46 protein-coding genes (1 of these 46 running past the window's edge) are annotated in these 57,671 nt (G+C 72.3%); 25 read left to right on the top strand and 21 right to left on the bottom strand.

What is annotated here, in order from left to right:
• Together AB0435_RS16515 and AB0435_RS16510 are read left to right on the top strand one after the other, a co-directional pair.
• On the top strand, positions 1-1,550 hold the 3' portion of the coding sequence (locus AB0435_RS16515; RefSeq protein WP_366427289.1) for a protein kinase. 304 nt of this gene lie to the left of the window's left edge; only the last 1,550 of its 1,854 coding nucleotides appear in the window; the start codon falls outside the window, past its left edge; the stop codon is at positions 1,548-1,550.
• Positions 1,551-1,806: 256 nt separating this feature from the next.
• Positions 1,807-4,488: a protein kinase gene (locus AB0435_RS16510; protein ID WP_366427288.1), complete on the top strand. Its 2,682-nt coding sequence runs from the start codon at positions 1,807-1,809 to the stop codon at positions 4,486-4,488.
• Between the two features lies 1 nt (position 4,489).
• Here the strand turns inward: AB0435_RS16510 and AB0435_RS16505 are convergent, their stop codons facing one another.
• On the bottom strand, positions 4,490-6,064 hold the full coding sequence (locus tag AB0435_RS16505; protein ID WP_366427287.1) for an AMP-binding protein: 1,575 nt from the start codon (positions 6,062-6,064) through the stop codon (positions 4,490-4,492).
• Positions 6,065-6,193: 129 nt separating this feature from the next.
• On the opposite strand from AB0435_RS16505, the gene AB0435_RS16500 reads away from it, so the two are divergent.
• From AB0435_RS16500 to AB0435_RS16485, 4 genes are all read left to right on the top strand, one after another.
• Entirely contained in the window at positions 6,194-7,405 is a 1,212-nt protein-coding gene (locus AB0435_RS16500; protein ID WP_366427286.1) for an amidohydrolase family protein, read from the top strand.
• 6 nt (positions 7,406-7,411) lie between these two features.
• Positions 7,412-8,581, top strand: coding sequence for an acyl-CoA dehydrogenase family protein (locus AB0435_RS16495; protein WP_366003890.1), 1,170 nt, complete (start codon positions 7,412-7,414; stop codon positions 8,579-8,581).
• A gap of 2 nt (positions 8,582-8,583) precedes the next feature.
• Positions 8,584-9,684 carry an acyl-CoA dehydrogenase family protein gene (locus AB0435_RS16490; protein WP_366003891.1) on the top strand — a complete coding sequence of 367 codons (1,101 nt, stop codon included), beginning with the start codon at positions 8,584-8,586 and terminating at the stop codon, positions 9,682-9,684.
• Between the two features lie 413 nt (positions 9,685-10,097).
• Positions 10,098-10,574: an ATP-binding protein gene (locus tag AB0435_RS16485; protein ID WP_366003892.1), complete on the top strand. Its 477-nt coding sequence runs from the start codon at positions 10,098-10,100 to the stop codon at positions 10,572-10,574.
• A 311-nt stretch (positions 10,575-10,885) separates the two neighbouring features.
• Here AB0435_RS16485 and AB0435_RS16480 read toward each other — a convergent pair whose 3' ends face one another.
• Entirely contained in the window at positions 10,886-11,812 is a 927-nt protein-coding gene (locus AB0435_RS16480) for a cyclase family protein (RefSeq protein WP_366003893.1), read from the bottom strand.
• A gap of 97 nt (positions 11,813-11,909) precedes the next feature.
• Between AB0435_RS16480 and AB0435_RS16475 the strand changes: the two genes are divergently transcribed.
• From AB0435_RS16475 to AB0435_RS16460, 4 genes are all read left to right on the top strand, one after another.
• The gene (locus AB0435_RS16475; protein ID WP_366427285.1) at positions 11,910-12,821 is read left to right on the top strand and encodes an SDR family oxidoreductase; all 912 of its coding nucleotides are present in this window, start codon (positions 11,910-11,912) and stop codon (positions 12,819-12,821) included.
• 117 nt (positions 12,822-12,938) lie between these two features.
• Positions 12,939-14,099 carry an acyl-CoA dehydrogenase family protein gene (locus AB0435_RS16470; protein WP_366427284.1) on the top strand — a complete coding sequence of 387 codons (1,161 nt, stop codon included), beginning with the start codon at positions 12,939-12,941 and terminating at the stop codon, positions 14,097-14,099.
• Positions 14,096-15,559: an aldehyde dehydrogenase family protein gene (locus AB0435_RS16465; RefSeq protein ID WP_366427283.1), complete on the top strand. Its 1,464-nt coding sequence runs from the start codon at positions 14,096-14,098 to the stop codon at positions 15,557-15,559. The genes AB0435_RS16470 and AB0435_RS16465 overlap by 4 nt, the downstream gene beginning before the upstream one ends.
• Positions 15,560-15,608: 49 nt before the next feature.
• A complete protein-coding gene (locus AB0435_RS16460) occupies positions 15,609-16,679 on the top strand; it encodes an alcohol dehydrogenase catalytic domain-containing protein (RefSeq protein WP_366427282.1) in 1,071 nt (356 codons plus the stop codon).
• Positions 16,680-16,735: 56 nt separating this feature from the next.
• On the opposite strand, the gene AB0435_RS16455 is transcribed toward AB0435_RS16460, so the two are convergent.
• Positions 16,736-17,764, bottom strand: coding sequence for a helix-turn-helix domain-containing protein (locus AB0435_RS16455; RefSeq protein WP_366003898.1), 1,029 nt, complete (start codon positions 17,762-17,764; stop codon positions 16,736-16,738).
• 202 nt (positions 17,765-17,966) lie between these two features.
• Between AB0435_RS16455 and AB0435_RS16450 the strand changes: the two genes are divergently transcribed.
• Both AB0435_RS16450 and AB0435_RS16445 read left to right on the top strand, forming a co-directional pair.
• On the top strand, positions 17,967-19,286 hold the full coding sequence (locus tag AB0435_RS16450; RefSeq protein WP_366003899.1) for an MFS transporter: 1,320 nt from the start codon (positions 17,967-17,969) through the stop codon (positions 19,284-19,286).
• 295 nt (positions 19,287-19,581) lie between these two features.
• The gene (locus tag AB0435_RS16445) at positions 19,582-20,589 is read left to right on the top strand and encodes a hypothetical protein (RefSeq protein WP_366003900.1); all 1,008 of its coding nucleotides are present in this window, start codon (positions 19,582-19,584) and stop codon (positions 20,587-20,589) included.
• A 15-nt stretch (positions 20,590-20,604) separates the two neighbouring features.
• Here AB0435_RS16445 and AB0435_RS16440 read toward each other — a convergent pair whose 3' ends face one another.
• The 3 genes from AB0435_RS16440 to AB0435_RS16430 all read right to left on the bottom strand — a co-directional run bounded on the left by AB0435_RS16440 (position 20,605) and on the right by AB0435_RS16430 (position 24,645).
• A complete protein-coding gene (locus AB0435_RS16440; protein ID WP_366003901.1) occupies positions 20,605-21,273 on the bottom strand; it encodes a flavin reductase family protein in 669 nt (222 codons plus the stop codon).
• 212 nt (positions 21,274-21,485) lie between these two features.
• Positions 21,486-22,361 (bottom strand): enoyl-CoA hydratase-related protein, encoded by an 876-nt coding sequence (locus tag AB0435_RS16435; RefSeq protein WP_366427281.1) that lies wholly within the window; start codon positions 22,359-22,361, stop codon positions 21,486-21,488.
• A 37-nt stretch (positions 22,362-22,398) separates the two neighbouring features.
• The gene (locus AB0435_RS16430; protein WP_366003903.1) at positions 22,399-24,645 is read right to left on the bottom strand and encodes an acetate--CoA ligase family protein; all 2,247 of its coding nucleotides are present in this window, start codon (positions 24,643-24,645) and stop codon (positions 22,399-22,401) included.
• A 146-nt stretch (positions 24,646-24,791) separates the two neighbouring features.
• Here AB0435_RS16430 and AB0435_RS16425 point away from each other — a divergent pair, with 146 nt between their 5' ends.
• Together AB0435_RS16425 and AB0435_RS16420 are read left to right on the top strand one after the other, a co-directional pair.
• Positions 24,792-25,211, top strand: a complete 420-nt coding sequence (locus tag AB0435_RS16425) for a Zn-ribbon domain-containing OB-fold protein (RefSeq protein WP_366427280.1) — start codon at positions 24,792-24,794, stop codon at positions 25,209-25,211.
• Between the two features lie 9 nt (positions 25,212-25,220).
• Positions 25,221-25,820, top strand: a complete 600-nt coding sequence (locus AB0435_RS16420; RefSeq protein WP_366427279.1) for a GNAT family N-acetyltransferase — start codon at positions 25,221-25,223, stop codon at positions 25,818-25,820.
• Here the strand turns inward: AB0435_RS16420 and AB0435_RS16415 are convergent.
• Both AB0435_RS16415 and AB0435_RS16410 read right to left on the bottom strand, forming a co-directional pair.
• Complete coding sequence (locus tag AB0435_RS16415) at positions 25,798-26,481, bottom strand: pyridoxal 5'-phosphate synthase (RefSeq protein ID WP_366003906.1); 684 nt, start codon at positions 26,479-26,481, stop codon at positions 25,798-25,800. The genes AB0435_RS16420 and AB0435_RS16415 overlap by 23 nt on opposite strands.
• 76 nt (positions 26,482-26,557) lie before the next feature.
• Positions 26,558-27,733, bottom strand: a complete 1,176-nt coding sequence (locus tag AB0435_RS16410) for an acetyl-CoA acetyltransferase (RefSeq protein WP_366427278.1) — start codon at positions 27,731-27,733, stop codon at positions 26,558-26,560.
• Positions 27,734-27,820: 87 nt separating this feature from the next.
• Here AB0435_RS16410 and AB0435_RS16405 point away from each other — a divergent pair, with 87 nt between their 5' ends.
• Positions 27,821-29,038, top strand: coding sequence for an acyl-CoA dehydrogenase family protein (locus tag AB0435_RS16405; protein ID WP_366003908.1), 1,218 nt, complete (start codon positions 27,821-27,823; stop codon positions 29,036-29,038).
• A complete protein-coding gene (locus tag AB0435_RS16400; RefSeq protein WP_366003909.1) occupies positions 29,035-29,514 on the top strand; it encodes a nitroreductase family deazaflavin-dependent oxidoreductase in 480 nt (159 codons plus the stop codon). The genes AB0435_RS16405 and AB0435_RS16400 overlap by 4 nt, the downstream gene beginning before the upstream one ends.
• A gap of 126 nt (positions 29,515-29,640) precedes the next feature.
• Here the strand turns inward: AB0435_RS16400 and AB0435_RS16395 are convergent, their stop codons facing one another.
• On the bottom strand, positions 29,641-30,288 hold the full coding sequence (locus tag AB0435_RS16395) for a TetR family transcriptional regulator (RefSeq protein WP_366003910.1): 648 nt from the start codon (positions 30,286-30,288) through the stop codon (positions 29,641-29,643).
• A gap of 490 nt (positions 30,289-30,778) precedes the next feature.
• Here AB0435_RS16395 and AB0435_RS16390 point away from each other — a divergent pair, with 490 nt between their 5' ends.
• Positions 30,779-33,307: a serine/threonine-protein kinase gene (locus AB0435_RS16390; protein ID WP_366003912.1), complete on the top strand. Its 2,529-nt coding sequence runs from the start codon at positions 30,779-30,781 to the stop codon at positions 33,305-33,307.
• A gap of 153 nt (positions 33,308-33,460) precedes the next feature.
• Here the strand turns inward: AB0435_RS16390 and AB0435_RS16385 are convergent, their stop codons facing one another.
• The 3 genes from AB0435_RS16385 to AB0435_RS16375 are packed head-to-tail and all read right to left on the bottom strand — an operon-like array spanning position 33,461 to position 35,862.
• A complete protein-coding gene (locus AB0435_RS16385) occupies positions 33,461-34,243 on the bottom strand; it encodes an enoyl-CoA hydratase/isomerase family protein (RefSeq protein ID WP_366427277.1) in 783 nt (260 codons plus the stop codon).
• Positions 34,240-34,704, bottom strand: coding sequence for an OB-fold domain-containing protein (locus tag AB0435_RS16380; RefSeq protein ID WP_366003916.1), 465 nt, complete (start codon positions 34,702-34,704; stop codon positions 34,240-34,242). Before AB0435_RS16380 ends, AB0435_RS16385 begins: the two co-directional genes overlap by 4 nt.
• A 6-nt stretch (positions 34,705-34,710) precedes the next feature.
• Positions 34,711-35,862, bottom strand: a complete 1,152-nt coding sequence (locus AB0435_RS16375) for a lipid-transfer protein (protein ID WP_366003917.1) — start codon at positions 35,860-35,862, stop codon at positions 34,711-34,713.
• 252 nt (positions 35,863-36,114) lie between these two features.
• Between AB0435_RS16375 and AB0435_RS16370 the strand changes: the two genes are divergently transcribed.
• Entirely contained in the window at positions 36,115-37,761 is a 1,647-nt protein-coding gene (locus AB0435_RS16370; protein ID WP_366427276.1) for a FadD3 family acyl-CoA ligase, read from the top strand.
• Positions 37,762-38,009: 248 nt separating this feature from the next.
• Here the strand turns inward: AB0435_RS16370 and AB0435_RS16365 are convergent, their stop codons facing one another.
• From AB0435_RS16365 to AB0435_RS16355, 3 genes are all read right to left on the bottom strand, one after another.
• The gene (locus tag AB0435_RS16365) at positions 38,010-38,267 is read right to left on the bottom strand and encodes a hypothetical protein (protein ID WP_366427275.1); all 258 of its coding nucleotides are present in this window, start codon (positions 38,265-38,267) and stop codon (positions 38,010-38,012) included.
• A 744-nt stretch (positions 38,268-39,011) separates the two neighbouring features.
• On the bottom strand, positions 39,012-39,197 hold the full coding sequence (locus tag AB0435_RS16360) for a hypothetical protein (RefSeq protein ID WP_366003920.1): 186 nt from the start codon (positions 39,195-39,197) through the stop codon (positions 39,012-39,014).
• 365 nt (positions 39,198-39,562) lie between these two features.
• Positions 39,563-42,493 carry a BTAD domain-containing putative transcriptional regulator gene (locus AB0435_RS16355; RefSeq protein WP_366003921.1) on the bottom strand — a complete coding sequence of 977 codons (2,931 nt, stop codon included), beginning with the start codon at positions 42,491-42,493 and terminating at the stop codon, positions 39,563-39,565.
• Between the two features lie 154 nt (positions 42,494-42,647).
• On the opposite strand from AB0435_RS16355, the gene AB0435_RS16350 reads away from it, so the two are divergent.
• The 6 genes from AB0435_RS16350 to AB0435_RS16325 all read left to right on the top strand — a co-directional run bounded on the left by AB0435_RS16350 (position 42,648) and on the right by AB0435_RS16325 (position 50,917).
• Positions 42,648-43,865: an amidohydrolase family protein gene (locus AB0435_RS16350; protein ID WP_366003922.1), complete on the top strand. Its 1,218-nt coding sequence runs from the start codon at positions 42,648-42,650 to the stop codon at positions 43,863-43,865.
• A 31-nt stretch (positions 43,866-43,896) separates the two neighbouring features.
• Positions 43,897-44,844 (top strand): TIGR03619 family F420-dependent LLM class oxidoreductase, encoded by a 948-nt coding sequence (locus tag AB0435_RS16345; protein ID WP_366427300.1) that lies wholly within the window; start codon positions 43,897-43,899, stop codon positions 44,842-44,844.
• A gap of 24 nt (positions 44,845-44,868) precedes the next feature.
• Entirely contained in the window at positions 44,869-45,657 is a 789-nt protein-coding gene (locus AB0435_RS16340) for a glucose 1-dehydrogenase (protein ID WP_366427274.1), read from the top strand.
• A gap of 109 nt (positions 45,658-45,766) precedes the next feature.
• On the top strand, positions 45,767-46,885 hold the full coding sequence (locus AB0435_RS16335; protein WP_366427273.1) for an LLM class flavin-dependent oxidoreductase: 1,119 nt from the start codon (positions 45,767-45,769) through the stop codon (positions 46,883-46,885).
• A gap of 474 nt (positions 46,886-47,359) precedes the next feature.
• Complete coding sequence (locus tag AB0435_RS16330) at positions 47,360-49,117, top strand: D-aminoacylase (protein ID WP_366427272.1); 1,758 nt, start codon at positions 47,360-47,362, stop codon at positions 49,115-49,117.
• A gap of 246 nt (positions 49,118-49,363) precedes the next feature.
• A complete protein-coding gene (locus AB0435_RS16325) occupies positions 49,364-50,917 on the top strand; it encodes an APC family permease (protein WP_366427271.1) in 1,554 nt (517 codons plus the stop codon).
• Between the two features lie 183 nt (positions 50,918-51,100).
• On the opposite strand, the gene efeB is transcribed toward AB0435_RS16325, so the two are convergent.
• From efeB to AB0435_RS16295, 6 genes are all read right to left on the bottom strand, one after another.
• Positions 51,101-52,375 carry an iron uptake transporter deferrochelatase/peroxidase subunit gene (gene efeB / locus AB0435_RS16320; RefSeq protein WP_366003927.1) on the bottom strand — a complete coding sequence of 425 codons (1,275 nt, stop codon included), beginning with the start codon at positions 52,373-52,375 and terminating at the stop codon, positions 51,101-51,103.
• 39 nt (positions 52,376-52,414) lie between these two features.
• On the bottom strand, positions 52,415-54,451 hold the full coding sequence (efeU, locus tag AB0435_RS16315) for an iron uptake transporter permease EfeU (protein ID WP_366427270.1): 2,037 nt from the start codon (positions 54,449-54,451) through the stop codon (positions 52,415-52,417).
• Positions 54,452-54,825: 374 nt separating this feature from the next.
• On the bottom strand, positions 54,826-55,254 hold the full coding sequence (locus tag AB0435_RS16310) for a hypothetical protein (RefSeq protein ID WP_366427269.1): 429 nt from the start codon (positions 55,252-55,254) through the stop codon (positions 54,826-54,828).
• A 10-nt stretch (positions 55,255-55,264) separates the two neighbouring features.
• Positions 55,265-55,435, bottom strand: a complete 171-nt coding sequence (locus tag AB0435_RS16305; protein WP_366427268.1) for a hypothetical protein — start codon at positions 55,433-55,435, stop codon at positions 55,265-55,267.
• Positions 55,436-55,623: 188 nt separating this feature from the next.
• Positions 55,624-55,863: a DUF397 domain-containing protein gene (locus tag AB0435_RS16300; protein ID WP_366003931.1), complete on the bottom strand. Its 240-nt coding sequence runs from the start codon at positions 55,861-55,863 to the stop codon at positions 55,624-55,626.
• Positions 55,853-56,722 carry a helix-turn-helix transcriptional regulator gene (locus AB0435_RS16295; RefSeq protein WP_366003932.1) on the bottom strand — a complete coding sequence of 290 codons (870 nt, stop codon included), beginning with the start codon at positions 56,720-56,722 and terminating at the stop codon, positions 55,853-55,855. Before AB0435_RS16295 ends, AB0435_RS16300 begins: the two co-directional genes overlap by 11 nt.
• 273 nt (positions 56,723-56,995) lie before the next feature.
• On the opposite strand from AB0435_RS16295, the gene AB0435_RS16290 reads away from it, so the two are divergent.
• A complete protein-coding gene (locus tag AB0435_RS16290; protein ID WP_366427267.1) occupies positions 56,996-57,562 on the top strand; it encodes a DUF6415 family natural product biosynthesis protein in 567 nt (188 codons plus the stop codon).
• The last annotated feature ends 109 nt before the right edge of the window (positions 57,563-57,671 follow it).

Below are 57,671 nucleotides of genomic sequence, written 5' to 3'. Positions count from 1 at the left end.
TCATCGAGGGCCGCTCGCTCGCCGACGTCATCCGCGAGGACGGACCGCTGAAGTGGCGGCGCGCCGCGGAGGTCGGGCTGGCCGTCCTGGACGTGCTCGGCGCCGCGCACCGCCAGGGCATCCTGCACCGCGACGTGAAGCCGTCCAACGTGCTGATCGCCGACGAGGGCCGCGTGGTGCTCACCGACTTCGGCATCGCGCAGGTCGAGGGCGACCCGTCGGTCACCTCGACGGGAATGCTGGTCGGCGCGCCCTCGTACATATCCCCGGAGCGGGCGCGCGGCCAGAAGCCCGGCCCTCCCGCGGACCTGTGGTCCCTGGGCGGCCTGCTGTACGCGGCCGTCGAGGGCGCCCCTCCGTACGACAAGGGTTCGGCCATAGCCACCCTCACCGCCGTGATGACCGAGCCGCTGGGCCCGCCCCGGAACGCGGGACCGCTGGCGGAGGTCATGTACGGGCTGCTCGCCAAGGACCCCGAGAAGCGGCTGGACGAGGCCGGTGCGCGGGCGCTGCTGAACGGCGCGGTCAACGCCCCGGACGAGCGGCTGCCGAAGCCGCCGGAGCCGGAGCCCGAGCTGGACGCGACGCAGGCGATCGCCATCCCGGCGATCCCGGAGTCGGCGTCGCGGTCCGCCGCCGCGCGGTCCGGGGAGAAGGCGACGGAGCGGCCCTCGGGCAAGCCGTCGCTGAAGCCGTCCTTGAAGCCGTCCCTGAAGAAGGCCGGTGCCGCCGCCTCCGGCAGTTCGCCGAAGACGTCGGCGGCGAAGCCCGCCGTCGCGGGTGACGCCGGCGTCACCGCGCGGGTCTCCCACGACGGTGCGCCCCGTACGGGCGGACTGCAGCGGGTGACGTGGGAGCGGGCCTCGGTCATGGAGGTCGTGCCGCGCCGCACGCTGGTCATCGTGGCGGTCGTGGCCGTGCTCGCCGTGGTGGGCACGGTGCTCGCCTTCGCGGTGGGCAGCGACGGGAACGGCGGCGGGGACAAGGGCACCAAGAACGGCAAGCCCGTCAAGTCCGCCTCCGCGTCGGGCGAGCTCCCGGGCGCGGTGGACCAGCCGGCTCCGGGTGGCGCCGGGCACGGTGCCAGGTCCGGCTTCGTACGGGTCGAGAACGACGCGTACGAGTTCGAGATCGACATGCCCAAGGGCTGGAAGCAGACCGGCACGGCGGGCGACCACTCCGGTGCCGTCTACAGCGCCGACGGCGGCTTCCCCCGGCTCCAGGTCGACTTCGGGCCCGAACCGCAGGCGGACGCCGCCAAGGCGTGGCGCGAGTCCGAGTCCGGCGCGAAGCACAGCATGAAGAACTACAAGGGCCTCGGCATCAAAGAGGTCCACGGCTGGGACGGCCACGACTACCCCACCGTGGCCGACTGGACCTTCGAGCGCGACCAGGACGGCAAGCGCGTCCAGGTCCTCGACCGCGGGTTCAAGGCGGACGACGAGCACGGCTACGCCATCATGATCACGTGCGAGAAGGGCCGGTGGAACGGCGCGGAATGCCGCTCCCTGCGCGACACGGCCTTCAGGACGTTCACGCCGGAGGACTGAGGGGCCCGGGGCCCGCCGGTCGCCGGTGAGCGCGTGACCTGAGGGGGCGTGGTCCGCTCCACGGGCCCGTGGGGCGGAACGTGACGGCGTACGCGGCGACGTACTGAGCCGTACGGCCTCGAAGGGGTGGGTTGGGCACGTATCGTGAGTTGTCGTGGACGGTACGCAACCACAATAGGCAGCAAGATGACCGGTGTTGACGGCGTCTCGACCGTCATCCGGGCGACGGTGCGGATCACGCGCGTGGGGAGGCGTCGTGGACGATTACGCGGGACGGGTGCTCGCCGACCGCTATCGCCTGCCACTGCCACCGTCCGATGTGTTCGACCTCGTGGAGACCCGCGCCTTCGACACCTACAGCGGCCAGGAAGTCCTCGTCCGGCAGATCCCGTTGCCGGAGGTCGTGGAGGCCGAGGTCGTCGGCGGCGAGCGGGCGCACGGCACCGGAGCCGCCGTCTCCGCGCGCGGGGGGACCGCCCGGCAGGGCTCCGGTGACCCGGCGGTCCGCCGCGCGCTCGCGGCCGCCACCGCCGCCGCGCAGATTCCCGACCACCCCAGGCTCGACCAGGTCTTCCACGTCTTCGCGGAGGGGGGCAGCCTGTGGATCGTCAGCGAGCTCGTCTCCGCCCGCCCGCTCGCCGCGCTCCTCGCCGAGCGCGCCCTCTCCCCGCACCGCGCCGCCGAGGTCGCCGCCGACGTCCTCACCGCCCTGCGCGCCCTGCACGCCCACGGCTGGACCCACCGCAACATCACCACCCGCACGGTCCTCATCTGCGACGACGGCCGTGCCATCCTCACCGGCCTGGCGGCGGGCGCGGCGGAGGAGGCGCTGTGCGGCTACGACCCGGTGCCGGGCGGCCCGGCCGGCGCTGCTGGCGGGGCGGGCGCGGGTGCCGGGGCGCTGCCTGCCACGCGGCCGGGTGGGGTGCCGGGCGGGGTGCTGGGCGGTGGTGGTGTTCAGCCGCGTCCGGGTGGTGCGCCGGGTGGTGCGCAGGACGGCGGTGGGGTTTCGCCGCGTCCGGGTAGTGGTGGTGTTCCGCCGCGGTCGGCGCAGGGTGCCCCGGGCGGTTCCGCGACGCCGGCCGGGCCGCCGGTGTACGGCGCCTCCGGCGGCAGCCGGGTGCCGAGACCGGGCGCCCCGGGCGGCCCCACGCAGGGCGGGCCCGCGTACCGCGACCAGGGCGCCGCGGGCGGATTCCTCCCGCCGGGCGGCACACCGCCGGGTGGCACACCGCCCGGCGGGCCGGCGCGGCCGCTCGGGGCAGGCGCGTCCGGGCACGTGCCCCACGACCCGCGGGCGGCGCGGGCCGGAGCCATCGCCGCGTACCGCGCGGGGGCCCGGGCCGCGGCCGCGCGTGCGGCTGCGGAGAGCGCCGCGCACGGCCCGGCCGGGACCTCCACCTGGGGTGGCGGCAGCGCGGCCAGCGGCACGGCCCCCGCGCCCGCCCCCGCCGGGCGTACGCCGGCACCCCGCCCTGGCCCCGGCGCGCCCCGCGTCCCCGGCCCGGGGCCCGCGGCTGCCCTTCCCGCGCCCCGCGCGCAGGATCCCTCTCCGGCTTCCCCGGCCTCTCCTGCCTCCCCGGCCGACGGCGGCGAGGGCCCCGGGGCCGCCCCTGCCGGATGGGGCGGCGACGGTCCTGCGGGGAGCGCGCACGCCGCCGAACGGGCGCGGCAGGCGCGGATGGTGGTGGTCGGAGCCGTCACCGAGCGCTGGTCGCCCGAGCAGGCGTGGCCGGTGCAGGAGAGCTGGCAGCTCGCCCCTCCGGTCGGGCCAGCGGCCGACCTGTGGGCCCTGGGCGCGCTGCTCTTCCGCGTGGTGCAGGGCCACGCGCCGTACCCCGAGAACAGCACGGCCGACCTCCTCCAGCTCGTCTGTGTGGAACCGCCCGCGTACGCCGAGGAGTGCGGCGCGCTGCGGCCCGTGGTCGAGTCGCTCATGCGTAAGGACCCTGCCGAGCGGCCGGAGTTCGAGGAGCTGCGCGGCTGGCTGCGGTCCCTCATCCGGTCGGCGCCCGAGCCCGACATCGGCAGCCGCACCGTCACGGTGCCCTCGATCGGACCGGGCGTCCCCGCCGACCAGCACCGGCTGCCGGTCATACGGCGCAAGGGCGAGCTCGTGCGCCGCAGGCGCGGCCGTCCGGTCACGGCCGTGGACGCGGCTTCCCTCGCGCACGGGCGGCACAAGAAGAGCGCCAAGGACCAACTCCAGCCGCGCGAACGGGCCCACACCACCGGGCACCTCCAGGAACAGCGCGTACGGCGCAGCCCGCGCAGCCTCGGCCGGTTACTCCTGGGGCTGATCCTGCTGTTGCTGATCGGGGTGGTGCTGTACGCCATGCTGCTGATGCCGGGCGCCGACAAGAGCGAGGGGAGGGCGCCGACGGAGCGCACGGGCACGTCCTCCGGCGTTCCCAGCGCCCCCGCGACCGGCAAGGTGGGTCAGGCGTCGACGGGTTCGGACGACGCGACCCCCGAGAGCGAGGGGCTCGCCAAGGGCTTCACGCTGCGGCAGGACCCCAAGGGCTTCACCGTGGCGGTGGCCAAGGACTGGCAGCGGCGCGGTGAGAACGACCGGGGTCAGGTGGTTTATTTCGGTGGCGACTGCCAACTGCTGGTCGTGCCCGGCCGGGACAAGGTCGCCGAGTTCGGCAGCGACCCCATGGCCTATCAGCAGGACAAGGAGCCGGAGCTCGACCCGTACCGCTCGTCCTCCTGGGCGGGTGCCTCCGGGCTGCGCCGTATCGATGTCGGGCAGCGGGCGTCGGCGGAGGGTGCGTTCAACTGGAACGACAGCAGCGGCCGGCAGGTCTATGTGCGCAACTCCGCGATGATCCTCGGCGGCCGCTATCACGTGCTCCAGGTGATCGGCCCGGCGAACGAACAGCGCACGGTCGACGGATACTTCGACCAGGCCACCGCCACCTATCGGACCCGCTGAGTCACTCCTCGGCGAAGCGCTCGCGCAGCCGCTGCTTGAGGACCTTGCCGAGGGTGGCGTCGCGCGGCAGCTCGTCGACCAGCTCCAGCCGCTCGGGGAGCTTGTGCACCGCCAGGCCCGCGCCCCGCAGGTGGGCGTCGATGCCGTCGAGCGTGAGGGGTGTGGTCCCGGCCGCCTGCCGGACGACGGCGCAGACGCGCTCCCCGCGCGCCGGGTCGGGGAGTCCGATCACGGCGACGTCCTCGACGGCCGGGTGCTCCTGGAGGAGTTGCTCGATCTCGCGGGCGGAGATGTTCTCGCCTTTGCGGATGATGACGTCCTTGGCGCGTCCGGTGAGCACGAGGTGCCCGGTGGCCGTGAGGTGGCCGCGGTCGCCGGTGCGGAGGAAGCCGTCCGTGTCGAACGCCTCGGCGGTCTGCGCCGGATCGAGATAGCCGCGGCAGACGGCCTCGCCGCGCAGCCGTACGTCCCCGTCCACGCCCGGTGGGACGGGCAGCCCGTTGGCGCCGACGATCCGGATCTCCATCCCCGTGGCCGGGCGGCCCTCCGTGCCGGCGAGGTTCTCCGGGGTGTCGTCCGGGTCCCCCATGGTGATCATCGGGGCTTCGGTCATGCCGTAGCCGTGCGTCAGCCGGCAGCCCAGCTCGCGGACGACGTCGTGGTACAGCGCGGGCGGCTTGGGCGCTCCGCCTCCCGCCATGAGGCGGAGCGTGGGGATGAGCCTGCGGTCCGGGTCCTTGCGCTGCTCGGCGAGGAACATCGCGTAGAAGGCGGTGGAGCCGCCCGCGATCGTGACGCCGTGGCGTCGGTAGGCGTCCAGTGCGGCGGGGAGCGCGAAGTGCTCCAGGAGGAGCGCGGGAAAGCCGCACAGCAGCATCATCACGGTGTAGTCGGGCCCGGCGACGTGCGCGTAGGGGAAGGCCATCGAGCCCATGTCCGCCGGGGTGGGGCGGAGTGCGCGGGCGAGGCAGGCGCCGGCGGCGATCAGGCCGCGGTCGGTGTGCAGGGCACCCTTGGGGTCGGCGGTCGTGCCGGACGTCCAGTAGACCCAGCGGACGGTGTCGCCGTCGGCGGGCGGTGGCGGGAGGACCGCCGGGTCCCCTTGCGGGAGCGTGTCGTAGGCGGTGAACACCAGCGGCGGTGCGGGCAGCCGGAGCGCCAGCCGGAAGGCCATGGCCGTGTGGTCGTGGCCCCGCCAGGTGCCAGGAGTCGCGAAGAAGGCCGCCTCGACGGCCCGTAGCGCGTGACCGGTCTCGCGGTCGCGGTGGAAGGGGACGAGGGGCGACTGCACGGCACCCAGGCGGGCCAGGGCGAAGGTCAGCACGACCGTCTCGATGCGCGTGGGCAACTGCCAGGCGACCCGGTCCCCGGGGCGCACCCCGAGCCCGTACAGCCCGGCCGCCGTACGCTCCGCCCGCTCCCGCAGCGCGCCGAAGGACAGCCGCCGGTCGGTGCCCGTGGGGCCGGGGTCGTCGGCCTGGACGAGCGCGGTGGCGCCGGGGGTGCGGGCGGCGCGGCGCGCGAGCAGCTCCCACAGGGTGCGGGAGGTGGCGAGGTCGTCATCGGTACCGGTCATGGGGGCTCCCAGCGTCGGCCGTTCCGGCGGCAGGCGTGGCGCGAAGCGCGCGGCGCCACGCCTTGTCGGTCCATGGAGTGGAGGCTAGCCTCATTTCTGACGGAGCGTCAGAAAACTTGGAGGGCCGCCGTGGAACTGCCCCGCATCGTCAGCGTCGACGACCATGTGATCGAACCGGCCCACCTCTTCGCCTCCTGGCTCCCCGCCCGCTTCCACGACCGCGGCCCCCGCCCGATCACCACCGGCATCGGCCAACTCGTCTACAGCGGCGGCAAGTACACCGTCTCCATGGACCCCGACGGCCCGCCCGCCGACTGGTGGGTCTACGAGGGCCTCGCCTTCCCGTACAAGCGCAACATCGCCGCCGTCGGCTTCGACCGCGACGACATGACCCTGGAGGGCATCACGCGGGGGGAGATGCGCCCCGGCTGCTTCGACCCGGCGGAGCGCCTCAAGGACATGGACCTCAACCACGTGGAGGCGTCCCTGTGCTTCCCGACCTTCCCCCGGTTCTGCGGCCAGACCTTCGCGGAGGCCCATGACAAGGAGGTCGCGCTCGCCTGCGTACGCGCCTACAACGACTGGATGGTCGAGGAGTGGTGCGGCGACAGCGGCGGCCGGCTCATCCCGCTCTGCCTCATCCCCCTGTGGGACATCTCCCTCGCCGTCGCCGAGATCCACCGCAACGCCGCCCGGGGCGTGCGCGCGGTGACCTTCAGCGAGATCCCCACCCACCTCGGCCTGCCCAGCATCCACTCCGGCTACTGGGACCCCTTCTTCGCCGCCTGCCAGGAGACGGGCACCGTCGTCAACATGCACATCGGGTCGTCGTCGCAGATGCCCGCCGCCTCACCGGACGCCCCGGTCGCGGTGCAGGCGACCCTGTCCTTCAACAACGCCATGGCCTCGCTGGCCGACTTCCTCTTCAGTGGCGTACTGGTGCGCTTCCCCAGCCTCAAACTCGCCTACAGCGAGGGGCAGATGGGCTGGATCCCGTACGCCCTGGAGCGCGCCGACGACGTCTGGCGGGAACACCGCGCCTGGGGCGGCGTGCGCGACCTGATCCCCGAACCGCCCTCCACCTACTACTACCGGCAGGTCTTCTGCTGCTTCTTCCGCGACAAACACGGCATCGCGTCACTCGATGCGGTGGGCCGCGACAACGCCACCTTCGAGACCGACTACCCCCATGTCGACTCCACCTTCCCCCACACCAAGGACGTCGCGCTCGACCACGTCCGCGGTCTCGACGAGGAGACCGTCCACAAACTGATGCGCGGCAACGCCATCCGCATGCTCGGCCTCGGCCTCGGCCTCGGCCTCGACCGGCCGGGCAGGTGAGGTGCCGTGGACATCGGCTCCACGGCGGAGGAGGAAGCCTTCCGGCACCGGCTGCGCGCATGGCTGCGCGAGACGCTGCCGAAGCTGCCGCCGCGGCCGCCCGCCACCGACTGGCCCGCGCGGCGCGCCCACGACTGCACCTGGCAACGGGCCCTGTACGACGCCGGATACGCGGGACTGCACTGGCCCGCCGAGGCCGGTGGCCGCGGCGCCACCCCCGCGCAGCACCTGATCTTCCTGGAGGAGACGGAACGAGCCGGCGCGCCCTATGTGGGCGCCAACTTCGTCGGCCTGCTGCACGCGGGGCCCACCATCGCCGCGGAGGGCGACGCCGCACAGCGGGCCCGGTGGCTCCCACCGATCCTGCGGGGCGACGAGATCTGGTGCCAGGGCTTCTCGGAGCCCGAGGCGGGATCCGACCTCGCTGCCCTGCGCACCCGCGCCGTCCGCGACGGTGACTCCTACGTCGTCACCGGCAGCAAGATCTGGACCTCGCACGCCGAGGTCGCCGACTGGTGCGAACTGCTCGTCCGTACCGACCCTTCGGCCCCCCGGCACCGGGGCATCACCTGGCTCGCCCTGCCGATGGACGCGCCCGGCGTGACCGTGCGGCCCCTGCGGACCCTCGCCGGGTCCGACGAGTTCGCCGAGGTCTTCCTCGACCGGGTGCGGGTGCCGGTCGCCAACCGGGTCGGCGCGGAGAACGACGGCTGGCGCGTCACCATGGTCACCCTCGCCTTCGAACGCGGCACGGCCTTCGCGGGCGAGGTCGTCGCCTGCCGCCGCACTCTCACCCGGATCGCCCGCACGGCCCGCGCGAACGGCCGCTGGGACGACGCCGTGCTCCGCCGCCGCCTGGGGCGGCTCAACGCCGAGTTCGCGGCGCTGTGGCGGCTCATCCAGTGGAACGTGAGCGAGGCGGACCACGCGGCACGCACCGGCGGCAGCGGCGTGCCGGGCGAGACCGGCTCGGTCTTCAAGCTGCGCTACTCCGAAGCGCGCCAGGAGCTCTACGAGGCCGCGGCCGCCGTCCTGGGCCCGGAGTCCCTGGACACCGGTCAGGCGTGGACGGTGGACCGGCTCTCCTCGCTCTCCTACACGATCGCCGCGGGCACCTCCCAGATCCAGCGGAACATCGTCGCCGAGCGCGTCCTCGGCCTGCCCAAGGCGCGGTGACCATGGACTTCCGGCTGACCGACGACCAGCGCGCCCTCCAGGCGGGAATGCGCGCGCTCTTGGCGGCCCGGTATCCGCGCGAGAAGCTGCGGGCCGCGGTGGACGCCCCATACGTCCTGAACGGGGTGCTGGAGGCCCAGGAGGACGGCGGGGCCCCGGGGGCTCATGAGGCAGCGGAACCCTCCGTGGACCGGCGGCTGTGGGCGGCGCTCGGCGACGCCGGCTTCTTCGCGCTGCGGCTGCCGGAGGAGGACGGCGGGGCGGGCCTCGGACTGCCGGAAGCCGTACTCCTCTTCGAGGAAGCGGGACGAGCCCTGCTGCCCGGCCCGCTGGCCGCCACCCAACTGGCCGCCGGCCTGGTGCCCGGCGCGGCCGAAGGCACCCGGATCGTCACCGCCCTGGACGGCCCCGGCGTCACCGAGCACCTCGCGTCCGCCGACGCCGTACTGCTGCTCACCGGCGACACCGCCCGGCTGCTGCCCGTGGCCGCCGGTACGGGCCCGAGCGCCCTGGCGGCGGCCCCCTTCCGCTCCGTCGATCCGCTCACACCCCTGCACCGCGTACGGGACCTGCCATCTCCCGCACGCACGGGCGCGCTTGGCGCCGCGGCCGGTGCCGCCGGGCTGCGCCGTGAGGCGGCTCTGCTGACCGCCGCGCAGCAACTCGGCAGCGCCCGCGCCACCATCGCGCTCGCCGTCTCCCACGCGCGCCACCGCACCCAGTTCGGGCGCCCGGTCGGCTCCTTCCAGGCTGTGCAACACCTGTGTGCCCAGATGCTCGTACGCACCGACCTCGCTCGCGCGGCCGTCTACGCCGCGTCATTGACCGAGGACCCCGCCGAGACCGCGGGCGCGAAGCTGCTTGCGGACAGTGCTGCTATCCGCAACGCCCGTGACTGTCTGCAAGTGCACGGTGGCCTGGGCTTCACCTGGGAAGCCGGCATTCATCTGCATCTCAAACGCGCCTGGGTAAGGGCCTTTCAGTGGCAGTCGACCGAAGAATCGGAGGAATTCCTTGCGAATGAACTGTTGATGGACGCCGCCGGAGAAAATGCGCCAGATGTTTGGTGGGACACCCTGGGCGAGGAAAATGTCCAGGCTTAATCGGCATGGGTGAAATGCCGGTCATGTCATACCTAACTGATCACAGAACGTCGATATCAGGCTGTGTCCTATGCGTTACTCGTCACTGGGTGGAGTCGGCCCCGCCCTCGGGTACTCTCCCTTGGATGCGAGTGGTTCAGGGGCGCAACAAGTCGGGTGTTGTCCACGCGGCAACGCCGGGCGGGAAAATGTCCGACGCTCGTCTCGGACCGGGGCCTCTGGCTCTCCGATGTTCGAGTCTCCGCAGTGCGCGTCGCACAGTGTGCAGTACGCATACTCCTTTGCGCCGGAATATGCCCGAAGCGCTTGTTGGGGTGACTGTGCGTCAACCATGCTGTCTCGGAGCGGGATCACGTTCCGTGACCCCATGGAGACGCGAGGCGTTGTGTCCGCCGGTTCGGATGGTGTGAGCGGTGCAGGTGCTTCAGATGCAGATGGAGGTCCGGGCCGATCCCGCGGAGGTGGGACGGGCCCGCAGGTGGGCGAGGTCGCGACTGGCCGGCTCCGGCATAGGCGTCGATGAGCCCCTGGCGGAGACGCTGATCCTGCTCATCTCGGAGCTCGTCACCAACGCCGTGGTGCACACCGGCTGTCCGGCCGTGCTGCGCATGCTCTTCCCGGACGCCGCCGATGTCTCCGGCCAGGCCGGGCTCTGCGCGGGCACCGTCCGCGTGGAGGTCGCCGACATCAGCGCCCGCCCTCCCCGCCCGCGACGTGCCGAGGGCGACGACACCGGCGGCCGGGGCCTGGAGCTGGTGGACGGTCTCGCCGACCGCTGGGGCTGGCAGCCCGAGGGAGCGGGCAAGCGCATCTGGTGCGAGGTCGACCGGGGGCGGGCCCCCTGGGTCGGCGCTTTCGAGTCGCCACGCGCCGTCACAAATCGGGCTTAGTCGACAAAGTCCAGACCAGGTGTTGACGTGAAGTGTCCACGTGATCACCCTTGGACGCAGCGATTCGTTGCGAGGGGACGTCGAGGGGCCCGTTCGTACTGGGCTGCTTGGCGAGTACGGGTCGCGGTCCGGCGCGGACAGGGCTTGCGCGCCGGAGCCGGCGGCGGCGTGCGGTGCCGTGCTCGGGGTGCGCATCGGCGCGCCGCCGCCCGCCCACTTCTTCGTGGGTGAGGGGGAGTTCCCGGGGTCGCTTCTGTGGCTGCTCCAGCCGGGGGAATGTAGTCGGTCGAGGCGGAGTCGCCCCCCTGCGGTCAGAGGATCGCGACCGGTGCGACCGGCGAACCGGTCCCGCCCGCGAAGGGCTCCGGCGTGGCCGTGAGCAGGAAGGCGTAGCGCCCCTCTTCCGCGCATGCTCGCGACAGCTCCTCCAGGTTCCAGCTCTGCCCCTGTGGCATCCCCATCTCGACGAGGTCGAGCGCGTGCACCGGAAGCCACAGCCCGGTCACCTCCGGCGGGACGATCTCGAAGGTCAGGGTGTCGTTGGCGACCGCCGCGACATCCCGGGCGTGGAACCACTCGGGTGTGCGGAACGACAGTCCGGGCGACGGATGGCCGTACGCCTGCCGGGCGCCCGCCAGATACACCTGGATCTGCCCCGTCCGCACCAGCACGACGTCCCCCGCTCGCACCGTGACCCCCGCGAGCTCCTCTGCGGCGTCCAGGTCCTCCGGGCCGACGGCGTATCCGGTGGCGAGTCGCTCGACCCCGTGGGCGCGGGCGACGTCGAGCAGGACCCCGCGCGAAACGATGTGCCGGACCTTCTCGATGCCGTGGTACGCCGCGCCTCCGTGGGCGGTGATCGAGCTCGCCGGACGGCCGTTGTAGATCTTGCCACCGTGCGAGATGTGAGCGAGCCCGTCCCAGTGCGTCCCCGCCTGAAGGCCCATGGTCACGGCGTCGTCGCTGCTGGCGACGGCGCCCGGGCCGAACAATTCCACATTGATCGAGACCATCGTGTGCAGGGGGTTGACCCTGCCGGGGATCAGCCCGGTCTGGATCCCCTCCTGCCGCAGCGGCACGGCCAGCGGGACGCGGCGGCCCGTGCGCACCGTCGAGACGGCGGCGCGGACGACCTCGTTCGTGATCAGGTTGAGGGTCCCGATCTCGTCCTCCTTGCCCCAACGGCCCCAGTTGTTGACGCGTTTGGCCATGTCGTAGAACTCCGCCGGCAAAGACATGCGTCCCTCCCCGGATCCGGGCCCCGCCGGGTCTTGTGTCCGGGCCCGCCCTGCTCAAAAATCTAACGGACCGTCAGAAACGCGGAAGGGGTGCCGCATGGGTGACTTCCTGACCGGCAAGGTGATCGCCGTCACCGGCGCCGGCCGTGGCATCGGGCGTGCGGTCGCCCTGGCCTGCGCGGCCGAAGGGGCGAGCGTCGTCGTCAACGACTACGGCGTGTCCGTCGACGGCGCCGAACCGGCCAGCGATGTCGCCGCCGCCGTGGTCAAGGAGATCGAAGCGGCGGGCGGCCGGGCGACAGCGCTCGCGGACGACGTGTCGACCATGGCGGGCGGTCAGAGGGTCGTCGATACCGCGGTGACCCGGTACGGCCGGCTCGACGGAGCCGTGTGCGCCGCGGGCATCCTCCGGGAACGGATGCTCTTCAACATGAGCGAGGAGGAGTGGGACCAGGTCATCGCCACCCACCTCAAGGGGACCTTCACCGTCTTCCGCGTCGCCTCCGCGCTCATGCGCCGGCAGGGGCACGGCGCGCTCGTCGGCTTCACCAGCGGCAACCACCAGGGCAGCGTGGCCCAGGCCAACTACTCCGCCGCCAAGGGCGGCATCATCTCGCTCGTCCGCAGCGCCGCCCTGGGGCTGCACAAATACGGCGTCACCGCCAACTGCGTGGCCCCCGTGGCCCGTACACGGATGTCAGCCGGGGTGCCGATGGAACTGACCGAGATCGGCGAACCCGAGGACGTCGCCGCCATGGTGGTCTACCTCCTCGGCGATCAGGCGCGCGAACACGGCATCACCGGGCAGGTCTACACCGTGGCCGGTCCCAAGATCGCGGTCTGGGCCCAGCCGCGCGAACTGCGCGCCGCGTACGCCGACGGCGCCTGGACCCCGCGGAAGATCGCGGACCACCTCCCCGGCACCGTCGGCACCGACCCGATGCCGCTGCTCGCGAGGCTGGAAGCGATGGCCAAGGCCGCTGCCGCCCATGAGCGGCCCAACGCCTGACCGCGTGCGCGGGGTACCTGCCCCGGTCACGGCCTCCTCAGGGCGCCACGGGCCGCGATCACCCATCGTCCCCGCGCCGAGTGAGCGTGGAAGGGCGCCGCAGGGAGAGGACAGAGCGTGGACTACGCATTCGGGCCGGAGGACCAAGCCTTCCGGGAAGAGGCGCGCGGCTGGCTCGCCGGACACCTCGCTTCCGACCCGGCCCCCACACCTCGTGCCTGGGAGCGTGAACTCGGCACCGGTGGCTGGATCGGCCTCGCCTGGGACACCACTCACGGCACCTATGGCAACCGCACCACCGGCCTGACCGGACAGGTCGTCTGGGCCGAGGAGTACGCGCGGGCAGGGGCACCCGCCCGCCTCGGCCACATGGGCGAGAACCTCCTCGCCCCCACGCTCCTCGCCCATGGCACCCCCGCCCAGCGCGGCCGGTTCCTGCCAGCCATCGCCCGGGGCGAGGCCATCTGGTGCCAGGGCTACAGCGAGCCCGATGCCGGCTCGGACCTCGCCGCCCTCCGTACCTCCGCCGTCCTCACCGGCACGGGCGGGACCTACCGCATCACCGGACAGAAGACCTGGACCTCCCACGCCCATGAAGCGGACTGGTGCTTCCTGCTGGCCCGCACCACCGAAGGGGCGCGGCGGCACCACGGACTCTCCCTTCTGCTCGTGCCGATGGACCAGCCCGGCCGGATCGAGTTCCGCCCGATCCGCGACATGTCGGGGGCCGCCGATTTCAACGAGGTGTTCTTCGACGGCGCCGAGGCCCGCGCCGAAGACCTCGTCGGCGGGGAGGGCAACGGCTGGCGGGTCGCCATGGACCTCCTCGGGCGGGAGCGCGGGCTGTCCACACTCGCCCAGCAGATCGGCTTCGCCACCGAGTTGGAGGGGCTCATCCGCCTCGCCCTGGAGACGGGGGTCGCAGCGGAACCGGTCACCCGCGACCGGATCGTACGGCACTGGGCCCAGCTGCAGGCCATGCGCTGGAACGCCCTGCGCACCCTGGGATCGCCCGACGGTCCTGGGGCCCCCTGCGTCGCGAAGCTCCTGTGGGGCCGCTGGCACCAGGAGCTCGGCGAACTGGCGATGGAGATCCGTGGCCCGGCCGCCACCCTCGGCCCGGGCGCCTGGGATGCCGATCGTCCCTATGAACTCGACGCTCTGCAATGCCTGTTCCTCTTCTCGCGTGCCGACACCATCTACGGCGGGTCGGACGAGATCCAGCGCACCGTCATCGCCGAGCGCGTGCTCGGCCTGCCGAAGGAGCCGCGTCCATGACGGCGTACGGACTGTGGATCGACGGCTCATGGCGCTCACCGGAAAAAGGGCACTATGCAGTTGTCAATCCGGCGACCGAAGAGGTCGTCGGGGAGGCCCCGGAGGCGACTCCCGCCGAAGTCGCCGATGCCGTGACCGCCGCGCGGGCCGCTCAGGACGGCTGGTCCCGTACGGATCCGCGCGAGCGCGCGGCCGTTCTGGACCGGACAGCGGAACTGCTCGATGAACGTGCGAAGGAACTGACTCCTCTCCTCCAGGCGGAGACGGGCGCGACGGTCCGCGTCGCGACGGCTTTGCAACTGCCCCCGGCGGTCGACCGGTTCCGCCGATACGCGCGGGGAGCGCTCGAGCCGGATGTCGTCCCGCTCGGGCCCTGCCCCGTGAAGAGGACCCCGCTGGCGCCCGGCGGCCTGCTGGGCGCCGCCGCGGTCCGGCGCCCCGTGGGCGTCGTCTGCTGCATCACCTCCTACAACTTCCCGCTCGTCAATCTCGCGGGCAAGGTCGCACCCGCCCTGGCCATGGGGAACGCGGTCGTCGCCAAGCCGGCGCCGCAGGACCCGCTCTGCTGTCTCGCGCTGGGACCGCTCCTCAAGGAGGCGGGCCTTCCGGACGGCGTATTCAACGTCGTCACCGGCTCGCACCCCGCCACGGGTGAGGCACTCGTGTCCCACCCCGGTGTCGACATGGTGAGCTTCACCGGGTCCACCACTGTCGGGAAGAAGATCGCCGAAGCCGGGGGGAGGTCGATGAAGCGCACCCTGATGGAGCTGGGCGGCAAGGGCGCGGCCATCGTCCTGGAGGATGCCGACGACGAAGTGCTCAAGTCGGCGATCGGGGCGGTCGGTTCGGTCTGGTCGTTCCACAGCGGGCAGATCTGCACGGCGCCGACCCGGGTGCTCGTCCACCGGTCGTCGTACGAGAAGGTCGTCACCGGTCTCTCACACTACGCGCGGACGCTGACGATCGGGAGCCCTGTGGATAACTCCACGATCGTGGGCCCGTTGATCTCCGCCGCGCAGCGCGACCGCGTCGAGGCGTACATCGCCGGAGCCCGCGCGGAAGGTGCCCGCGTCGCCGTGGGCGGCACCCGCCCCGGCCTCGACCGCGGCTTCTACGTCGCGCCCACCTTGATCACGGACGCCACCCCGGACATGACCGTCGCCCGCGAGGAGGTGTTCGGGCCCGTCGTCGTGGCCCTTCCCTTCGAGGACGAGGACGAGGCCGTCCACATCGCCAACAGCACCTCGTACGGCCTCTACGACTACGTCTTCAGCGCCGACGCCGGCCGGGCCTGGGCCCTCGCCGCCCGCCTGCGCTGCGGCAACGTCGGGATCAACACGCTGCAACGGCACCCCGAGACACCGTTCGGCGGATTCAAGGAGAGCGGCGTCGGCCGGGACGGCGGCTCCTTCGGGCTGGACGCGTACAGCGAACTCCAGTCCGTCGTCTGGCCCGCCTGAACCGCCCCAGTCCGCCCCGTACACCAGCCGCCGAGAGGACGGACCAGCCATGAGAGGTGTCATCTTCGACGGCGAGCGTGCCCAGGTCGTCGACGACCTCGTCGTCCGCGCGCCGGGACCCGGCGAGGTGCTCGTCGCCGTGTCCGCCGCCGGTCTCTGCCACAGCGATCTGTCCGTCATCGACGGCACCATCCCCTACCCCGTCCCGGCGGTGCTCGGGCACGAAGGGGCGGGAGTGGTGGAAGAGGTCGGTTCCGGCGTCACCCACGTGGCGCGCGGCGATCACGTCGCACTCTCCACACTCGCCAACTGTGGCGCGTGCGCCGAGTGCGACCGCGGCCGGCCGACCATGTGCCGCAGGTCGATCGGCATGCCCGGCAGGCCCTTCGCCCGGCGCGGGGGCAAGCTCTACCAGTTCGCGTCCAGCTCCGCCTTCGCCGAGCGGACGGTCGTCGAGGCGGTCCAGGCGGTCAGGATCCCCGCCGACGTGCCACCGGCCTCGGCGGCCGTCATCGGGTGCGCCGTCGTGACCGGTGTGGGCGCGGTCCTCAACCGGGCCAGGGTCCGCCAGGGTGACTCCGTCGTCGTCATCGGAGCGGGCGGCGTCGGGCTGAACGTCCTCCAGGGCGCGCGCGTCGCGGGCGCCTCGGTCGTCATCGCTGTCGACGCGAACCCCGGGAAGGAGCGCGCGGCCCGGCAGTTCGGGGCGACGCACTTCGTCGACGCCTCCGGCCCGGACGGCATCCGGGCGGCCGTGCGCGCGATCCTGCCCAGCGGAGCCGACCACGCCTTCGAATGCGTCGGGGACGCGGGTCTCGTGCGGGAGGCGGTCGGCCTCCTCGACCGGCACGGGCAGGCGGTGCTGCTCGGCGTGCCGCCCGCCACCGCCGAGGCGTCCTTCCCCGTCTCGTCCCTCTATCTGGACAAGTCGATACTGGGCTGCCGTTACGGCTCGTCCCGCCCGCAGCACGACATCGCCCTCTACGCCCGGATGTACGCAGAAGGCCGTCTCCTGCTGGACGAACTGGTCACCGCGGCCTACCCGGTCGAGGACTTCGCGAAGGCCGTCGACGACACCCTGGGCGGACAAGTGGCACGCGCCGTACTGACCTTCACCTGACCGCTGTCGGGCCGGCGGCGGGCCACCGTCGGGCCGGCGTCGGGACCGGCGGTGGATCAGGGCTGGGCGGCCGTCGGTGCCGTCCGGAACGTACGCCGGTACGCCGTCGGCGACACGCCCAGCGCGGCCTGGAGGTGCTGCCGCATGGACGCCGCCGTGCCGAATCCCGCGTCCCGCGCCACCTGGTCCACGGAGAGGTCGCTGTCCTCCAGCAGGTGCCGCGCCCGCTCCACCCGCTGCTGGGTCAGCCACTGCCCGGGGCTGATCCCGACCTCCTCCCGGAAGCGGCGGGTGAAGGTCCGTACGCTCATTGCCTCCTGCTCGGCCATGTCCCGCAGCTGGATGGGCTCGTGCAGCCGCCCCAGCGCCCACGCGCGCGCCGCGGTCGTCGTCGCGAACTGCGGCTCCGGCACGGGGCGGTGGACGTACTGGGCCTGGCCGCCGTCGCGGTGCGGAGGCACCACACTGCGCCGGGCCACCTCGTTGGCCACGGCGGAACCGTGGTCGCGCCGCACGATGTGCAGGCACAGATCGATACCGGAGGCCACCCCCGCGGAGGTCAGCAGATCGCCGTCGTCGACGAACAGCACGTCGGCGTCCACCCGGACCGACGGGAACAGCCGCTGGAAGTGATCGGTGCTGCTCCAGTGGGTGGTGGCCGGACGTCCGTTGAGGAGCCCGGCGGCCGCCAGGATGAACGACCCGGTGCAGATGGAGACCAGGCGCGTGCCGGGGCGTATGTGCGCGAGGGCGGCGGCCTGGGCCTCTTCGAGCTTGCCCTCGGTGTAGGGGAGGCCGAGGTCGTACGACGCGGGGACGACGACGGTGTCGGCCTCCGCGAGAGCCTCCGGGCCGCGCTCGACGGTGATGGAGAAGTCGGCGTCGGTCCGCACGGGGCCCGGCGCGAGCGCGCACGTCACCACCTCGTACAGCGGCTCGTCGGACGGTGTCCTCGCCTTGCCGAAGATGCGGTACGGGATGGAGAGCTCGAAGGGGATGACGCCCGTCAGGGCGAGGACCGCGATGCGGTGCGGCCGTCCGTCCGGGCGGCGGTCCGCACGCCCGGCCTCGGTGTTCTGCGGCATGTCCATAGCGTCCCCCCACGTCCTTCCCGGGCGGTCCCCCGCCCTTCTCCGACCAGTCTGCGGCCAGGCACTGACAATCCCCGGCCCGTGCCGACAAGGCTGCCGCAGACCCATGGCCTTCCGGACCATCATGGCCCGATCCTTGCGAATGCTGTCCTTCCGGCCACTCGTTCGTATCCAGTGTGCTCCCGATCCTGATGACGTGCCCCAGACAACTCCTCGTCCCGCCCGCCTTGCGGAGCGCACACCGCGCGGCGAGCGCCGGACCCGGATCCACCGTGCCTGGTTCGTCGCTCTCGTCACCTTCGTGACCATCATCGGAGCCGCCGGGTTCGCCTCCCTGCCCGGCCTGCTGATCGAACCGCTGCACGCGGAGTTCGGCTGGTCACGCGGCACCGTCGGCTTCGCCGCCTCCGTCAACCTCGCCCTCTACGGGCTCACCGCGCCCTTCGCCGCGGCCCTCATGGACCGCTTCGGCATCCGCAGGGTCGTCGCCTGCGCCCTGACGGTGATCGCGGCGGGCGCGGGGCTGACCGTCTTCATGACGGAGAGCTGGCAGCTCGTCCTGTGCTGGGGTGTGCTGGTCGGTCTCGGCAGCGGCTCGATGGCTCTCGCTTTCGCGGCGACCGTCACGAACCGGTGGTTCGTCGCCCGGCGCGGACTGGTCACCGGCATCCTCACCGCCGCGGGCGCCTCCGGACAGCTGATCTTCCTCCCGCTGCTCTCCTGGATCGTCGAACACCACGACTGGCGGCCCGCGGCGCTGATCGTGGCCGCCGCCGCGCTCGCCGTCGTCCCCTTCGTCTGGCTGCTGCTGCGCGACCACCCGGCGGACGTCGGCCTCTCCGCGTACGGGGCGCCGGAGTACACACCGAAACCCGCGCCCGTCTCCGGTGCGGCCCGGCGCGCGGTGCGAGCTCTGGTGAAGGCGGCCCGCACCGGTCCCTTCTGGCTGCTCGCGGGCACCTTCGCGATCTGCGGCGCGTCCACGAACGGACTGGTCAAGACGCACTTCGTGCCCGCCGCCCACGATCACGGGATGCCGGTCACGGCGGCCGCCGGACTGCTCGCGGTGGTCGGTGTCTTCGACGTCGTCGGGACGATCGCCTCCGGCTGGTTCACCGACCGGTTCGAGGCACGCAGGCTGCTCGCCGTCTACTACGGGCTGCGGGGTGTCTCGCTGATGTTCCTGCCGATGCTGATGGCCCCGGCGGTGCACCTCCCGATGGTCTTCTTCATCGTCTTCTACGGGCTCGACTGGGTGGCCACCGTGCCGCCGACCATCGCCCTGTGCCGCGAGCACTACGGGGACGACAGCGCGATCGTCTTCGGCTGGGTGCTCGCCTCCCACCAGGTGGGCGCCGCCCTGGTCGCGTTCCTGGGCGGTGCGGCCCGCGACGCCCTCGGCTCGTACGACCTCGTCTGGTACGCCTCCGGAGCGCTGTGCGCGGTGGCCGCGCTGATGGCTCTGGTCATCCGGAGGAGGCCGTCCCGGGTCCCGGCGGCCGCCCCCGTTGTGTGATCCCTCTTGCGATCCGCGCCTGCGGTCTTGCGCCGGTCACGGCCGCGAGGTGTTGTTGGCTCGTGTCTGTCGGAGTCTTTCCGACCCTCCGGAAGTGGGCGGCCGCATCGGACCTCATTCCGGTCAAGGCGGGCAATCGGTAAGAATGGTCCGCCGCGACCGCGCCGGTGCGGTGCGTGTGCGGATCTCCTCACCGGTGCGAGCCGGCAGTCCGGAGGGCGGCACTGGTCACGGTCTGTGCGCGGAAGCAACCTCCCGGCCTCTGGGGGAATCTTTCTTGGGGAGAGGGGCGGTTATGACACAGCAGGCCGAGCCGGACGCCAAGCCGGTCGAGGCGGAGGCGGCAGCGGAACCCGAGCAGTCCGCTCGGGCGCCGAAGCGTGCGATGCACGCGGACGGATTCGGCGCGGCGTTCTGCGCGTCGATGGCCGGGCTGTGCGCGGAGGCGGTGATCGGCGGGACGATCGCGGTCCTGGTGATGCTCGCGCGCGAGCACGACGGGCTGCCGCACAACGTGGCCGTGATCATCGCGGCGATCCTCGGCATCGCGTTCTTCGCCGTCCTCGTCAGCGGCTTCGTCACGGGCATCGCGGTGATGCCCGCACTGGGGCTCGCACGGCGCGTGGCACGGCGCACGGGGAGGGCCGAGCGCCTGCGCCTGGATCTCGCCGCGGTGCCGGTGGTCGCGGCCCTGCTGGTGATCGCGTTCGGGGGTGTGGCGGCGCTCGGCAGCCTCGCGTTCGCCCCCGCGCTGTCCTACGTGCTGTGGTGGGCCGGTCTCACCGCCGGACTGCTGCCCGTCACCTTCGTCGCGGCTGTCGCCGGCCGGCGCGTCCGCAAGGGCCGCCCCAAGGGTCTGGTCCGCAGGATCGCGCGCGACGGGGCACTCGCGTGGCTGGCGGTCGCCGTGGTGGGCGCGGGCGTCTACGGCACCGGCCTGGTGAAGGTGTACGAGCCGCCGCAGCTGCACAAGTCGGACCTGGCCGGCACCTGGACCGACGGCCACGGAGGCACGGTCAAGCTCGACTCGGACGGCGGCGCCGTCGCTCAGGGGCTCGACAACTACGTCTGGGACGAGACGGGCAAGGACCGGCCGAAGGACTGCGACGGCTCCGGCAACTGGAAGGCCCTCCGGGAGAACGGCAAGATCGAAAGCGTGGCCCTGCGCATCAAGTCCTGTGAGCTCAGCCGCGACTGGAGTCTCGGCGGTACGCAGAAGAAGCCGCGGATCTACCACGAGATCGGCAAGCCGGGCTCCGGCAAGCGCTATGTGCTGACGAAGGTGGTCGGGCACAAGAAGTAGCCCGGCGGGACGCCTTCAGGGGGCGAACGTCCCGAGCGTGCCCCTGTGGAAGAGCAGCGGCCGCGCTCCGGCCGCGGCCTCGTCCGCCCCGAGTGCCTCGACGCTCCCGACGACGATCAGGTGGTCCCCGCCGGTGTGCACGGCGTGGACCGTGCAGTCGACCCATGCCGGGACGTCCGCGAGGCGGGGGGAACCGGTCACAGGGGACGGCTCGTGCCGTACGCCCGCGAACTTGTCGGCCGTCCGCGCACCGCTGACCGCGAAGGCCCGGCAGAGCTCTTCCTGTTCCGCGCCGAGGATGTTGACGCAGAAGACACCGGCGCGGGCGATGCGCGGCCAGGTGGAGGACGTACGGGCCACCATGAAGACGACCAGCGGCGGGTCGAGGGAGAGGGAGGCGAAGGACTGGCAGGAGAAGCCCGCGGGCGGCTCGCCGTCCTGGCCCGGCGCGGTGACGACGGTGATGCCGCTGGCGAAGTGGCCGAGCACGCGCCGGAACTTGTCCGGCGCCGGCGGAACCCGCTCGTCCGCCCGTACGGCCCGCAGCTCCGGCCGTGGCAGGGGGTCGACAGGCGGCGGTTCCGGGCGGGGCGGGCCGACAGGCCCCGGTGGCGCGGAGGTCGGCGCTCCGGTCGACCGCAGGTACCGCACGGCGGCTGCGGCCATGCCCGCGTGTCCCATCATGGCTCCATTGAAACTGACGGCGGGTCAGCTTGGAAGGGTCGGGCGCCGCTAAGGGGTGTCTGATGGATCTCCGTGGGGAAGGAGCGGCGTCCGGTGCGTGCTCTCGGCGTGCCGGACGGAAGTCCTCGTACTGGGCGTACTCGGGTTTTCGGCCGGTGCGGCGAGAGTGCGTGCCGGGCGTCGCGACGCCGCGGAGATCCATCAGACACCCCTTAACGGCCCCGGAAGCGCGGAGCGCGGCGTTCCGTGAAACTCGCCAAGCCCTCCCGGGCGTCCGCTGTCGTCATGTTGATCTCCTGCGCGGCGGCCTCCGCGGCGAAGGCCGCCGCCCGGTCGGCGTCGAGGGAGGCGTTGACCAGCTGCTTGGTCAGGGCGAGGGTGCGCGTCGGTCCGGCGGCCAGCCGCTCCGCCCAGGCGCGGGCCGTCCCGGCCAGCTCGCCATCGGGCACCACCCGGTTCACCAGCCCCAGCCGTTCCGCCTCTTCGGCGGAGACGGTATCGCCGAAGAACATCAGCTCCTTCGCGCGCCGCGGGCCCACGAGGCGCGGGAGGAGATAGGCACCGCCCCCGTCGGGGACCAGGCCGCGGCGCACGAACACCTCGGTGAACTGCGCCGATTCGCCCGCCAGTACAAGATCACAGGCCAGCGCGAGGTGCGCGCCGAGCCCGGCGGCGATGCCGTTCACGGCGGCGATCACGGGCTTCTCGCAGTCCAGGACCGCGCCGATCAGCCGCTGCGCGCCACGTTGGATCACGCGGGCGACATCGCCCGGTACGGGCCCGCCGGGCCGGGGCGGGGAAGCCGAGCGAAGATCGGCGCCGGCGCAGAAGGCCCTGCCGGTCGCGGTGACGACAACGGCCCGCACGGCTGGGTCGGCGGAAGCGTCAAAAAATCTTGAAATTAATTGTTCTCGCAGGTCAGCGGTGATGGCGTGGAGAGCTTCAGGGCGATTGAGCGTGATCCGCAGAACCCCGTTGTCAGTGGCGTCGAGTATCACTGAGGCATCGGAGCGGACGGGCCCGGGGGGCTCGGTGGGCCCGTCCGCTCCGGTGATGCCGTCGGACGTTTCACGGGGGGAGACGGGCATGGGGAAGCTCCTGGTTATCGGGGTCGCCGCGAGGGGCTCAGCGGCAGAAGGCCAGCGCGTCCAGGGCCACGGCGCCCTGGCCGCGGTCCAGCACCACAAGGGGGTTGATGTCGAGCTCGGCGAGCTCGCCGTCCAGCTCCAGGGCCATGCGCTGCACGCGCAGGACGGTCTCCACGAGCGCGTCCACGTCGGCCGGGGGCGCTCCCCGGACCCCGTCCAGCAAGGCGCTGCCACGCAGTTCACCGAGCATCGCGCGGGCCCGGTCCTCGCCGAACGGCGGTACGCCCACGGCGGTGTCGCGCATCACCTCGACCAGTACCCCGCCCAGTCCCACCGTCACGGTGGGGCCGAAGAGCGGGTCCGGCGAGATCCCGACCGCCATCTCCACGCCGTGCCCGACGAGTTGGCAGACGAGGACGCCGTCCAGGGGCAGCCCCTCGTAGCGGGCGATGTCGGTGAGCTCGCGGTACGCGTCGCGGACCTGGCTCGCCGAGGTCAGGCCGATCTTCACCAGGCCGAGCTCCGTCTTGTGGGCGAGCTGCGGTCCCGACGCCTTCATCACCACGGGGTAGCCCACCAGCCCGGCGGCCCGGACGGCAGCGGCGGCGCTGGTCACCAGCTGTTCACGGGGCACGCGGATGCCGTACGCGCGCAGGAGTTGCTTCCCCGCGTGTTCGCTGAGCTGCTCGCCCGGCCGCATGAGGGCCTGTGCCTTGCGGGCGGAAGGGGAGAGGGCGCGGGGGGCGTCCTCGAACGGGGAGCGGTAGTGGGCGACGAAGCGGTGGTGGTCGAGATAGGCGCGCACGGCGGTGACGCAGTTGGCGAAGGTGCGGAAGGTGGCAACCCGGGAGGAGCCGAGAAGCGCTTCGCGGTAGGCGTCCTCGGTGCCCACCGGGGAGCCCCAGACCACGCAGACGAGCTTGTCGGTCTCCTCCGCGGCCGCCACCAGGTCGCGTACGAGGGTGTCGCTCATGGGCGGGAAGGGGCCGGGGATCGGGCAGATGAGCACGCCGACGGAAGGGTCGGCGAGGACGGCATCGATGATCTTGCGGCCGCGCCAGTCGCCGACGGGGTGGCCGCCGCTGTCGACGGGGTTGGAGACGGAGAGGTAGTCCGGGATCCACTGGTGGAGCTCGCGCTGCTTCGCGGCGGGGAGGGTGGGGAGGTCGAGACCGGCGACGGTGGCCAGGTCGGCGAAGTGGGCACCCGTGCCGCCGGATATCGAATAGACGGCGACCCCGGCGGCCCGTGGCGGGCGGGCGCGGGCGAGCAGGGCCGAGGTGTCCTGGAGCTCGTCGAGGCCGTTGACGCGGATCACGCCGAACTGCCGCATGGCGGCGTCCACCACGTCGTCGGCGCCGGTCAGCTTGCCGGTGTGGGAGGCGGCCGTGCGGGCGCCGGTCTCGGTGCGGCCGACCTTGACGGTGACGACGGGCACCTTGTGCCGGGCCGCCCGGTCGGCGGCCAGCAGGAAGGAGCGGCCGTCCTTGAGCCCTTCCACATACGCGGCGATGGCCCCGACCTCCGGCCGGGTGGCGAAGTAGGAGATGAAGTCCGCGCACTCCAGGTCGGCCTCGTTGCCGGTCGGGGCCCAGTGCGAGAGCCGGACGCCGATCTCCTGGAGGGAGAAGACGGGGCGGCCCTGGTGGCCTGACTGGGTCACCAGCGCGATCGCCGGGCCGTCGAGGTCGGTGCGGAAGTGCTCGAAGGCGTTGAGGTTGGTGTTCGGGCCGAGCAGCCGGACCCCTGCCCGCCGTGCCGCGGCCGCGAGCCGGGCCTGGGCGGCCGCGCCCTCCGGGCCGGTCTCCGCGAAGCCGGAGGCGAACGCGACGGCGAACGCCGCCTTGCCGTCCGTGGAGTCGGCTCCGGAGGCGGCCAGTTGATCGATGACGGGAAGGGGGTCGCCCACGAGGAGGACGGCGAGATCGATCCGCTCGGGCAGTTCGGCGACGGACGGATGACAGGGGCGGCCGAAGACGCTCCCGCGGGTCGGGTGCACGGGGTGCAGGCGGGCTCCGACCCGGTCGGCCCAGGCGATGAGCTGCCGGGTGATGCCGGTGTTGGGCCGGCCTTCCGTATCCGAGGCACCGACGACGGCGACGGTCTCGGGCCGGAAGAAGCGGTCCAGGTCGGGCACGTCCGAGCGCAGGGGGCGCCCGCTGACATCGAGGTCCTCCACGCCGCCGGCCAGGCCGTGGACGGCGGGGCCGCGTCGTTCGCCGCAGGCCGCCACGCGGGCCGGGCGGGAGGTGGTGGTGAGGGTGCCGTGAGTCGATCCAAGCATCGTTCTCGTCCACTCCTGCTCAAGGGCCGACGGACTGACGTAAGTTCAGGCTACCGATCTGACGTCACGTCAGGAAAGATGTGCGGGATGCTCCGAGGCGGCCCGATGGGTCTCAAGTGCCATGTGAATGCCGGGAGGTTGAGAGGTTGGACGCTGAGGTGCGCCACGATGTGCCCGAGGTGGACGCGTTCACGAGGCCCTACTGGGAGGCCGCCGCGCGGGGCCGTCTGCTCATACGCCGCTGCCGCGCTCCGGGGTGCGGCAGAGCGCATCATCACCCACGGGAGATCTGTCCGCGCTGCTGGAGCGAGGACGTCGTCTGGGAGGAGGCGACCGGCCGCGCCACGCTCCACACCTGGTCGGTCGTCCACGTGAACGACCTTCCGCCGTTCAGCGGCCGGCTGCCGTACGTGGCCGCCGTCGTGGACCTCGCGGAAGGGCCGCGCATGACGACCGAGATCGTCGACTGCCCCGAACACCGGCTGCGGATCGGCATGGACCTGCGGGCGACGTTCCGCGCGGTGCCCGAAACCCCGCTGAAGCTGCCGGTCTTCCGCCCGTGTTGAATGCCGGACATGAAGGAATCGAAGGCATTGGCCCCTGCCTGGATCGGTGAGTTCGACCTCCTGCTGCGCCCGTGGGAGGACGGGGATCTCGATGCCGTGCTGCGGGGCATAGCGGACCCCGAGTTCCGGCGCTGGAACGCCATCACCGTGCCACCGCCGGACGAAGCGGGCGCGCGAGCCTTCCTGGGGCGCCGTGTGGACGGGTGGAAGCAGGGCGACTCCGTGGGGTTCGCGGTCACCGCCCAGGCGGAGGGCCCGGATGCCGTCGTGGGCGGCGTCGGCCTGTCCATGATCGACCACATCCACCGCAGCGCCCGGGTCAGTTACTGGATCCTGCCCGAGTTCCGTGGCCGGGGCTATGCCTCCCGGGCCCTGGAGGCCCTGACGCGGTGGGCGTTCCACGAGGAGCTGCGGCTGCACCGGCTGGAGCTGGGGCACGCGCTCGGCCATGACGCCTCGTGCCGGGTGGCCGAACGCTGCGCGTACGGCCTCGAAGGCACGCTGCGGGGCGCGTTGCCGGGCAGTGACGGTGGGATGTGGGACGTCCATCTCCACGCCCGGCTCGCCACCGACCCGGAGCCCGACCTCATGGCCAGAGCAGCTCGGTGACCCAGTGGCCTCCTCGGCCGCGGCGGTAGCGGAGGCGTACGTGGCGGCGGCGGGCGTCGCCCTGGAAGAACTCGACCTCGTCCGCCTCCAGGACGTACAGCGTCCAGCTGTCCACCGGGGCGTCGGGCTCCCGCAGGGCCCGTTCCCAGGCCGCGTCCGAGGCGCGTTCCAGCTCGGCGAGGGAGGACAGCGGCTCGCTCTGCCTGCCCACCAGAGCGGCCGCCAGGGCGCCGGGGGAGCGCTTGGCCAGGTCGGCCCGGCTCTCCTGGGGGCTCGCGGCTGTCACGGTGCCCAGCACCCGTACTTGACGGCCGGCCGCGGGCCAGTAGAAGCCCAGTGCCGCCTCGGGCCGGGCGGCCAGCTCCCGGCCCTTCCGGCTCGTGCGGTGGGTGGCGAAGTGCCAGCCGTGCGCGTCCGCGTCGTGGAGCATGACGGTCCGCACGGACGGTGTGCCGTGCGCGTCGGCGGTCGCCAGGGTCATCGTGTGCGGCTCGGGCGTCCCGGCCTCGGCGGCCTCGCGCAGCCACTGCTGGAAGAGGGGCAAAGGGTCGGCGGGGGCGTCGGCGGGGTCGAAGCGCGGCAGCTCGGTGTCCCACACCCGCAGGGAGCGCAGCAGTTCACGGAAGGACTCCTGGCGGCTGTCGGCCGTTTCGTCGCTCATGGCGTCCATCCAACCCGCTGCGGGCGTTCCGTTCGACTCCGTTGTGCGGCGGGGGAGCGGAGGGCGGGGATCCGGGTCAGTCGCGCCCCAGGATCAGTGTCCCCGAGGAGCAGAACCAGCCGCCCGTCCCCGAGACGACGGCCAGCCGTGGCAGGGTGCCGTCGCGTCGCCGCACCTGGCGGCCCTCCTCGGCCTCACCCCTGAGCTGGCGTACGGCCTCGACGAGGAGGAAGAGGCCCCGCATGCCGGGGTGGCAGGCGGACAGCCCGCCGCCGTCGGTGTTGACCGGCAGCCCGCCGCCGGTCGTCAGCTGGCCCCCTGCCACGAACGCGCCGCCTTCGCCTTTCGCGCAGAAGCCCAGGTCCTCCAGCGTCACCAGTGTCATGTAGGTGAACGCGTCGTACAGCTCGGCCAGATCCACCTCCTGGGGGGTGACGCCCGCGCGCTGGAAGGCGAGCCGCCCGGAGGCCGCGGCCGGGGACACGGTGAAGTCGTCCCACTCCGACAACGTGGAGTGGGAGAGCGCGGTTCCGGCTCCCAGCACCCACACGGGTGACTTCGCCGTACCGGCCACGTACTCCTCCGCCGCGAGGAGCACGGCACAGCCGCCGTCGGACCGTATGCAGCACTGGAGTTTGGTGAAGGGGTCGGCGATCACCGGTCCGCCGAGCACGTCGTCGACCGTGATCGGATCGCGGTACATGGCATGGGGGTTGAAAAACGCGTTGGCGCGGGTTTGAACCGCGACGTCGGCAAACTGTTCAAGCGTGGTCCCGTACTGATGCATGTGGCGACGCGCGGCCATCGCGTACTTGGCGATGAGCGTGTGCCCGTACGGCGCTTCGAACTGGGCGGGTCCCCGGCTGCCGAAGGAGAGGGCCGCGGTGCGGCGGCCCGCCTTGAGGTCGGCGCGGGCGGTGGAGCCGTAGACGAGCAGGACCGCGTTCGCGTGGCCCAGGGCGATGGCGTCGGCCGCGTGCGCGGCCATGACCTCCCAGGTCGCGCCTCCGACGCCGGTCGAGTCGGCCCACAGGGGCCGCAGCCCCAGATAGTCCGCGATCTCCGTGGGGGCGAGCGTGCCGAGACCGGCGGAGGCAAGTCCGTCGACGACGTCCCGGCCGAGGCCGGAGTCGGCGAGGGCGCGGCGGGCGGCCTGGGCGTGCAGGGCGTACGCGGTGGCGTGGTCGACACGGCCGCAGTCCGAGAGGGAGACACCGACGACGGCTACCTTGCGCGGGCGGTCCGGGCTCATGAATCTGACGGTACATCAGATCAGCTCTGGGAAACTGTGGTTGCGCTGCCTACCATGACGGCCCTTCGGCTTCGGGAGGAGTCCGCCATGGATGCCGCGTTGAGCGACGAGCAGAACGAGATCCGGCGCACCCTGCGAGAGCTGCTACTCAAACGCTGCGGGCCGGAAGAGGTCAGAGCGGCGGTCCGTACGGCGACCGGTTACGACGAGGCCCTGTGGGCGCTTCTCGCGGAGCGGCCGGGGCTGCCCGGCCTGGCGGTGGAGACGCGCTACGGAGGAGCGGGCTGCGGGCCCACGGAGGCGGCGCTGGCCGCCGAGGAGACGGGCCGGGTGCTGCTGCCGTCCCCACTGCTGGCCACCGCCGGTCTGGTGGCACCGCTCGTCGCGGCACTCGGCACGGAGACGCAGCGCGCGAAGCTGCTGCCGCCACTGGCCACCGGCGAGCTGACGGGAGCGCTGGTGCTGCCGGGCGGCCGCCTGGCGGCCGCGCTCGGGCTGACCGGGGCGAATGACGGGCACTGGGCCGGAGGCGGCCGGGCGGGCGGCATCCAGGCGCGGCCGGCCGCCGACGGCGAGGGCTGGCGGCTGTACGGCGAGGCGGCACAGGTGCTCGACGGGCACAGCGCGGGCCTGCTGCTCGTCGCGGCCCACGCGGGGGGATACGCGCGCGGCAGGACGCTCCTGTTCGCCCTGCTGTCGCAGGGAGCGCGCGGCGTGACCCGTACCCGGCTGACCACCTTGGACGAGACGCGGTCGCAGGCCCGCGTCGAACTGCGCGATGCCGCGGCCGAACTGCTGGGTCCGGCCGGGGACGACGCCGACGTGCCGGGCGCGCTCGCCCGGCTGAGCGGCGGTGTGGCGGCGGCTGTCGCGGCGGAAGCCGTGGGGGCGGCGGACCGGGTGCTGGAGCGGACGGTCGAGTACGTGTGTTCCCGCGAACAGTTCGGCAGGGCGATCGGATCCTTCCAGGCGGTCAAGCACCGGCTGGCCGACATCCACGTGGTGGTGCAGACAGCACGTTCGGCCGCGTACTACGCGGCCTGGGCCGTCGTGGAGCAGCCGTCGGCGGCCGTCGGAGGGCTCGCGCTCGCCCAGGCGCTGGAGGCGCAGCGGATGACCGCGGCGGCGGCCGTCCAGTTGCACGGCGGCATCGGGGTCACGTGGGAGCACGACGTGCAGCTGTATTTCAAGAGGGCCGCTTCGGACGAGTTGTTGTTCGGACCCGTGCACCGGCTACGGGAACGCGCCGCGGAGCGCGCAGGGCTGTTTGCCACCCGGGCCGAGCGGGAAGCGGTGGCGCCATGACTGCCACGGTGGAGCGAGTGGTGCAAAGGGTTTCCTCGACCCGTGCGTTCGCGCGGATCGCGCCGCACATCGTGCCGGCGCTGGATCGCGCGGTGCACCGGTTGTCGGGCGGGAAGGCGATGCTCAGCGCGCGCCTGTTGCCGAGCGTCGTCCTCACGTCGACGGGTGCGCGGACGGGGCAGCGGCGGCAGACTCCGCTCGCCTGCATGCGGGAAGGCGATCCGGCGAGCGCCTGGGTGCTGATCGGCAGCAACTTCGGCAGACCCGGTCACCCCGCCTGGACGGCGAACCTGCTGGCGCACCCCGACGCGGAGATCAGCTGGAAGGGGCGGGACATCCCGGTGCGGGCGCGGCTGCTGAGCGGTACGGAGCGGGCGGCCGCGTGGGCGGCGGTGGTGAGGTTCTGGCCTCCGTACGCGCGCTACCAGGCACGCGTGGAGCGGGAGATCCGGCTGTTCCGGCTGGAGCGGCGCTAGGCCGTGCCGCCGCCGTCCCCGGCGGAGGCGGAGAAGAGGTGGGGGATGTCACTGCGGCGGGCCGCTCCGGCCCGAGCCGGGAGTGGCCCGCCGCTGCGATGACAGGACGTGCGAGGCGCGGACGCGCTACTTGGTCGGCTTCTTGCCGGTGATGCCCAGGTGTACGAGCAGCGCGAGGTTCGGCTTGAGCTCGGCCTGCTTCACGCCCCAGCTCTGGAAGCCCTTCTGATGCGAGGCCACGGCGGCGAGCATCGCGACGAGCGAGCCGGCGACGGCGGCCGGGCTGACGTCCTTGTCCACCTTGCCCTTGGACTGGAGCTCCTTGACGGAGTCCGTCAGGGAGTTGGTGACGGCGTTGAGGATCTTCATGCGGATCTTGTAGAACCGCTTGTCGCCCTCGGCCGCCCCGAGATCGACGACGCGCAGGATGGCGTCGTGCTTGCGCCAGAAGCCGAGGAAGCCGTCGACCAGTTCCTCGGCGGCCTGCCAGCCGGACTTGCCGACCCAGGAGCGTCCGGCGACGAGGTCGGTCAGGCTCGCGCCCTCCTTGGCCATCTCCTCCGCGATCTCCAGGACGGCGCCTTCGACGTCCGGGAAATACTGGTAGAAGGTGGCGGGCGAGGTGCCGGCCTTGCGCGCGACGTCGATCACCTTCACGTCGCGGTACGGCGAGGAGCTGAGCATTTCACTGAGGCAGTCGAGCAGCTTCTGCCGCGTCGCCTGTCCGCGTCGTCCGGCCACGCGGCCGTCGACGGTGCGTACTTGTCCTGTCATGCCGTCAGCTTACCGAGGGGTGATCGGAGCGCGATCCGGCCGCATGCAAATGGGGGGAGGGGTGCGAGGTGGTACGTAAGGCCAGCTCAGGCGGTATGCGAAGGTCGCCGCGAGCGGCGGAGCGGATTGGCCCGTACCGGTGAATCGTCCTATCGACAGGCTGTGGACGAGGCCGGTCGGGAGGCTCTTCGCGCAGTTATCCACAGGCCGCGTGGAAACCGCGATACCCCGATAACGTTGCGGTCGGAACACCTCGCGGAGCGGTTGACGGGCCTTGCGACGGCTACGCGGAGTGACGGGACGGAAGTAGGGGGTGCGACGTGCGGGGCCGGGCGTTCCGCATGTGGTGGAGACACGGCGAAGCGCGACCCGGGTTCGCAACCGCGCCCGTCGCCAGGAAGAATCAGTATGCGTACCCCGGAGATAATTCGCGGTGAGACGCTGCACGGGGCTGAAACCCTTCAAGCCCCCACGGGGAGGTGGCAGGCCAGTGGTGGAGCAGCTTACGCAGCACGACCCGAGACGGATCGGCCCGTTCGAGGTGCTCGGCCGACTCGGCGCCGGCGGCATGGGGCTGGTCTATCTCGCCCGCTCGGCGTCCGGCCGACGGGTCGCGATCAAGACGGTGCGCACGGAGCTCGCCGAGGACCAGCTCTTCCGGGTCCGCTTCACCCGTGAGGTGGAGGCGGCCCGCGCGGTCAGCGGCTTCTACACCGCCGCCGTCGTCGACGCCGACCCGCGCGCCGCCGTGCCCTGGCTGGCCACCGCCTATGTGCCCGCGCCCTCGCTCGAGGAGATCATCAACGAGTGCGGTCCGCTCCCGGCCCAGGCCGTCCGGTGGCTGGCCGCCGGTGTCGCGGAGGCGCTGCAGTCCATCCACGGCGCGGGCCTCGTGCACCGCGACCTCAAGCCGTCTAACGTCCTGGTGGTGGAGGACGGCCCCAGGGTCATCGACTTCGGCATCGCCTCCGGCGTCTCCAACACCCGGCTGACGATGACCAACGTCGCCGTCGGCACGCCCGCCTACATGTCTCCCGAGCAGGCACGGGACTCCCGCAGCGTGACGGGGGCCAGCGACATCTTCTCGCTCGGCTCGACGCTCGTCTTCGCCGCGACCGGACACGCGCCCTTCCACGGCGCGAACCCGGTCGAGACCGTCTTCATGCTGCTGCGCGAGGGCCCGGACCTGACCGGGCTGCCCGACGAGCTCCGCCCGCTCATCGACTCCTGCATGCAGATGGCCGCGGAGCACCGCCCCACCCCGGCCGACCTCCAGGCCGAGCTCGCCCCGCACCTCTTCGCCTCCGGCGGGGACGACGACAGCGGCACGGCCTCGGCCTGGCTGCCGGACAACGCCGTCACCCTCATCGAGCAGCGCCGGGCCGGGAACCGCCCCGCGCCCGCCGCCGCGGCCGCGCGGAGCGGCCGCAACCGCTCCGGGGTGCCGCCCCGACCCACGCAGCCCCCGACGCCGTCCCGCGCGCCCGCCGCCTCCTACGCGCCGCCGGGCGCGCGCAGCGGGCCGGCCTGGGGCGACGGGCACCTGGGCGGCGCGGACACCGGCCGTTCCGGCATGGCCGGTACCCCCGATCCGCGCGGCGGACCGGGCGGGCCCGCCGAGGCTCCCGTCGTGGCCGCCGCGCACGGCCGGCACGCGGGTGCGCCCGCCGCCCCCGCGCACGACGGCTCCGTGAGGCTGGCCGGATCCCAGGTCCCCATCGGGCCCGGCCCGCGCGTCGCCGACGTGCGCGAGCCGCAGGCCCACCCCGGCGCGGGCCCCACGACCGGCTGGGTGCGCCCGCCCGCAGGGATGACGGGCGCGGCGCCCGCGTCCGTGCCCCCGCAGTCCGCCGCCCCCGTGGTGGACAGCGGCAACGCGCAGACGGACCAGGGGCGTTGGCGGCCCTGGCGGTTCCGTATGTCCAATGACGTGTGGGGCACGCCGACCGTCGCCGGAGACCTTCTCTACGTGACGTCGTTCGAGGTCCACGCGCTCGATGTGGCCAGCGGGCGGCGGCAGTTCAAGACGCGGGACGTGGCCTGGGCCATGGCCGTCGCGGACGGCCGCATCCACGCCTCCGACGGCCCCACGCTCTACGCGCTCGACGCGGCCGACGGCGCCGAGCGCTGGCGGCTGGCCACCGACGGCTGGGTGTATTCGCTCCGGGCCGACCGGGGCACGATCGTCACCGGCACGCGCGGCGGCGGTGTCCAGGCGTGGGAGGCGGCCAACGGCGAGCTGCTGTGGGAGATGAGCGGTCTCCAGACCGACTTCGAGACCCCGGACTGCGGCCCGTTCGCGCAGGACGGCACGGTGTACGTGTGGGCCGACGGGCGGCTGCGCGCCCTGGAGGCGCGTACGGGCGCGGAGCGCTGGTCGTATCCCGTGGGCGACACCGCCTCCTGCGGTGGTGTGCCCGTACGGCTGCTGGCCGCGCCGGACGGCGTGGTGTACGTCGCGGCCGGTACGCGCGTCCTCGCGATCGACGTGGCGCGCGGGGACGTGCGCTGGCGGTTCGAGGCGCCGGCGGTCTTCCTGAGCCCGCCCGCGTTCGCGCCCGGCCCGGCGGTCACGGGCGGCGGTGTCTACATCGCGGACTATCTGGGCACGGTCTACGCCCTCGACGCGGCGACCGGCCGTGACCGCTGGCGCATCGCCACGGAGCCCCGGCAGTCCACGGAGCCGGTGCTCGTGGCGTCCGGGGCCGTGCACCTGGGCAGCGGCGGCGCGCTGTACACGCTGGACGCCGTGACGGGCACGCCCAGGTGGCGCTTCGCCGCCGGCGGTGACGTGGTGGGCGCGCCCGTCGTCGCCGAGGGCCGGGTCCACTTCGGCTCCGCGGACCACTGTCTGTACACCGTGGACGCTGCGGGCGGTCAGCTCCGCTGGAAGCTGGCCACCGGCGGCGAGATCACCGGGTCCCCGGTGGCCATGGGCGGTGTGGTCTACGCCTGTAGCAAGGACCGCTGCGTGTACGCGCTGGACGCGGCCAAGGGGACCGGGCTGTCGCGGCGTTGAGGTGACCGTCGCGCGGTCGGCTCCGGCCGGTTGCCGGGTGCTCCCACCCGAGCCCGCCTGGCGGCGGGCGCGAAGTGAGGCTCCCGCCGCCCGCCGCCCGCCGCCCGCCGCCCGCCGCCCGCCGCCTGCCTCCCGCCGCCCTCCGCCCGCGGTTCAGCGCAGGCGGTACGTCCGGTCGCGGCCGGTGAAGAGCCGGTCCTGGCCGTCCGGGGGCAGGTTGCCGAGGGAGATCAGGTGGGGGGCCAGGGCGAGGGCGCGGTCGCGGGCCGCTTCCCTGGCCGCCCACAGGGCCCGTACGGTCCCCTGGACCGCCTCGGTGGGGCAGGAGGCGATGACGCGGGCGGCGCGCAGGGCCGCGGGCACGGCCTCGCCGGGAGCGGTCAGCTCGGAGACGAGGCCGATCTCGTACGCGCGCCGCGCGGAGAGGCGTTCGGCGGTGCCCATCAGCGCCATGCGCGCGGCCTCGCCGAACGGCATCCGCTGCGCCATGTGGATCGATTCGTACGCGCTGACCATGCCGTAGGTGGTGTGCGGGTCGAAGAACATCGCGTTCTCTGCGGCGACCACGAACTCCGCCTCGCCGAGCAGATAGAAGGCGCCGCCGCAGGCCAGCCCGCCGACCGCGGCGATCACCGGCTTCCACAGGTCGGCGGCCTTGGGGCCGACGGTGAGGAGCGGGTCGTCGACGGAGTAGGGCGAGCCGGGCTGGGCCACGGTCACCGACCGGTCGATGCCGGAGCAGAACGCCTGGTCCCCGGCGCCGGTGAGCACGACGGCCCGCACGTTGTCGTCGCGGCGGAAGCGGCGCCACACGGAGGCCAGGGCGGCGGCCGTGACCAGGTCGATCGCGTTGTGCCGGGCGGGCCGGTCGAGGGTGACGAGCGCGACGCCGTCCTCCGCCACTTCCGTACGCACCGGTGCGCCGTCGGCCGTCATGGGCGCTCCAGCAGCCAACACGGCACCGTCACACCGGCGGTGAGCTCGGTGAAGACGACGTGGACGGGCGCGCCGATGCGTAGCCGGGCCGGGTCGACGGAGTCGGGCGGTGCGTCGGGGGCGGCGACCACATTGCCGACGAGGCGGATGAGCGGGGCGTCGGCGAGTTCCACGACCACGACGTTGTACGGGGCGCGCGCGGCGTAGGCGGGCAGGAGGGGTGGGTGGGGCAGCACGTACGACCAGATGCGGCCGCGGCCGCTCATCCTGCGCCACACGACGGCGAAGGACTGGCAGCGCGGGCAGCAGGGCCGTGGCGGGAACCGCAGCCGCCCGCAGTCGGCGCACGCCTGTATCCGCAGCTCACCGCGGGTGGCGAACTCCCAGAAGGGGGCGCCGTCCTCGTCCGGCGCGGGCACGAGGAGCCCGTTGTCAGTGGTGCCCTTCATGATGGAGGACATGAAGACTCAACTCCTCAGCAGCAGTGCCGAAGTGGGGACTCCCTCGCCCGCCGTGACCAGGCAGGTCGAGGCTCCGGGCACCTGCGCGGTGGAGTTGCCGCGGAGTTGCCGGACTCCTTCGTTGATGAGGTTGAAGCCATGGACGTAGGCCTCGCTGAGCCCGCCGCCCGCCGTGTTGAGCGGGAGGCGCCCGCCGCTCTCCAGGGCGCCGCCCTCGGTGAAGGCCGCTCCTTCACCGCGCCCGCAGAAGCCGTAGCCTTCGAGGGAGAGCAGGACGAGCGGGGTGAACGCGTCGTAGATCTGCGCGACTTCGACGTCATCGGGGCCGAAGTCGGCTGTCTTCCAGAGGTGCCGGGCGGCGGTCCAGGCGGGGCCCGACAGCGGATCGGCGTTCCAGTAGTTGACCATGCCGTGGTGCTGGGCGGGGAGGCCCTGTGCGACGGAGTGGATGAGCGCGGGGCGCTCGCGGCAGTCGCGGGCCCGCTCGGCGGAGGTGACCACGCAAGCGAGGGCGCCGTCGGTCTCCAGGCAGTTGTCGAAGAGGCAGAGCGGCTCGCTGATCCAGCGCGAGGTCATGTACGCCTCACGGGTCAGCGGGCGGTCGTGCATGATCGCGGCGGGGTTCTGGTTGGCGCGGTTGCGGCACGCGAGCGCGACGTTGAAGAAGTGATCGCGCGTCGCGCCGTATTCGTGCATATAGCGGCGGGCGAGCACGGCGATCTCGTCGACGGGGCGCAGCAGGCCGTACGGCCGGGTCCACTGCGCGGGCGTGGGCAGCTGGACGGCGGTGTTCCGCCAGGGGCGCGGGCCGGAGCCGCGCTTGCGGGAGCGCCAGGCCACACCGACGGTCGCCTGGCCGGTGGCGATCGCGGCGGCCAGGTGGGCGACGGTCGCACAGGAGCCGCCACCGCCGTAGCCGACCTTGGAGAAGAAGGTCACGTCGCCCGCGCCGATGGCCTTGGCGACCTCGACCTCGTCGGTCTCCTCCATGGTGTAGGAGGCGAAGGCGTCGACCTGGGAGGGAGGGATGCCCGCGTCGGCGAGCGCGGCCAGGATCGCCTGGCAGGCCAAGTGTTTCTCGGATGACGGGAGTTGACGTGCGAAAGGAGTCTGCCCTATGCCGACGATCGCCGTGGAGTCCTTGAGTGTCGCCGCCATCGTCACCTCCACGCTGTGGGTGCTTTCGCTGCTGACAGCGCGGAAGGCTATCGCTAATCTGACGTTTAGTCAGCCATGGTCGTCCCGACGGTCCTTGTGGTCGGGCGCGGGTGGTGTGGTCCGCACCACCGCCGCGCGGCGGTGTCCTCAACTGCCGGACGGGCTGGATTCGACTGATGTGGGTGCGCGATTCAGTCCGTGGAGGCGCCTTGGGGGCACCCCCGGACACGGCCTGGCAGGCGAGGAGGCGCGATGCGCGGGGACCTGGAATTCATGTCCGTACCCCGGCTGGTCCGCACGGCCGCCGCACGGCACGCCGGCCGTGAGGCAGTGGTCTGCGGCCGGACCCGGATCAGCTACGGCCGGCTCGGCGCCCGCGTCGAGCGCGCCGCCGCCGGCTGCCTCGCCGCGGGGGTCGAGGCCGGCGACCGGGTGGCCGTCTGGGCCCCGAATACCCTCGAATGGATCGTCGCGGCCCTGGGCGCCGTCTCGGCGGGCGCGGTCCTCGTGCCCCTCAACACCCGGCTGAAGGGCGCCGAAGCGGTCCAGGTGCTGAAGCGCACACGGGCCGAGCTGCTCTTCGTGACCGGCACCTTCCTCGGTACGTCCTACGTCGCGGCACTGCGCCGTGCGGCGGGCGCCGGGGGGCGGAAGCGGGGCGACGGGCCGCCGCTGGCGGAGCTGCCCTGTCTGCGGCAGGTCGTGGTCCTGGGCGGGGAGGCGCCCGCGGAGTTCCGTACGTGGCAGGAGTTCCTCGCCGCGGGGGACGAGGTGCCGGCCTGGGCCGTGCGGGCACGGGCCAACGCCGTGGCCCCGGACGCCCCTTCCGACATCGTCTTCACCTCCGGCACCACGGGCGAGCCGAAGGGGGTCGTCGCCACCCAGGCCCAGAGCCTGCGCGCCTTCGGCGCCTGGGCGGACCTGGCCGGGCTCAGGGCGGGGGACCGCTGCCTGATCGTCAACCCCTTCTCGCACACCTTCGGCTACAAGGCGGGGGTGCTCGCCTGCCTGATGCGGGGCGCGACGATGCTGCCGCAGCCGGTCTTCGCCGCGGACGAGGTGGCGGCGCGTATCGCCACCGAACGCATATCGGTGCTGCCGGGCCCGCCCACGCTCTTCCGGTCGCTGCTCGACCACCCGGCCCGGGAGCTGTACGACTTCTCGTCGCTGCGGGTCGTGGTGACGGGCGCGGCGACGGTGGACCGGAAGCTGGTCGTCCGGCTGCGGGAGGAGCTGGGGCGGGTGACGGTGCTGACCGCCTACGGGCTCAGCGAGGCGACCGGGCTGGTCACGATGTGCCGGCGCGGCGACCCGGACGAGGTGGTGGGCCGTACGTCGGGCCGCGCCGTCCCGGACACCGAGGTCAAGGTGGTCGGAGCGGACGGCGGGACGCTGCCGGACGGTGAGCGCGGGGAGATCCTGGTGCGGGGCTATCAGGTGATGCCGGGCTACTTCGAGGATCCCGGGGCGACGGAGCGGGTGGTCGACGCGGAGGGCTGGCTGCACACCGGGGACGTCGGCGTGCTGGACGGCGAGGGCAATCTCCGCATCACGGACCGGCTCAAGGACATGTACGTGGTCGGCGGCTTCAACGTCTATCCGGCCGAGGTGGAGCGCGTGCTCACGCGGCACCCCGGTGTGGCCGAGGCGGCGGTCGTCGGGATGCCGGATCCGGAGGGGCGGCTGGGCGAGGTGGGCAAGGCGTTCGTCGTCCGGCGGGCCGCGGCCGATTCACCGACGGAGCAGGAGCTGATCCGCTGGGTGCGAGGGGAGTTGGCGAACTACAAGGTGCCGAGGGGAGTGGCGTTCCTGAGGGCGCTGCCGCGCAACGCGATGGGGAAGGTGCGCAAGCAGGCGCTGAAGTCGAAGGCAGCGGAGGAGACGGGGCGCGGAGCGTGAGGAGCCGGCCCTCACCAGTGGCCCCGGCCTCGCGGTCCGTTCCTGCGCGCAGAGGCGCGGTCCGGTGAACGATCCCGTCCGGCACGGCGGCCGGGCGGATGACGCTGTCCTGTTCAATTCGGGCCGCGCCCCCGGAGGGCACAGCTCACCGCCGGTGCCGGCCGCGCTGGGTGCTCAGGAGACGGGCGGGGTCGCCGGGCCGCGGTGTCGATGCTCGACCGGGCCCGGGCGGTGACCTGATCGGGGAATCAGTGACGGCCGCCGTTGGCGTGGTCGTCCCCCGCGACCTGCGCGTGGTCGTCCCCGCCTACCTGCGCGTGGTCGTCCCCGGCCAGCTGCGCGTGGTCGTCGGGCGGGGTGAGGTCGCCGCTGTGGGACCGGACGGACGCGGGGACGAGGTTCGCGTGGTCGTCGGCGCAGGCGGGTACGGCGGTCGCGAGCGCCGCGGCGGCGGCCATGCCGAGTATGCCGAGGGCCATCCTGGTGCGCGTGGGTTTACTGGTCATCTCTGACTCCTCCGATTGCGGGGGCAGGGCGCGGCATTCGCAGTCGCGCATCGGTCGATTGGGCAGGAAGACAGGAAGTGGCGGCGTCCGTGTTCCGGGCCGGGTGCTGGTGAATCCGGATCCACAGGCCGCGGACCGGAGTCGCCCCTTCGGTGTCGCGTGCGGTCGGCTTTCTTCTCGACGGCGCCTTTCGCGCGCCGTCGAGGCATGACCGCAGGGACCGGCGTCGACGGCTCCCCCTGTGCGCTGTGTCGACGCCGGCCCCTGCGGTCCCCCGTCGGCCGGTCACTCCCCCCCTTGGGACCGGCCTGTGCAGTTGTCGCGCGGAACTTCCCCCCGTTGCAGAGCCGTTCGTCCGCGTGCGGGTGTACTGCCGTGCCCCCGATTCACGGGCACACCCCGGCCGAACGGCTCCTTCTTTCCCCCCGTTCCGTGCCCCCTGTTGTGCTTCCCCCGTTTTGTTTCCCCGTTCCGGTCCCCCTGGCAAGTCCCCCGGAAGTGTTTCCCGTTGGACTTCCCCCGGAACTTCCCCCGTAGGCGGGCCCTGGTCCATCCGTTCCGATGGACATCCCCCGTCGGGCCCGCCTCCGTCCATTCCCCCATGGGCTTTTCCGGATTCCCTCTGTTCCCCCGTCGGGTCTCCGGAATCGCCGTTCCTCCTTGAGAGGGCCCCTGGTCCCCCGTCGCTCGTCCGCCTGCCGGCGGACCGCGCAGGGGCCCGCTCCGTCCTGCGACCGGAAGGCCTCAGACGAGCCTGTTCACGGGCCTCGCGGGCTCCTCGGTGGTGTGGTCGTCGTCCAGGTTGAGCGGCTCACCGATGGTGGCGTGGTCGTCCTGCGGCACGACCGGTGCCGCGAGGGTGCCGCCCGTCGCGTGGTCGTCGGGCGGCGGTGCTGCCACGATCGGCTTGAGCTTGCGCTCATTGCTCATGGTGATCAACTCCGTTGTCGAATGCGAGCTACTGGCCGAAAGGGGATGAGTGGGGACTACCGAACCCGCCCGGCGACTCCCCCGAGTACCGCCGGACGGGCTGGGGCCGATGACCCCATCGGTGACATCTCACCTTCGACCCGCATGCCCCCCGACGCGACGGATCGACAGGAATTACTCTGCACGACCCCGATAAACGATCGATGAACGGGCACGTGACAGGTGTTGTGGAGGGCTGTACGAAGTGTGTGCAGAGGGCACCGGGCCGACCGGGAAATCCCGTGGAGGCGTTCCGGATCCGCGCTCGGATCCGGGCGTCGCGCAGCCCGGATCCCGCTGTGGAGCGGCCGGGGCCGGTGGACGGATCACGCCGCCGGCGCGAGCGCCAGCAGGCGTCGGACCTCCTGCGCCTCGGGGCTGCCCAGTTGCTCGAAGAGGGACAGGGCCTCCGACCAGCAGGCGTAGGCGCGGCCCGTCTGCCCCAGGGCGTCGAGAGCGCTGCCCAGCATGGTCAGGATGAGCCCCTTGCGCCATTCCCCGCCGAATTCGCGCAGCAGCGCCAGCGCCTGTTCGGCATAGGTGACCGCCTTCACCGGCTGTTCGGCGGCGAGCAGCACTTCGCCCAGGCGGAACAGGGTCATGCCTTCCCAGAGCCGTTGGCGGTTCTCGCGGAATATGGGCAGCGCCTCGTCGAGCTGGGCCGCGGCCTCCGGGAACCGCTCGGCACGCGTGAGGGCGATGGCGTAGGCGTACAGGGCGTTGGCGAGCCGCCAGGAGGGACCTTCGCGGTAGAGGACGATCGCCTCCTCGGCGAGCCGGACCGCCGACTGGACCCGTCCCATCTCCAGGCACGCGCGGGAGAGGTTGCACAGCGCGCTCGCCTCGCCGGGGCGGTTGCCGTCGGCGCGGAAGGCGGTCAGTGCCTGACGGGCGTAGTGCTCGGCGTCCTCGAGACGGTGCTGGTAGAGCGAGAGGATGCCGCAGATGTTGGCGGCGTAGGAGCACGGGATCGGGTCCTCGCACGCGCGGCCGAGCAGGACGGCCTGGCAGGCGTGGTCGTAGCCCTGGTCGAAGCGCCCGGCGTAGTTGCACACATGGGCCAGCACGGTCCGGGCCCGTCCCTCCGCCAGGGTGTCCCCGGTGGCGCGGGCCGTGGCCAGCAGGGCGGTGGCGGCCTGCTCGTACTGCCGGGAGTCGGCGCCGGACTCGGCGAGGTCCTTCGCCGCCAGCAGCAGGTCGACGGCGCGCCGCAGGGTGTGGCCGCCCTCGCCCGCCTGCTGGCGCACGCAGGCGAGCAGGCACCCGGCCTCGGCGAAGAGCCAGTCGCCGGCGGCCCCGCCGTCGGCGAAGGTGAGCCCGGGGTGCGTGGTGGGCGCGAGGTGGGTGAGGAGCTGTTCGCCGGGGCGTTCCAGGACGTACGCGCCCGCGGCCGTGACGAGGTAGAAGTCCAGCAGCCGGGACAGGGCGGCGCAGCGTTCGGCCGGCGGCAGATCGTCGCGCTCGGCGCACGCACGCGCGTAGAGGCGGACGAGATCGTGGAAGCGGTAGCGGCCCGGCGCGGCGGATTCGAGGAGCGAGGTGTCGACGAGCGACTCCAGGAGCTCCTCGGTGGCGTCGGCGTCCAGGTCGAGCACGGCGGAGGCGGCGGCCAGGGAGATGTCGGGCCCGTCGGCGAGGCCGAGCAGGCGGAAGGCGCGGGCCTGGGCGGGCTCCAGCTGGCCGTAGCCGAGTTCGAAGGTGGCCTTGACGGCGAGGTCGCCGGCGCGGAGCTCGTCGAGGCGGCGGCGCTCGTCGGCGAGCTTGCGGGCCAGGACGGAGACGGTCCAGGTGCGGCGGGCGGCGAGCCGGGAGGCGGCGATGCGGATGGCGAGCGGCAGGAAGCCGCAGGCGGCGACGACGTCCATCGCGGCGTCGCGCTCGGCGCCGACCCGTTCGGCGCCGACGATGCGGGTGAAGAGCACCAGCGCTTCCTCGGGGCTCATCACGTCGAGGTCGACGAGGTGGGCGCCGGCGAGGTCCACCATGCGCGAGCGGCTGGTGACCAGCGCCGCGCAGCCCTCCGTGCCCGGCAGCAGGGGCCGGATCTGGGCGGCGTCGCGGGCGTTGTCGAGCAGCGCGAGGACGCGGCGGCCGTCCAGGGTGGAGCGGAAGAGCGCGGCCCGCTCCTGGGGGCCGTCGGGGATCGCGGAGTCCGGGATGCCCAGGGCCCGCAGGAAGGACCCCAGGACGGCCTCCGGTTCGGCGGGCACCGGCCCGGCGCCCTGGAGGTCGACGTAGAGCTGGCCGTCGGGGAAGTGGTGCCGGGCGGCGTGAGCGACGTGCACGGCCAGCGTCGTCTTGCCGACGCCGCCGATGCCCGCGACGGCCGAGACGGCCATGATCCGGCCCTCGGCGGTGACCAGTTGGTCGCTGAGCTCGTCCACGAAGCCGGTGCGCCCGGTGAAGTCGGAGACGGTCGCCGGGAGTTGCGCGGGCCGGATGAAGGTGGGGCCCGCGTTCGGCCGGTCGTCCGGCGTGAGGTGCAGGGTGAGGTCCGCGTCGGCCTGGAGGATGCGCTGCTGGAGTTCGGCGAGCTCGGGGCAGGGGTCGACGCCGAGCTCGTCGGCGAGGAGCCTGCGGGTGTCGGCGTAGACGGCGAGGGCCTCGGCCTGCCGGCCGCTGCGGTAGAGGGCGAGCATCAGCAGCTCGCGCAGCCGCTCCCGCAGCGGGTGGGCGGCGGTCAGGGCGGTGAGCTCGGAGACGGCCTCGGCGTGGGCGCCGACCTCCAGGTCGAGGTCGAGGCGGGTCTCGATGAGGGTGAGCCGCCACTCCTCCAGCCGGGCGCGCTGGGTCTCGGCGTACGGGCCTGGCAGGCCGGCCAGCGGCTCGCCGTCCCAGACCCCGAGCGCCTCGTTGATCAGCTCGCGGGCGCGGGTGCGGTCGCCCGCGGCGCGGGACTTCTCGGCCTCGGTGGCGAGGTGTTCGGCCTTGTCGATGTCGAGGCAGCCGTGCCCCACCCGGATCGCGTAGCCGCCGGACTCGCTGACCAGGGCGTCGGCGTCGGGGCCGAAGGCCTTGCGCAGCCGGGAGGCGTACGTGCGCAGCGCGGCGAGGGCGGCGTGCGGGGGCTCGTCGCCCCACAGCGCGTCCACCAGCTCGGGCGCGGTGGCGGTGCGGCCGCCGCGCAGCAGCAGGGCGGCGAGCAGCGCCCGCTGCTGGGGCGAGCCGGTGTGCAGCAGTTCCCTGCCGCGCCGGGCCCGCACGGGCCCGAGCACGGTGAAGCGCAGATGGTGCCCGTGCCCTGTGTCGCCGGCCATTGTGACCCCCTGCCTGTCCCGCTCGGTCGCACCGGCCAGTCTGCCTTGTCCGTGGCCTCTACGTCAGCAGTGGTCCGGCCTCTCCACAAGCCCTGCAAGAGACTGCCCCACCACACTGCTGACGGATCGTCAGTTCGTCGCTAACGTGTCAGCCATGGTGAGCTTCCCCAGGATCATCTCGGTGGACGACCACACGGTCGAGCCCCCGCACGTCTGGCGGAACAGGCTTCCGGCGAAGTTCCGCGACGTCGGACCACGTGTCGTACGCGCCCCGGTGAAGGAAATGACCTTCACCGGCGGCCGGTTCGCCCCGGTCATGGGCGCTCCGGGGGACGAGGGGCCGGTGGCGGACTGGTGGGTCTATGAGGATTTGCACCGTCCGCTCACCCGGCTGGATACCGCCGTCGGATACTCCAGGGACGACATCAAGCTGGAGGCCATCACCTACGAGCGGATGCGTCCGGGGTCCTACGACGTCCCGGAACGTTTGGCCGATATGGACCGTAACCATGTCCAGTCCGCGCTCTGCTTCCCCACCTTTCCGCGTTTCTGCGGACAGACCTTCACCGAGGCGAAGGACCGCGGCCTCGCCCTGCTGGCCGTCCGCGCCTACAACGACTGGATGGTCGAGGAGTGGTGCGGGCCGGACGCGCGCGGACGCCTGATCCCCCTGACCATCGTCCCGTTGTGGGACGCGGCCCTCGCCGCCGAGGAGGTACGGCGCAACGCCGCGCGGGGCGTACGGGCCGTCTGCTTCTCGGAGATACCGCCGTACCTCGGCCTGCCCTCCGTCCACACCGACGCCTGGGACCCCTTCCTGCGCGCCTGTGCGGAGACCGGGACCGTCGTCGCCATGCACATCGGCTCCTCCTCGCGCATGCCGTCCACCTCCGACGACGCGCCGCCCGCCGTCGGCTCGGCCCTCACCTTCGCCAACTGCTGCTTCTCGATGGTGGACTGGCTGATGTCGGGCGCCTTCGAGCGCTTCCCCGGGCTGCGCGTCATGTACGCGGAGGGCCAGATCGGCTGGATCCCGTACATCCTGGAGCGCGCGGACGCCGTGTGGTCCGAGAACCGCGGCTGGGGCGGCGTCGCCGACAAGGTCCGCCGCCCGCCCTCCGAACTCTTCGCCGGGCACGTCCACGGCTGCTTCTTCGACGACCCGGTCGGCCTGCGCAACCTCGACGCGATCGGCACGGCGAACGTCCTCTACGAGACGGACTACCCGCACTCCGACTCGACCTGGCCGCGCTCGCGGGAAGTGGCGCAGGAGCAGATGGGGCACTTGGCGGAGGACGTGGTCGAGGCCATCGTCCGGGGCAACGCGATCTCACTGCTGGGCCTCACGGAGGACGGGCTGTGGGCGGGCTGAACACGGCCCGGGGGGAGGGCGGGTGAACGGACTGGACGTGCTGCCGGCGGGCCGGCTCGGCTACGGGATGCAGGTGCCCGTCACCTCGCTGAGCACCCTCTACGCCGAGCCCTGGGAGGTCGAGGCCGGGCCCGCCGAGCTCCGCGCCGTCGCCCGCGCCGCCGACCGCCTCGGCTTCACCTACCTCGCCACCTGCGACCACGTCGCCGTCCCCGTGCGGCTCGCCGCCGCCATGGGCACCACGTGGTACGACCCCGTGGCGACCCTCGCCCACCTCGCCGCCGTCACCGAGCGGACCCTGCTGCTCAGCCACGTCTCCGTCGCCGCGCTGCGGCACCCGCTGGCCCTGGCGAAGCAGTACGCCACCGTCGACCGGCTCTCGGGCGGGCGCCTGGTCCTGGGGGTGGGCGCCGGACACGTACCGGAGGAGTTCCGGGCGCTGGGCGTGGACTTCCACCGGCGCGGCGCGATCCTGGACGAGACCGTCGACGCCCTGAAGGCGGCGCTGGGGCCGGAGGAGTTCCCGGAGTTCCACGGCTCCCGCTTCGCCTTCCACGGCCTGGGCCAGGCCCCGCGCCCCGTCCGCACGCCGCGCCCGCCGATCTGGGTCGGCGGCTCCTCCCCGGCGGCCCTGCGCCGCGCCGCACTGCGCGGTGACGGCTGGCTGTCGCAGGGCGACTCCCGCGAACAGCTGCCCCTGCGCGTCGCCGAGCTCCGCCGCCTGCGCGCCGCAGCGGGCCGCGAGGGCCCGTTCGCCGTCGGCGCCCTCACGGAGGCGCTCTACATCGGCACGCCGGGCTGGGACGTCGGCCCGCGCACGCTGACCGGCAGGCCGGGGACGCTGGCGGAGTCGCTGCGCGTGTACGGCTCGCTGGGGGCGGACCAGATCCAGGTCCGCTTCCGGAGCCGCGGACCGGAGGAACTGCTGGAGCAGATGGAACGGTTCGCGTCCGAGATCGCCCCCCTGCTGGCGGAATGAGAGCGGAATGAGAGGCGTACGCCCATGTCCGGACTGAACGGCCGGGTCGTGCTCGTCACGGGCGCCGCCCGTGGGCAAGGGGCCGAGGAGGCCCGCCTCTTCGCCGCAGAGGGCGCGCGGGTCGTCCTCGCCGACGTGCTGGACGACGAGGGGCGGGCCGTCGCCGCGGAGATCGGCCGGGAGCGGGCCGTGTACGTCCACCTCGACGTCCGCGAGGAGGCCGGCTGGGGCGCGGCCGTCACCGCCGCGAAGGAGGCCTTCGGGAAGCTCGACGGGCTCGTCAACAACGCCGGGATCCTCCGCTTCAACGAGCTGGTGAACACGCCGGAGGAGGAGTTCCTTGAGGTCTTCCGCGTCAATCAGCTCGGTACGTTCCTCGGCATGCGCGCCGCGATCCCCGAGCTCGTGGCGGCGGGCGGCGGGACGATCGTCAACACCGCCTCGTACGCCGCGCTGGCCGGACTCCCGTACATCGCCTCCTACGCCGCGACCAAGGCCGCCGTCGTGGCCATGACCCGGGTCGCGGCCCTCGAACTCGCCGCCAAGGGCATCCGGGTCAACGCCGTCTGCCCGGGCGGCATCGACACCGCGATGACCGACCCGGCCCGGCTCGACCCCACGGCGGACGCCGGGCGCTCCGCCTCCGGGGCCGCGGAGCTCTACCGCAAGGTGGTGCCGATGGGGCGGATCGGGCAGCCGGCGGAGGTGGCCCGGACGGTGCTGTTCCTGACCTCCGACGCGTCCTCCTACGTCACCGGGCAGCCGTTCGTCGTGGACGGCGGGTGGCTGGCCGGAACGCGGCTGTTCTCCTGACCAGGCCGTGGCCAGGACGCCGCGCGCACGTTCCCTTGACGCTCCCAGGTGCCGATGCCAGAGTCGTTCATCTGACGGTGCGTCAGAAATCTAGGGACGGTGAACCTCCGTGGAATTCGGGATCTTTGTGCAGGGCTACGTTCCCGCGAGCAGGCAGCGGACCGACCCCGAGGCCGAGCACCACGCGCTGCTGGAGGAGACCGAGTACGTCATCGAGGCGGACCGGTCCGGCTTCAAATACGCCTGGGCGTCCGAGCACCACTTCCTCGACGAGTATTCGCACCTCTCCGCCAACGACGTCTTCCTCGGCTATCTCGCGCACGCCACCGAACGCATCCACCTCGGCTCCGGGATCTTCAATCCGCTGCCCCAGGTCAATCACCCGGTCAAGGTCGCCGAGAAGGCCGCCATGCTCGACCATCTCTCCGGCGGCCGCTTCGAGTTCGGCACCGGGCGCGGCGCGGGCAGCCACGAGATCCTCGGCTTCCTCCCGGGCGTGACCGACATGGACCGCACCAAGGAGATCTGGGAGGAGACGATCGCCGAATTTCCCCGGATGTGGCTCCAGGACGAATACCCGGGCTTCCATGGCGAGCACTGGTCACTGCCGCCGCGGAAGATCCTCCCCAAGCCGTACGGCCCCGCCCACCCCGCCATGTGGTACGCGGCCGGCTCCCCCTCCTCGTACGCCATGGCCGCCCGCAAGGGCCTCGGCGTCCTCGGCTTCAGCGTGCAGAAGGTCTCCGACATGGAGTGGGTCGTCGACTCCTACAAGAACGCCATCAAGGACGCCAAGCCGGTCGGTGCCTTCGTCAACGACAACGTGATGGTCACGTCGACGGCGATCTGCGCCGAGACGCACGAGGAGGCTGTGGCCACGGCGGTCGGTGGGGGCCTGCACTATCTCCAGTCGCTGCTCTTCCGCTACCACGACACGTTCCCTCGTCCCGAGGGGATTCCCCGGTGGCCGGAGCTGCTGCCGGAGTACACGGCGGAGATCATCGAGCTTTTGATCGCCGAGGAGTTGATGATCTGCGGGGATCCTGACGAGGTGTTCCGGCAGTGCAAGCGGTGGGAGCAGGCGGGGGCTGACCAATTGGCTTTCGGCTTGCCGATCGGGGTGCCGCGGGAGGGGGTTTTGCGGACGCTTCGGCTTATTGGGGAGCATGTGATTCCTGAGATCGATGTGGATCCGGTGCATCGGACTACGCGGTTGCGGGGGGCTTGACCGGGTTCTCGTTGTGTGTGGCTGGGGTGTGTTGCGCCCTTCGGGCGTGGCCTCAATCGCCGGCCGGGCTGGGTTGGTGGCTGGGCCGGGGGTGTGACCTCCGGGCTGAGGACCTGGAACGCGGTGCGTGGCACCGTCTTACGCGTTGGGTGCCGTGACGACGCACCGCGTTCCAGAACCTCACCCTCCGGCCCCACCCCCTCCGCCGGTGGGTACCTTCACGGCCGGGGTGTGTGTAGACCCCTTCGGGGCACGCCTTTTTCTCTTCCGCCGGGTGCGCCGGTCTTTTCTGTTCAGCCCGTTGGGGGCACCTCTGGGGGAGGTAGCTGGGGGGAGGCAACGGACCCGCACGTCGGGGTCTGGGGCAGCGCCCCCCCGCGGCGGAGCCGCAGATCAGATGCAGCCGGGCCGGGGCGGGGCCGCGGCCCGGACCCCGCCCCGTCATCCATCCGTCAGAGACAGAGGTGACCGACCATGCTCGACCATCTCATCCGCCACGCCACGGTCGTGGACGGCACCGGCGCAGCCCCCTACGTCGCGGATGTAGGGATAAAGGACGGCCGTATTGCGACAATCGGCCGTCCTGGAAGGGCGCTCGCCGGTCGGATAGGTGAGCGCGCCCGGACGGAGGAGGACGCGGGCGGGCTGGTGCTCGCCCCCGGGTTCGTCGATCCCCATACGCACTACGACGCGCAGCTGTTCTGGGACCCGTACGCCACGCCGTCCATGGGCCATGGCGTGACCACTGTCGTCGGGGGCAACTGCGGGTTCACGCTCGCGCCGCTCAACCCCGCTCGTCCCGCCGACGCCGATTACACGCGGCGGATGATGAGCAAGGTCGAGGGCATGTCGCTGGCCGCGCTCGAACAGGGCGCGCCCTGGAGCTGGTCGTCGTTCGGGGATTATCTGGACGCGCTGGAGGGGCGGATCGCGGTCAACGCCGGTTTCATGCTGGGGCATTGCGCGCTGCGGCGCTATGTGATGGGTCCGGAGGCCGTGGGCGGGGTGCCGGGCGCCGGGCAGTTGGAGCGGATGACGGCGATTCTCCATGATGCGATGGAAGCGGGTGCCTGGGGGCTGTCCACCACGCGGTCGACCACCCACAGCGACGGCGACGGCAGGCCCGTGGCCTCGCGGTACGCGCGGCCCGAGGAGCTGGTCGCGTTCGCGCGGGCCGTCGGTGAGCACGAGGGCACGCAGCTGGAGGCCATCGTCACCGGCTGTCTCGACCGTTTCTCGGACGCCGAGACCGACCTCCTGGTGGAGCTCACGGCCACCGCCGGGCGGCCGCTCAACTGGAACGTCCTCACCGTCGACGCCGCCGTCCCCGCCCGCGTGCCCCGGCAGCTCGCGGCGAGCGAGCGGGCCCGGGCCGTGGGCGGCCGGATCGTCGCGCTCACGATGCCGGTCCTGACACCGATGAACATGTCCCTCGGTACGTTCTGCGCGCTCAACCTGCTGCCCGGCTGGGGCGAGGTGCTCTCCCTCCCGGTGCCCCGCCGCATCGCCGAACTGCGCGAGCCGGGCGTACGGGCGGAGCTGCTGCGCCGCGCGCGGAGCGAGGAGGCGGGGGTCTTCCGGCGGCTGGCCGACTTCGGGCGCTACGTCATCGGGGACACGTACGCGCGGGAGAACGACGGCCTCGCCGGCCGTGTCGTCCGCGACATCGCCGCCGAGCGCGGCCTGGACCCCTTCGCCTGTCTGGTGGAGATCTGCGCGGCCGACGGGCTGCGTACGGTCCTGTGGCCCATGCCCACCGATGACGACCCCGACAGCTGGGGGCTGCGCCGCCGCACCTGGGAGCACGAGGACGTGCTGCTCGGCGGCTCGGACGCGGGGGCGCACCTGGACCGCATGTGCGGGGCCCCGTACACGACGAGTTTTCTCGGCGACTGCCTGCGCGGCCGGAAGCTGGTGCCGCTGCCGGCGGCCGTACGGATGCTCACCGACGACCCGGCGCGGCTCTTCGGGCTCCGCGGCCGGGGCCGGGTCGCGGAGGGCTGGTGCGCCGACCTCGTCCTCTTCGACCCCGAGCGCGTCGACGCGGGCCCGGCAACGCTCGTCCACGACCTGCCCGGCGACGGGCCGCGGCTGGACGCGCGGGCGGTGGGCGTGGTGAGCGTACGGGTCAACGGCGTGGAGACCGTGCGGCACGACGTGGTGACGGGGAAGGTGCCCGGGAGGGTGCTGCGGTCGGGGCGGGACACGGAGACGGTGGCCACGAAGGGCTGAGCGCGTGGCCGGTACCGGTGCGTCGCCGGGCCGGGCGCGGGAAATTTTCGAAACGGGACAAAAGGTGCGGGGCTGCGATTACCGCAGGGTGGTGCGGGGAGGGTTACTCCTTGGTGTTACCTGACGTAACCGCCGGGTCGCCTTTTAAAGCCAGGTCAACTGCCGGTAAAGCGGCCCACATTCAAGGGGCCCCGTCCGGATGGCGAGGATCCGGTTGCGGAAACAGCAGCGCTTAACGTCCTGTTCATGGTTCAGACAGCCCCACGGCCCAGGGCCGGGGACACGGTAACGAGCGTCGGCGGCCGGCGCGCCAAGGGCCTCAGCGGGAACTCCGTCGGGCTGCTCGGCAGCGCCGTCATCGGGATCTCCACGGTCGCCCCCGTCTACTGTCTGACCTCGACGCTCGGCCCGACCGTCGGGCAGGTCGGGGTGCAGATGCCCGCCGTCTTCCTCGCCGGCTTCCTGCCGATGCTGCTGGTCGCCTTCGCCTACCGCGAGCTCAACAAGGCCGTGCCCGACTGCGGCACGTCGTTCACCTGGAGCGTGCAGGCGTTCGGGCCCCGGGTCGGCTGGATGTGCGGCTGGGGCCTGGTCATCGCGACGATCATCGTGCTGTCCAACCTCGCGGGCGTCGCGACCTCCTTCTTCTACCTCCTCCTCGGCCAGGTCACCGGCAGCGGCTACGTCGCCGATCTGGACGGCAACCGCCCCGTCCACGTCCTCACGTGCCTGGCCTTCATCGCCGTCGCGACCGCCGTCAGCTATCGCGGGATGACCGCCACCAAGGGCGTGCAGTACGCGCTCGTCGGCCTCCAACTCGCCGTCCTCGCCGTCTTCGTGGCCATGGCCCTCGTCAAGGCCCGCACCGGTGACCTGCCCGGCTCCGTCGACTTCTCCTGGAGCTGGCTCGACCCCTTCGCCGTCCAATCCTTCGCGGCCTTCACCGCAGGGCTCTCCCTCTCGATCTTCATGTTCTGGGGCTGGGACGCGTGCCTCACGGTCAACGAGGAGACCCAGGGCAGCGCGAAGACCCCCGGCCGGGCCGCGCTCATCTCCATGGCCGTCCTGGTCGGCTCGTATCTGCTGACCGCCGTCGCCGCCCAGATGTTCGCCGGCGTGGGCACCGAGGGCACGGGCCTGGGCAACCCCGGCACCGCCGACAACGTCTTCGCCGCACTCGCCGACCCCGTACTCGGCACGGCGCTCGGGGTGCTGCTCTTCGTGGCGGTCCTCGCCTCGGCGGCCGCCAGCCTCCAGACGACGTTCCTGCCCGTGGCCCGCACGGTGCTGGCCATGAGCACCTACCAGGCCCTGCCGCCGTCCTTCGCGCGCATCCACCCGCGCTTCAGATCACCGGGCCGCGCGACCGTCGCCGCCGGGGTCGCCACCGGCGTCTTCTACGCCGTCATGAGCTTCCTCAGCGAGAACGTCCTCATCGACACCATCTACGCCCTCGGCCTCATGATCTGCTTCTACTACTCGATCACGGCCTTCGCCTGCGCCTGGTACTTCCGCCGCGAGCTGCGCCGCTCCGTGCGCGACGCGCTCTTCAAGGGCGTCTTCCCCCTGCTGGGCGGTGTGCTGCTGGCTGCCGTCTTCGGCAAGACGCTGTACGACATGTGGAACCCGGCCTACGGCAGCGGCAGTTCCGTCCTGGGCGTGGGGTCGGTGTTCGTGATCGGCGTGGGCCTGCTGCTGCTCGGTGTGGTGCTGATGCTGGTGATGCGGCGCAGGAGCCCGGCGTTCTTCCGCGGCGAGGTGCTGACGCGCTCCACCCCGGCGCTGGTGGTGGAGGACTGACGCCGCGGCCCCGGCGCTGGTGGTGGAGGACTGACGCCGCGGCCCCGGCGCTGGTGGTGGAGGACTGACGCCGCGGCCCCGGCGCTGGTGGTGGAGGACCTGATGCCGCGGCCCGGCCTGGGTCGTCCAGCAGCGTCCGTGGTCCTGGCCCCAGCCTCCCCGGGAGCATCCGCGGCCCCGGCCTCACCCTCCCAGCAGCGTCCTGCCCAGCCAGTCGCGGGAGTCCCTGACGCCGGGCAGCGCGAAGAAGTATCCGCCGCCGGTCGGCGAGATGTAGTCGACGAGCGGCTCGTCGATCAGCCGCTCCTGCGTGGCCTCGAACTGCCGCTTGACGTCCTGCTGGTAGGAGCAGAAGGCCAGGCCCATGTCGAGGTTGCCGACGTCGTCGATGCCCCGGTCGTAGTTGTAACCGCGCCGCAGGAGGCGGGAGTCGTCGGTCTTCGCCGTACGGGGGTTGGCCATGCGGATGTGGGCGGTGAGCGGAATGGCCTCGCCCTTGGGGTCCTTGGCGTAGTTGGGGCTGTCGGTCTCCTTCGCCCCGTCCAGCGGCGCGCCCGTGTCCTTGCGGCGGCCGAACATCTTCTCCTGCTCGGTGAGCGAGACCCGGTCCCAGAACTCCACCAGCATCCGGATGACGCGGATCACCTGATAGCTGCCGCCCACGGCCCAGGCGGGCTCCCCGAGCTGGTCCGTCACCCACACCAGACGGCTCATCTCGCGCGAGGAGTCCGTGTCCGGATTGGCGATGCCGTCCTTGAAGCCGAGCAGGTTGCGCTGTGTGCCGGTCGGGCGCGGCGTGTTCTGGAAGCCGTCGATGCGCCACTTGACCTGCATCGCGCCGCGCGTGTGCCGGGCGATGTCGCGCAGGGCGTGCAGGACGACGTCCTGCCGTGCCGCGCAGATCTGGAGGGACAGGTCGCCGTGGCACTCCGCCGCGCGCAGGTTGTCGTTGGGGAAGGTGCGCATCGGCGTGAGGCGGCGCGGCTTGGCACCGGCGAGCCCGAAGCGCCCGTCGAAGAGGGACGCCCCCACGCCGAGGGTGACGGTGAGGTCGTCGGCGGGGACCGTCGGGCCGAGGATCCCGCTGTCCGACGGCGGTGCGCCCACGCCGAGGTCGGCCGGCGCGCCGCCCGCCGTCAGGAAGCGGGCCCGCTCGGTGACGGTCCTGAACAGGTCGGCGAGGTCCTTGCGGTTCTCGCCGATCACGTCGAACGATATGAAGGCGGCGGCCGCGGTCTGCGGAGTGGTGATGCCCGCCTGGTGCACGCCGTGGAACTCCGTCCTCCCCGGCGCCTCGCTGTCGGCGGCCCGCGCCGGCTGCGCGCCGGTGGCCTGGCCGAGGGCGAAGCCGCCCCCGGCGAGGGCGACCCCGGCCGCGCCCGTACCCAGCGCCGTCTTGACGAAGCCGCGGCGGCCGGTGGCGGGGCCGCCCTGCGGGCGGGCGGAGTCGGCGGTCATGTTCGGGTTCCCTTCGGGGCGGTCGGCGGTGGGCACGGTTCAGCCGGCCTTGCGGATCTCGAGGAGGTCGGGGATCGGGGCGAGATCCTCAAGCAGCTGCCCCGTCGCCCCGTTCAGCCGCGCCCGGCCGCCCGCGTCGAGCTTGTCGACCGGCGTCCACCGGTCGTCGTGGTGCGCGGCGTCGAGCAGCTTCTGCACGCGGTCGATGCCGGCGTCCACCGTGGGGAGCAGCTTGGTGTCACGGGCGCTGAGCAGAGGGCGCAGGACGTCGAGGAGTTCGCGGGTGCCCGCGAGGTTGGCGCCGGCGGTGGCGAGGTTCGTGCCGCTGCCCTGGTCGGTGTCGCCGGTCAGCTCGAACTGGAGCGTGTTCTCCAGGATCTCGTGCGTGCGCAGCGGCAGGTCACCGGGGTCGAAGTCCTGGCCGGGGAACGCCTTCCGCAGGCCGTCGACGTCCTTCGCGAGCTGCTGCGCCGGGCCGCGCAGGTCGTCCGCCGACTGCCCGTGCCACAGGCCGTACTCGATCCGGTGGAAGCCGGTGAAGTCCTTGTCGTTGACGCCGTCGGGGTGCCCGTCCGTCCGCCCGTTGATCTTCTTGTCGAAGTCCTGGAAGGTGCCGTAGGCCGCGCCGAGGGAGGAGTAGGAGAGGTGGGCGGTGAGCCAGTCCTCGCGGGCGGCGTCGAGGTCGCCGCCCTCGATGTCCTGGTCGAGCTTGCCGGTCTGCTCGGTCAGCGTGGCCAGGCCCTTGTTCACGTAGTCCTTGTACGTGCTCAGCGGTGCGGCCAGGTCCTTCTCGGAGACCGGCACGACGGCCTTGGCGGCGGCGCCGCTGACGCGTACGGGCGTGGAGGTGACCGTCCTGCCGCCGGTGGGGACGCAGCGCCAGGCGTACTCCCCGCCGCCGACGGTGGCGACCAGCTCGCGGGTGGTGCCGGGGGCCAGGCCCTCGATCTCGCCGTGGACGGCGTTCGTCGACGGCTCGACGAGATAGACCTCGGAGACCTTGTCGCCTGTGTTGTGCATCTGGAAGGTCCGGCGGCCCGGTTCCGGGGCGGTGAAGCCCTTGCCGCAGTCCTTCTCGGAGACGGCGACGGTCTGGTCACCGGCGGGCTTGGAGCCGCTGAAGGCGACGACGGCGCCGGCGACGACGGCGGGCACGGCGACGACGGCCGCGGGCACGACCCAGGCGGGGCGGCTGCCGGGCGCCTTCTCCGCCTTCTCGGCTTTCTCGGCCTTCTCGGTCTTCGGGCTTTCCGCCTTGGCCGGCTTCGTGCCTACGCCCCGTACGAAGAGGGTCATCACCACGGCGAGGTAGGCGACGTAGGCGATCACCTGCAGCCAGGTCATGGACGGGGTCAGGTTGAGGACGCCCTGCGCGAGCGTGCCGTACCAGGAACCGGCGTCGATGCTCTGGCTCAGGTCGAACGCGAACGCGCTCTGACCCGGCAGCACGCCGCCCTCCTGGAGATCACGCAGACCGTAGCCGAGCACGCCCGCCGCGATGACGATGAGGACGATGCCGGTGGCCGTGAAGAACTTCGTGAGGTTGATCTTCAGTACGCGCCGGTAGAGCCCCCAGCAGAGCGCCGCCGCGATGACGAGTCCGGCACCCGCGCCGGCCATCGGTCCGGCGGACTCACCGGCGGCGCGCGCCGTCGTCCACAGGAACAGCGCCGTCTCCAGCCCCTCCCGGCCGACGGCCAGGAACGACGTGACGATCAGCATCCCCGTGCCCATGGCGAGCGCGCTGGTGACCTTCTCCCGGATCTCCCCGGAGAGGTTGCGGGCCGAGCGCCGCATCCAGAAGACCATGGCGGTGACGAAGGCGACGGCGATGACACTGAGCGTGCCGCCGAAGGCTTCCTGGGCGGTGGCCGAGAGCGTGGCGGCGGTGAACGTCAGCACCGCCCCGAAGCTCAGCGACAGGGCTGTCGCCCCCAGCACGCCCGTCCACACCTGCGGCAACCGCGACTTGGCCCCCGCCCGCACCAGCGTGGCGACGAGCACGGAGACGATGAGCCCGGCTTCGAGCCCTTCCCTCAGCCCGATCAGAAAACTCGGAAACGCGTCGTCCCACATGGGCGTCCTCCCCGGCGCGACGCCGGCTGGTCTCTCGGCCGGGGCGGCGGAAGCGTCAGCGATGCGACCGCGGTGGCACTTTGGTTAGCGAAGCCAAACCTTAGTGGGGGGTGCGGGGGTGGATGGCCAGGATGCGGTCAATAAATAGTTCGGGTCTGGTAATCCGCTTGACGAATGGGTAATGGACGTGGGTCTTGCCGGCCGGTCGGCGGGGCGTGGTCGGGTGGGCCGTATGCGGTCGGTGTCGTCGAAGTGAAGCCGCGCGATGACGCGCGAATCGAAGATCCAGAAGTCTGTCTTCACATCACGAAGCCGAGTCGGCGATTCTCGAATTCCGCGTGGAGATCAAGGGCCGAAGCCCTCGCCTTGTCCCGTCACACCTGATCTGAGCGAAGCTCGCGAACCAAGGCTTCCGCGGCCCGGGCCATCGTGGCCGTCTGCGGGCCCGCGCGGCCGGTCCGCTTGTGGGAACGGGCTGTGTTGGCGCACAGCAGCAGCCGGCCGCCACCGTCGAGGACCCTGCCGAGAGCCGCCATATCGGCCTGCGACACGCCCTGTCGGCGGCGGTTGACCACTGTGTTCAGATAAGCGGACGGGTGCAGTTCATCGCCGCGGGCGTAGCAGCGCAACTGCGGGTTCGACAGGTGCCTGCGCTGGACCAGGTCCAGGAGCCGGTACGGAGTCATCAGCCGCGCCGGAAGATCGGCGTCCGGAAGCCGCCCGCGCGCGAACGCGGCATGGACCGGGCCGGCATCCTCCCAGCCGAGCGCCTTGCCGATGCTCGAGATGAGCCGGTGCTCCACGCGGAATCCCCTATGCCTTGGGGAGGTTCAGGTCCCGGTTCTCACCGTCGTCGCCTGCGCTGTTCTGGGAGCTGGTGACGTCGGACCGCTCGGACTCGTACCGGTCGTGCGCGCTCGTCAACTGCTCGACAGCGATGAGGAGATACCCGCTGCCCGGCTCTGCGTGTTCACGCTGCTCCATCTGTTCGGTGCTCCTTCCGTGCAGCCGGCACTCCGTGGCCAAGCCGACCGGGGCGCCAGTGGACGAAGTGGCCGTCACGAAGCCGTTGGAACGTGGTCATCATCAGTCTGTGCGAGGGGAGCCGCAATGGTGCGCGGCACTTGATGGCCGGTTCGCACTGTCCCGAGAGAGGCTGATCAACCTGGCTGTCAGGCACAGCCGAGTCCGGGCCGCCCGGCCCGGAACTCGGTGATGAATATGGACCAGGCCCCGGTCGGCACTATGAAGGCCGGACCGTTGGCATGTTTGGAGTCGCGGACGCCGACCCGTCCGGTCAGCACCGCGATGGAGACGCAGCCGCCACCGTTGTCTTGACTGCTGTACGAGGACTTGAACCAGGAGGCCTCGCCGGCCACTTCGAGGGCCGTCAGGCAGGCGTTAGTGGTCATTGATCTCTCTTGTCAGTCGGTGCAGAAACTCAGGGGTTTGGGCCGGGGCCAGTGCTCCGTCGCGCATCGCGTCGAATCTCCGGTCGTACTTCCAGACCTCGCGCTTCCTGTCGGACACGGTCATGACCGCAGATCCCTCTTCCATGACGACGGGATCGAGGTTGTGATCGAAATCCAGCAGGACGAAGTTCGCGCTCGCCCGGAAAGTGTTGAGAGCCAGCGGAAGGATCTGCACTGTCACGTGATCCAGTTCTGCGACCCGCGCGATCTCCGCGTACTGCGCACGCATGATCTCCGGATCGCCGATCATTCGGCGTAGAGCTGCTTCGTCCAGGATCACACGCAGTTCGACGGGATCCTCTCCGGTCAGGATGGCCTTGCGTTCCATGCGCAGTGCCACGGACTTGTCGACGAATTCGCTTGTCCTCTCCTCCACGTGCTTTGCCGTCATGAACAGGGCTCGCGCGTACGCCTCGGTCTGTAGGAGGCCGAAGATCACCTGAGAGTTCCAGGCGCGCATCGTGCGGGCGTCGGCCTCCAGGCCGACGTACATGGTCGTGCCTGACGGCATCACGTTCTGGTAGGGCCTGTACCAGTCCTTGCTGAGCGAGTCACGGTGGAGCGTGAGCAGCAGTTCACGGTCGACCTGGTCGGTGACGCGGTACAGATCGAGCAGGTCCGTCAGGTCACGGACGCGTGGGAGCTGGTTCTGTCCGGTCTCGACCCGGTTGAGCTTTGTTTCGGAGCCCTCGATGTGAGCTGCCGCTTCCTTCACGCTGATCCCGTACTTCTCGCGCAGGCGCCGGAGCTCTTTGCCGAGTTCTCGCCTTCTGAACGTCGGACCGCGTCGTGCTGCCACCCTTGAGCCCTCCTGGTGCTGTTCCCCGTCAGCGAGCCTCTGTACCCCGACGGCGCGTTCCTGTTGGTTCCCGAAGAAGCCTTGTTGGTGCTCCTGGCGTTCCTGTTGGCAGTCTTCCACCCCCTGTATCCCCTCGGGCAACCTTTCCCCGAGGTTTGTCATATGCCAATGTGAGCAGCCTTTCGCTGGAGCGGTTGCCTCTCAAGTAGCCGGTGCGGAAGCCTGGTTGGAGCATCAGCGACGCCACCCAATCGCTCGCAAAGGAGCCGACCCATGCCTCCGTTCCCCCGCACCAGCCACCTCGGCGGAGGGCACACCTGCCCCGACGAGACCGTCATCGAGGACGTGATCCGCGAAGCCAACGCCATGCAACGGCTGCTCGCGCCCCCAGGGCGGCTGACGTGGCTGACCGCCTGTCTCCGCCGGTTCATCGCCGCGACCGCCGACGACGTCGAGGGCGCCGCGACCGCGCGGCCCGTGGGAGACCCCGTCCGGCTGGAGGCGCTCGTCGTCGTACGGGAGGCCCGCTACCGGCTGCGGCTCGGGCCCGGTGACGGGTACGTCTCGGCGATCGCCTGTGTCCGCAGCCTGGGCCGGGCCGCGGAAGCCCTCCGCCACGAGCAGCGCCGCCTGCGCCGCGACCTCGTCCCCGTGGCCGGCTCGTCAGGCCCCGGCGTCGTCGTCCTCGGACCGTCCGAGACCTGCCTCACCTGTCTCGAACTAGTCGAACTGCGCCACCAGTTGGAGGTGCAGAAGAACTGGCGCGGCGTGCGTGACGCGAATGCCCGCCTTGCCCGCCACCGAACCGCCGCGCACCACCCCGTACCGCTGGCAATCTGACGACAAGGGAGGGTTCCATCCCTGTTCTTCGGAGGGAATCCCCGCCTTCAGGCGGGGAGGGAATCCGATCCTGAACTCTGCGGCGCGGGGCGCCGCAGCATCGTTCCGG

The organism is Streptomyces sp. NPDC051173 (genome assembly GCF_040689515.1).
In the GTDB taxonomy this organism is placed as follows: domain Bacteria; phylum Actinomycetota; class Actinomycetes; order Streptomycetales; family Streptomycetaceae; genus Streptomyces.
Note: the sequence above shows the minus strand (reverse complement) of the source record. Positions and strands in the feature narration are given on the sequence as shown.

Coding starts and splice junctions, on each gene's coding strand:
- AB0435_RS16325 (WP_366427271.1), top strand. CDS start 49,364: ATGGTTCAGACAGCCCCACGGCCCAGGGCCGGGGACACGGTAACGAGC.
- efeB (WP_366003927.1), bottom strand. CDS start 52,375: ATGACCGCCGACTCCGCCCGCCCGCAGGGCGGCCCCGCCACCGGCCGC.
- efeU (WP_366427270.1), bottom strand. CDS start 54,451: ATGTGGGACGACGCGTTTCCGAGTTTTCTGATCGGGCTGAGGGAAGGG.
- AB0435_RS16395 (WP_366003910.1), bottom strand. CDS start 30,288: ATGACAGGACAAGTACGCACCGTCGACGGCCGCGTGGCCGGACGACGC.
- AB0435_RS16440 (WP_366003901.1), bottom strand. CDS start 21,273: ATGATGGGACACGCGGGCATGGCCGCAGCCGCCGTGCGGTACCTGCGG.
- AB0435_RS16490 (WP_366003891.1), top strand. CDS start 8,584: ATGGACTTCCGGCTGACCGACGACCAGCGCGCCCTCCAGGCGGGAATG.
- AB0435_RS16355 (WP_366003921.1), bottom strand. CDS start 42,493: ATGGCCGGCGACACAGGGCACGGGCACCATCTGCGCTTCACCGTGCTC.
- AB0435_RS16340 (WP_366427274.1), top strand. CDS start 44,869: ATGTCCGGACTGAACGGCCGGGTCGTGCTCGTCACGGGCGCCGCCCGT.
- AB0435_RS16305 (WP_366427268.1), bottom strand. CDS start 55,435: ATGGAGCAGCGTGAACACGCAGAGCCGGGCAGCGGGTATCTCCTCATC.
- AB0435_RS16435 (WP_366427281.1), bottom strand. CDS start 22,361: ATGCCCGTCTCCCCCCGTGAAACGTCCGACGGCATCACCGGAGCGGAC.
- AB0435_RS16330 (WP_366427272.1), top strand. CDS start 47,360: ATGCTCGACCATCTCATCCGCCACGCCACGGTCGTGGACGGCACCGGC.
- AB0435_RS16410 (WP_366427278.1), bottom strand. CDS start 27,733: ATGAGCCCGGACCGCCCGCGCAAGGTAGCCGTCGTCGGTGTCTCCCTC.
- AB0435_RS16380 (WP_366003916.1), bottom strand. CDS start 34,704: ATGTCCTCCATCATGAAGGGCACCACTGACAACGGGCTCCTCGTGCCC.
- AB0435_RS16415 (WP_366003906.1), bottom strand. CDS start 26,481: ATGAGCGACGAAACGGCCGACAGCCGCCAGGAGTCCTTCCGTGAACTG.
- AB0435_RS16370 (WP_366427276.1), top strand. CDS start 36,115: ATGCGCGGGGACCTGGAATTCATGTCCGTACCCCGGCTGGTCCGCACG.
- AB0435_RS16430 (WP_366003903.1), bottom strand. CDS start 24,645: ATGCTTGGATCGACTCACGGCACCCTCACCACCACCTCCCGCCCGGCC.
- AB0435_RS16290 (WP_366427267.1), top strand. CDS start 56,996: ATGCCTCCGTTCCCCCGCACCAGCCACCTCGGCGGAGGGCACACCTGC.
- AB0435_RS16385 (WP_366427277.1), bottom strand. CDS start 34,243: ATGACGGCCGACGGCGCACCGGTGCGTACGGAAGTGGCGGAGGACGGC.
- AB0435_RS16365 (WP_366427275.1), bottom strand. CDS start 38,267: ATGACCAGTAAACCCACGCGCACCAGGATGGCCCTCGGCATACTCGGC.
- AB0435_RS16505 (WP_366427287.1), bottom strand. CDS start 6,064: ATGACCGGTACCGATGACGACCTCGCCACCTCCCGCACCCTGTGGGAG.
- AB0435_RS16475 (WP_366427285.1), top strand. CDS start 11,910: ATGGGTGACTTCCTGACCGGCAAGGTGATCGCCGTCACCGGCGCCGGC.
- AB0435_RS16460 (WP_366427282.1), top strand. CDS start 15,609: ATGAGAGGTGTCATCTTCGACGGCGAGCGTGCCCAGGTCGTCGACGAC.
- AB0435_RS16375 (WP_366003917.1), bottom strand. CDS start 35,862: ATGGCGGCGACACTCAAGGACTCCACGGCGATCGTCGGCATAGGGCAG.
- AB0435_RS16300 (WP_366003931.1), bottom strand. CDS start 55,863: ATGACCACTAACGCCTGCCTGACGGCCCTCGAAGTGGCCGGCGAGGCC.
- AB0435_RS16420 (WP_366427279.1), top strand. CDS start 25,221: ATGAAGGAATCGAAGGCATTGGCCCCTGCCTGGATCGGTGAGTTCGAC.
- AB0435_RS16480 (WP_366003893.1), bottom strand. CDS start 11,812: ATGTCTTTGCCGGCGGAGTTCTACGACATGGCCAAACGCGTCAACAAC.
- AB0435_RS16350 (WP_366003922.1), top strand. CDS start 42,648: ATGGTGAGCTTCCCCAGGATCATCTCGGTGGACGACCACACGGTCGAG.
- AB0435_RS16455 (WP_366003898.1), bottom strand. CDS start 17,764: ATGCCGCAGAACACCGAGGCCGGGCGTGCGGACCGCCGCCCGGACGGA.
- AB0435_RS16360 (WP_366003920.1), bottom strand. CDS start 39,197: ATGAGCAATGAGCGCAAGCTCAAGCCGATCGTGGCAGCACCGCCGCCC.
- AB0435_RS16465 (WP_366427283.1), top strand. CDS start 14,096: ATGACGGCGTACGGACTGTGGATCGACGGCTCATGGCGCTCACCGGAA.
- AB0435_RS16445 (WP_366003900.1), top strand. CDS start 19,582: ATGACACAGCAGGCCGAGCCGGACGCCAAGCCGGTCGAGGCGGAGGCG.
- AB0435_RS16400 (WP_366003909.1), top strand. CDS start 29,035: ATGACTGCCACGGTGGAGCGAGTGGTGCAAAGGGTTTCCTCGACCCGT.
- AB0435_RS16405 (WP_366003908.1), top strand. CDS start 27,821: ATGGATGCCGCGTTGAGCGACGAGCAGAACGAGATCCGGCGCACCCTG.